At 31.2% G+C, this 57671-nt stretch carries 53 protein-coding genes, 7 tRNA genes and 3 pseudogenes (1 of these 63 running past the window's edge); 11 read left to right on the top strand and 52 right to left on the bottom strand.

Going from position 1 to position 57671, the window contains the following annotated elements:
• The 8 genes from IAI10_RS18680 to IAI10_RS18645 form a co-directional block, all read right to left on the bottom strand.
• Positions 1 to 343, bottom strand: the start of a protein-coding gene (locus tag IAI10_RS18680; RefSeq protein WP_315674817.1) for a hypothetical protein. 1226 nt of this gene lie to the left of the window's left edge; 343 of the gene's 1569 nt are visible here — the first part of the coding sequence; it begins with the start codon at positions 341 to 343; its stop codon lies off the left edge, out of view.
• Between the two features lie 183 nt (positions 344 to 526).
• A tRNA-Thr gene (locus IAI10_RS18675) sits at positions 527 to 598 on the bottom strand.
• Positions 599 to 601: 3 nt separating this feature from the next.
• A tRNA-Asp gene (locus tag IAI10_RS18670) sits at positions 602 to 678 on the bottom strand.
• Positions 679 to 687: 9 nt separating this feature from the next.
• Positions 688 to 763: transfer RNA gene (locus IAI10_RS18665), tRNA-Val, on the bottom strand.
• Positions 764 to 768: 5 nt separating this feature from the next.
• Positions 769 to 843, bottom strand: a tRNA-Glu gene (locus IAI10_RS18660).
• Positions 844 to 906: 63 nt separating this feature from the next.
• A tRNA-Asp gene (locus tag IAI10_RS18655) sits at positions 907 to 983 on the bottom strand.
• An 8-nt stretch (positions 984 to 991) separates the two neighbouring features.
• A tRNA-Val gene (locus tag IAI10_RS18650) sits at positions 992 to 1067 on the bottom strand.
• 5 nt (positions 1068 to 1072) lie between these two features.
• Positions 1073 to 1147 (bottom strand) — tRNA-Glu (locus IAI10_RS18645).
• A gap of 286 nt (positions 1148 to 1433) precedes the next feature.
• Between IAI10_RS18645 and IAI10_RS18640 the strand changes: the two genes are divergently transcribed.
• Entirely contained in the window at positions 1434 to 2702 is a 1269-nt protein-coding gene (locus IAI10_RS18640) for an NAD(P)/FAD-dependent oxidoreductase (protein ID WP_315674816.1), read from the top strand.
• 299 nt (positions 2703 to 3001) lie between these two features.
• Here the strand turns inward: IAI10_RS18640 and IAI10_RS18635 are convergent, their stop codons facing one another.
• A complete protein-coding gene (locus IAI10_RS18635; RefSeq protein ID WP_315674815.1) occupies positions 3002 to 3748 on the bottom strand; it encodes an acyl-ACP thioesterase domain-containing protein in 747 nt (248 codons plus the stop codon).
• A gap of 198 nt (positions 3749 to 3946) precedes the next feature.
• Between IAI10_RS18635 and IAI10_RS18630 the strand changes: the two genes are divergently transcribed.
• Complete coding sequence (locus tag IAI10_RS18630) at positions 3947 to 4867, top strand: polysaccharide deacetylase family protein (RefSeq protein ID WP_315674814.1); 921 nt, start codon at positions 3947 to 3949, stop codon at positions 4865 to 4867.
• Positions 4868 to 5012: 145 nt separating this feature from the next.
• Positions 5013 to 5603, top strand: coding sequence for a sporulation membrane protein YtaF (gene ytaF / locus IAI10_RS18625; RefSeq protein WP_315674813.1), 591 nt, complete (start codon positions 5013 to 5015; stop codon positions 5601 to 5603).
• 47 nt (positions 5604 to 5650) lie between these two features.
• On the opposite strand, the gene IAI10_RS18620 is transcribed toward ytaF, so the two are convergent.
• The 5 genes from IAI10_RS18620 to IAI10_RS18600 form a co-directional block, all read right to left on the bottom strand.
• Positions 5651 to 6493 carry a pyridoxamine kinase gene (locus tag IAI10_RS18620; protein WP_315674812.1) on the bottom strand — a complete coding sequence of 281 codons (843 nt, stop codon included), beginning with the start codon at positions 6491 to 6493 and terminating at the stop codon, positions 5651 to 5653.
• A 74-nt stretch (positions 6494 to 6567) separates the two neighbouring features.
• Positions 6568 to 7068 carry an ECF transporter S component gene (locus tag IAI10_RS18615; protein ID WP_315674811.1) on the bottom strand — a complete coding sequence of 167 codons (501 nt, stop codon included), beginning with the start codon at positions 7066 to 7068 and terminating at the stop codon, positions 6568 to 6570.
• Positions 7069 to 7201: 133 nt separating this feature from the next.
• Entirely contained in the window at positions 7202 to 8530 is a 1329-nt protein-coding gene (locus IAI10_RS18610) for an FAD-dependent oxidoreductase (RefSeq protein WP_315674810.1), read from the bottom strand.
• Between the two features lie 218 nt (positions 8531 to 8748).
• Complete coding sequence (locus IAI10_RS18605; RefSeq protein WP_315674809.1) at positions 8749 to 8931, bottom strand: DUF1858 domain-containing protein; 183 nt, start codon at positions 8929 to 8931, stop codon at positions 8749 to 8751.
• An 87-nt stretch (positions 8932 to 9018) separates the two neighbouring features.
• Positions 9019 to 10305 (bottom strand): adenylosuccinate synthase, encoded by a 1287-nt coding sequence (locus IAI10_RS18600; protein WP_315674808.1) that lies wholly within the window; start codon positions 10303 to 10305, stop codon positions 9019 to 9021.
• A gap of 331 nt (positions 10306 to 10636) precedes the next feature.
• Between IAI10_RS18600 and IAI10_RS18595 the strand changes: the two genes are divergently transcribed.
• Positions 10637 to 11668 (top strand): DUF6709 family protein, encoded by a 1032-nt coding sequence (locus IAI10_RS18595; RefSeq protein WP_315674807.1) that lies wholly within the window; start codon positions 10637 to 10639, stop codon positions 11666 to 11668.
• 56 nt (positions 11669 to 11724) lie between these two features.
• Here the strand turns inward: IAI10_RS18595 and lepB are convergent, their stop codons facing one another.
• From lepB to topB, 4 genes and pseudogenes are all read right to left on the bottom strand, one after another.
• Complete coding sequence (gene lepB, locus IAI10_RS18590) at positions 11725 to 12324, bottom strand: signal peptidase I (protein WP_315674806.1); 600 nt, start codon at positions 12322 to 12324, stop codon at positions 11725 to 11727.
• Between the two features lie 20 nt (positions 12325 to 12344).
• The gene (speD, locus tag IAI10_RS18585) at positions 12345 to 13163 is read right to left on the bottom strand and encodes an adenosylmethionine decarboxylase (protein WP_315674805.1); all 819 of its coding nucleotides are present in this window, start codon (positions 13161 to 13163) and stop codon (positions 12345 to 12347) included.
• 344 nt (positions 13164 to 13507) lie between these two features.
• Complete coding sequence (locus tag IAI10_RS18580) at positions 13508 to 14014, bottom strand: hypothetical protein (RefSeq protein WP_315674804.1); 507 nt, start codon at positions 14012 to 14014, stop codon at positions 13508 to 13510.
• Positions 14015 to 14833: 819 nt separating this feature from the next.
• Positions 14834 to 16522: pseudogene (topB, locus tag IAI10_RS18575) on the bottom strand (DNA topoisomerase III); the annotation flags it as partial.
• Positions 16523 to 17252: 730 nt separating this feature from the next.
• Here topB and IAI10_RS18570 point away from each other — a divergent pair.
• Positions 17253 to 17735, top strand: a complete 483-nt coding sequence (locus tag IAI10_RS18570; protein ID WP_315674803.1) for a DUF6803 family protein — start codon at positions 17253 to 17255, stop codon at positions 17733 to 17735.
• Positions 17736 to 17769: 34 nt separating this feature from the next.
• Here IAI10_RS18570 and IAI10_RS18565 read toward each other — a convergent pair whose 3' ends face one another.
• Both IAI10_RS18565 and IAI10_RS18560 read right to left on the bottom strand, forming a co-directional pair.
• Positions 17770 to 17901: a FeoB-associated Cys-rich membrane protein gene (locus IAI10_RS18565; protein ID WP_315674802.1), complete on the bottom strand. Its 132-nt coding sequence runs from the start codon at positions 17899 to 17901 to the stop codon at positions 17770 to 17772.
• 456 nt (positions 17902 to 18357) lie between these two features.
• Positions 18358 to 20070, bottom strand: coding sequence for a methyl-accepting chemotaxis protein (locus IAI10_RS18560; RefSeq protein ID WP_315674801.1), 1713 nt, complete (start codon positions 20068 to 20070; stop codon positions 18358 to 18360).
• A 174-nt stretch (positions 20071 to 20244) separates the two neighbouring features.
• On the opposite strand from IAI10_RS18560, the pseudogene IAI10_RS18555 reads away from it, so the two are divergent.
• The 4 genes and pseudogenes from IAI10_RS18555 to IAI10_RS18540 all read left to right on the top strand — a co-directional run bounded on the left by IAI10_RS18555 (position 20245) and on the right by IAI10_RS18540 (position 25866).
• A pseudogene (locus tag IAI10_RS18555) lies at positions 20245 to 20961 on the top strand (response regulator transcription factor).
• On the top strand, positions 20958 to 22349 hold the full coding sequence (locus IAI10_RS18550; protein WP_315674800.1) for a HAMP domain-containing sensor histidine kinase: 1392 nt from the start codon (positions 20958 to 20960) through the stop codon (positions 22347 to 22349). The pseudogene IAI10_RS18555 and the gene IAI10_RS18550 overlap by 4 nt, the downstream one beginning before the upstream one ends.
• 104 nt (positions 22350 to 22453) lie before the next feature.
• Positions 22454 to 24298, top strand: a complete 1845-nt coding sequence (locus IAI10_RS18545; RefSeq protein ID WP_315674799.1) for a sulfite exporter TauE/SafE family protein — start codon at positions 22454 to 22456, stop codon at positions 24296 to 24298.
• A gap of 308 nt (positions 24299 to 24606) precedes the next feature.
• Entirely contained in the window at positions 24607 to 25866 is a 1260-nt protein-coding gene (locus tag IAI10_RS18540) for an NlpC/P60 family protein (RefSeq protein WP_315674798.1), read from the top strand.
• Positions 25867 to 26060: 194 nt separating this feature from the next.
• On the opposite strand, the gene IAI10_RS18535 is transcribed toward IAI10_RS18540, so the two are convergent.
• From IAI10_RS18535 to IAI10_RS18510, 6 genes are all read right to left on the bottom strand, one after another.
• Positions 26061 to 26357, bottom strand: a complete 297-nt coding sequence (locus IAI10_RS18535) for a hypothetical protein (protein WP_315674797.1) — start codon at positions 26355 to 26357, stop codon at positions 26061 to 26063.
• A 413-nt stretch (positions 26358 to 26770) separates the two neighbouring features.
• Complete coding sequence (locus tag IAI10_RS18530) at positions 26771 to 27373, bottom strand: TlpA disulfide reductase family protein (protein ID WP_315674796.1); 603 nt, start codon at positions 27371 to 27373, stop codon at positions 26771 to 26773.
• A gap of 14 nt (positions 27374 to 27387) precedes the next feature.
• Positions 27388 to 28095, bottom strand: a complete 708-nt coding sequence (locus tag IAI10_RS18525; protein WP_315674795.1) for a cytochrome c biogenesis protein CcdA — start codon at positions 28093 to 28095, stop codon at positions 27388 to 27390.
• 50 nt (positions 28096 to 28145) lie between these two features.
• The gene (locus IAI10_RS18520; RefSeq protein WP_315674794.1) at positions 28146 to 28883 is read right to left on the bottom strand and encodes a sulfite exporter TauE/SafE family protein; all 738 of its coding nucleotides are present in this window, start codon (positions 28881 to 28883) and stop codon (positions 28146 to 28148) included.
• A 410-nt stretch (positions 28884 to 29293) separates the two neighbouring features.
• The gene (locus IAI10_RS18515; RefSeq protein WP_315674793.1) at positions 29294 to 30736 is read right to left on the bottom strand and encodes a multicopper oxidase domain-containing protein; all 1443 of its coding nucleotides are present in this window, start codon (positions 30734 to 30736) and stop codon (positions 29294 to 29296) included.
• A gap of 421 nt (positions 30737 to 31157) precedes the next feature.
• Positions 31158 to 31544: a hypothetical protein gene (locus IAI10_RS18510; protein ID WP_315674792.1), complete on the bottom strand. Its 387-nt coding sequence runs from the start codon at positions 31542 to 31544 to the stop codon at positions 31158 to 31160.
• 251 nt (positions 31545 to 31795) lie between these two features.
• Here IAI10_RS18510 and IAI10_RS18505 point away from each other — a divergent pair, with 251 nt between their 5' ends.
• Together IAI10_RS18505 and IAI10_RS18500 are read left to right on the top strand one after the other, a co-directional pair.
• Positions 31796 to 31987 (top strand): SHOCT domain-containing protein, encoded by a 192-nt coding sequence (locus tag IAI10_RS18505; protein ID WP_315674791.1) that lies wholly within the window; start codon positions 31796 to 31798, stop codon positions 31985 to 31987.
• Between the two features lie 516 nt (positions 31988 to 32503).
• Positions 32504 to 33754, top strand: coding sequence for a hypothetical protein (locus tag IAI10_RS18500; protein ID WP_315674790.1), 1251 nt, complete (start codon positions 32504 to 32506; stop codon positions 33752 to 33754).
• 88 nt (positions 33755 to 33842) lie between these two features.
• Here the strand turns inward: IAI10_RS18500 and IAI10_RS18495 are convergent, their stop codons facing one another.
• The 26 genes and pseudogenes from IAI10_RS18495 to IAI10_RS18375 form a co-directional block, all read right to left on the bottom strand.
• Entirely contained in the window at positions 33843 to 34058 is a 216-nt protein-coding gene (locus IAI10_RS18495) for a cation transporter (protein WP_315674789.1), read from the bottom strand.
• Positions 34059 to 34125: 67 nt separating this feature from the next.
• Positions 34126 to 36585, bottom strand: coding sequence for a heavy metal translocating P-type ATPase (locus IAI10_RS18490; protein WP_315674841.1), 2460 nt, complete (start codon positions 36583 to 36585; stop codon positions 34126 to 34128).
• A 309-nt stretch (positions 36586 to 36894) separates the two neighbouring features.
• On the bottom strand, positions 36895 to 37227 hold the full coding sequence (locus tag IAI10_RS18485) for a YHS domain-containing protein (protein WP_315674788.1): 333 nt from the start codon (positions 37225 to 37227) through the stop codon (positions 36895 to 36897).
• A 291-nt stretch (positions 37228 to 37518) separates the two neighbouring features.
• The gene (locus IAI10_RS18480) at positions 37519 to 38895 is read right to left on the bottom strand and encodes a HAMP domain-containing sensor histidine kinase (protein ID WP_315674787.1); all 1377 of its coding nucleotides are present in this window, start codon (positions 38893 to 38895) and stop codon (positions 37519 to 37521) included.
• Positions 38892 to 39581: a response regulator transcription factor gene (locus IAI10_RS18475; protein WP_315674786.1), complete on the bottom strand. Its 690-nt coding sequence runs from the start codon at positions 39579 to 39581 to the stop codon at positions 38892 to 38894. Before IAI10_RS18475 ends, IAI10_RS18480 begins: the two co-directional genes overlap by 4 nt.
• A 149-nt stretch (positions 39582 to 39730) precedes the next feature.
• On the bottom strand, positions 39731 to 41134 hold the full coding sequence (locus IAI10_RS18470; protein ID WP_315674785.1) for an NADH-quinone oxidoreductase subunit N: 1404 nt from the start codon (positions 41132 to 41134) through the stop codon (positions 39731 to 39733).
• On the bottom strand, positions 41134 to 42657 hold the full coding sequence (locus tag IAI10_RS18465) for an NADH-quinone oxidoreductase subunit M (protein ID WP_315674784.1): 1524 nt from the start codon (positions 42655 to 42657) through the stop codon (positions 41134 to 41136). The genes IAI10_RS18470 and IAI10_RS18465 overlap by 1 nt, the downstream gene beginning before the upstream one ends.
• Entirely contained in the window at positions 42658 to 44511 is a 1854-nt protein-coding gene (gene nuoL / locus IAI10_RS18460) for an NADH-quinone oxidoreductase subunit L (protein ID WP_315674783.1), read from the bottom strand. It lies immediately after the preceding gene.
• Positions 44512 to 44519: 8 nt separating this feature from the next.
• Positions 44520 to 44828 (bottom strand): NADH-quinone oxidoreductase subunit NuoK, encoded by a 309-nt coding sequence (nuoK, locus tag IAI10_RS18455; RefSeq protein ID WP_315674782.1) that lies wholly within the window; start codon positions 44826 to 44828, stop codon positions 44520 to 44522.
• Entirely contained in the window at positions 44828 to 45319 is a 492-nt protein-coding gene (locus IAI10_RS18450) for an NADH-quinone oxidoreductase subunit J (protein ID WP_315674781.1), read from the bottom strand. Before IAI10_RS18450 ends, nuoK begins: the two co-directional genes overlap by 1 nt.
• Entirely contained in the window at positions 45316 to 45708 is a 393-nt protein-coding gene (locus tag IAI10_RS18445; RefSeq protein WP_315674780.1) for an NADH-quinone oxidoreductase subunit I, read from the bottom strand. Before IAI10_RS18445 ends, IAI10_RS18450 begins: the two co-directional genes overlap by 4 nt.
• Before the next feature lie 5 nt (positions 45709 to 45713).
• Positions 45714 to 46751, bottom strand: a complete 1038-nt coding sequence (gene nuoH / locus IAI10_RS18440; protein WP_315674779.1) for an NADH-quinone oxidoreductase subunit NuoH — start codon at positions 46749 to 46751, stop codon at positions 45714 to 45716.
• 13 nt (positions 46752 to 46764) lie between these two features.
• The gene (locus tag IAI10_RS18435) at positions 46765 to 47880 is read right to left on the bottom strand and encodes an NADH-quinone oxidoreductase subunit D (protein WP_315674778.1); all 1116 of its coding nucleotides are present in this window, start codon (positions 47878 to 47880) and stop codon (positions 46765 to 46767) included.
• Between the two features lie 14 nt (positions 47881 to 47894).
• Positions 47895 to 48332 carry an NADH-quinone oxidoreductase subunit C gene (locus IAI10_RS18430; protein WP_315674777.1) on the bottom strand — a complete coding sequence of 146 codons (438 nt, stop codon included), beginning with the start codon at positions 48330 to 48332 and terminating at the stop codon, positions 47895 to 47897.
• Complete coding sequence (locus IAI10_RS18425) at positions 48319 to 48834, bottom strand: NADH-quinone oxidoreductase subunit B family protein (RefSeq protein WP_315674840.1); 516 nt, start codon at positions 48832 to 48834, stop codon at positions 48319 to 48321. The genes IAI10_RS18430 and IAI10_RS18425 overlap by 14 nt, the downstream gene beginning before the upstream one ends.
• Positions 48825 to 49181, bottom strand: coding sequence for an NADH-quinone oxidoreductase subunit A (locus tag IAI10_RS18420; RefSeq protein ID WP_315674776.1), 357 nt, complete (start codon positions 49179 to 49181; stop codon positions 48825 to 48827). Before IAI10_RS18420 ends, IAI10_RS18425 begins: the two co-directional genes overlap by 10 nt.
• Before the next feature lie 310 nt (positions 49182 to 49491).
• On the bottom strand, positions 49492 to 50388 hold the full coding sequence (locus IAI10_RS18415; RefSeq protein WP_315674775.1) for a UbiA family prenyltransferase: 897 nt from the start codon (positions 50386 to 50388) through the stop codon (positions 49492 to 49494).
• A gap of 82 nt (positions 50389 to 50470) precedes the next feature.
• Positions 50471 to 51172: a bifunctional demethylmenaquinone methyltransferase/2-methoxy-6-polyprenyl-1,4-benzoquinol methylase UbiE gene (gene ubiE / locus IAI10_RS18410; RefSeq protein WP_315674774.1), complete on the bottom strand. Its 702-nt coding sequence runs from the start codon at positions 51170 to 51172 to the stop codon at positions 50471 to 50473.
• Positions 51173 to 51190: 18 nt separating this feature from the next.
• Positions 51191 to 51811 (bottom strand): type II CAAX endopeptidase family protein, encoded by a 621-nt coding sequence (locus IAI10_RS18405; protein ID WP_315674839.1) that lies wholly within the window; start codon positions 51809 to 51811, stop codon positions 51191 to 51193.
• A 21-nt stretch (positions 51812 to 51832) separates the two neighbouring features.
• The gene (gene menA / locus IAI10_RS18400; RefSeq protein ID WP_315674773.1) at positions 51833 to 52735 is read right to left on the bottom strand and encodes a 1,4-dihydroxy-2-naphthoate octaprenyltransferase; all 903 of its coding nucleotides are present in this window, start codon (positions 52733 to 52735) and stop codon (positions 51833 to 51835) included.
• Between the two features lie 15 nt (positions 52736 to 52750).
• A complete protein-coding gene (locus IAI10_RS18395; RefSeq protein WP_315674772.1) occupies positions 52751 to 54142 on the bottom strand; it encodes a 4Fe-4S binding protein in 1392 nt (463 codons plus the stop codon).
• Between the two features lie 21 nt (positions 54143 to 54163).
• Complete coding sequence (locus tag IAI10_RS18390; protein WP_315674771.1) at positions 54164 to 54685, bottom strand: FixH family protein; 522 nt, start codon at positions 54683 to 54685, stop codon at positions 54164 to 54166.
• Positions 54686 to 54788: 103 nt separating this feature from the next.
• The gene (locus IAI10_RS18385) at positions 54789 to 55289 is read right to left on the bottom strand and encodes a DoxX family membrane protein (RefSeq protein ID WP_315674770.1); all 501 of its coding nucleotides are present in this window, start codon (positions 55287 to 55289) and stop codon (positions 54789 to 54791) included.
• A 33-nt stretch (positions 55290 to 55322) separates the two neighbouring features.
• Complete coding sequence (locus IAI10_RS18380) at positions 55323 to 56147, bottom strand: polyprenyl synthetase family protein (protein ID WP_315674769.1); 825 nt, start codon at positions 56145 to 56147, stop codon at positions 55323 to 55325.
• Positions 56148 to 56626: 479 nt separating this feature from the next.
• Positions 56627 to 56821, bottom strand: a pseudogene (locus IAI10_RS24700) (hypothetical protein); the annotation flags it as partial.
• A 159-nt stretch (positions 56822 to 56980) separates the two neighbouring features.
• Positions 56981 to 57671 (bottom strand): IS256 family transposase (locus tag IAI10_RS18375; RefSeq protein ID WP_315674768.1); only part of this gene is annotated, 691 nt, incomplete at its 5' end.

Below are 57671 nucleotides of genomic sequence, written 5' to 3'. Positions count from 1 at the left end.
TTATTGCTATTACAATAACCACCGCTATGGTAGCTACCGTTAATAAAAATCTTTGATCTTTCACAATGGTTTTAGCTTTACTAATATACTGCTGACGCTTAATAGCTCTTTGCTCAGCCTTTTTTCTTCTTGCTTCTTGCTTTATTTGCTCATCTGTTATTTTAGGCATATCTAAAGTATTTCCAAGCTTTGCTTCCTTAGGAGGTTCATTTTCTTCAGAATTAAAATCATCTGCTGCTCCCTCTCTTGGAACAAAGTCTATGTTTATCTTGCAGCCGCAATATGGACAAAATTTTAAGCCTTCTGTGTACTCAAACTCCTTATTACAGTTACCACAAATCATTAATAATTCACCTCCACTTCTTTTTATTTGACTTCGAAGTGTATTAATTACATTATATTATTTTTAACCAATTTCAACAACATAGGAATAAATAAATTATTCTTTATCAATATTCTCTTAAAACATAGCCTAATTTTTATATAACGAAAAAGGCTTCGATAAATAATCGAAGCCTTTAGTTTAAGCTGGCAATAGGAATCGAACCTACAACCTGCTGATTACAAGTCAGCTGCTCTACCGTTGAGCCATGCCAGCATATGGCGACCCAGAAGGGACTCGAACCCTCGACCTCCGGCGTGACAGGCCGGCACTCTAACCAACTGAGCCACTGGGCCATATAAAAGTGGTGGGCACAACAGGGCTCGAACCTGTGACCCTCTGCTTGTAAGGCAGATGCTCTCCCAGCTGAGCTATGCGCCCACTTTTGGTGACTCCTAGGGGAATCGAACCCCTGTTACCACCGTGAAAGGGTGGTGTCTTGACCGCTTGACCAAGGAGCCATGCAAGAATATATAAACAAAGTATCCGGAATTCAAACCCTCATCTACTTTGAGTCTGAATAATGGCGACCCAGAAGGGACTCGAACCCTCGACCTCCGGCGTGACAGGCCGGCACTCTAACCAACTGAGCCACTGGGCCATTAAAAGTGGTGGGCACAACAGGGCTCGAACCTGTGACCCTCTGCTTGTAAGGCAGATGCTCTCCCAGCTGAGCTATGCGCCCACTTTTGGTGACTCCTAGGGGAATTGAACCCCTGTTACCACCGTGAAAGGGTGGTGTCTTAACCGCTTGACCAAGGAGCCATATTGTCGTTTCTTATCATCTCGCGACCCGACATAGACTATAATACAAGAAAACTATATTAGTGTCAACACATTTTTTTATTTTTTTTGCTTATAATTTAATTTTTAAATTTTCTGTATTATCAGTCATTAAAACCCTTCATTAGAAGCATACTAATAGTCCATGTTTTAAAATAATATTGATATATTTATGTAACCCTAATTAATATGTGCTAAAATTATATTATTCATGCGGTAGCGCAAGGTTTATAATCAATATCTAATTAAACTATGAAGGATGATGAATTTGAAACATGATATTATAATAATCGGAGGAGGCGCCTCTGGAATCATAGCTGCTATATGTGCTAAAAATTACGGAATAAACGCAGCTATAATAGAAGGCAATGACCGAATAGGAAAAAAACTATTAACTACCGGAAATGGTAGATGCAATATTACGAATTCAACTATAGATGGTTATATACAGCAATATTTATCTGGAGCAGATATATATCTTCCATACCACTCCAGCATAAAAGATTTTTTTGTACCAGTTTTGAATTCTTTTAAGGTAAAAGATACTGTAGATTTTTTTAACAGTCTTGGTCTTCAATTAACCACCTTGGAAAATGGTAAAATGTATCCTATGTCTCTTCAAGCTTCTTCAGTTTTAGATATTTTAAGAATGTCCGTAGAAGAGCTTGAAATACCTATTTACTTTAATCACAAAGTAGATAATATAACTACTTCCAAAAATGGCTTTACCATAAACACTAAAAGCAATGGTTCCGAAGAAATATTTAAGTGCAGTAAGCTTATTATGTGCACAGGCGGAAAATCAGCTTCAGTTACTGGATCAGATGGAAGCGGATACAATTTAGCTAAAAAATTAGGTCATTCTATCATCAATACTCACCCAGCATTGGTTCAGTTAAAGCTAAATTATAAGAACTTAAAAGCACTATCTGGAATAAAATTTGATGGTTTTGCGGAAATATTTGTGGATAATGAAAGCAAAAAGAAAGAATTTGGAGAGATATTATTCACGGACTATGGTATATCAGGTCCTCCCATATTGCAGCTTAGCAGAATAGCTTCTTGCAATTTACACAAAAAAATCACCTTAAAAATAAATATGCTTCCAGATTATTCTGAGGAGACCTTAGATGATTTTATTGAAAACAGAAAAGCCTTATTTGGCTATAGAAGCATACATAATTCTTTTATTGGCATTATAAATAAAAAAATAATTCCTATACTATTAAAAGAAGCAGGTATTTCAGATATACATAAGCCTTTGCAGGATATGAACTGGAAAGAGAAAAAAGCTCTAATAAAACTGCTTATCTCTTGGGAATTTGAAGTTACGGATACTAACTCTTTTTCTAATGCTCAAGTTACCTCTGGCGGTATAAGCACTGAAGAAATCAATTCAATTACTCTAGAGTCTAAAATTGTAAAAGGCTTGTATTTTGCTGGAGAAATTATTGATGTGGATGGGGACTGCGGAGGCTTCAATCTTCAGTGGGCATGGAGCTCAGGGTATGTGGCAGCTAAAAGCTGTGCTGAATAATAAGTCCATGTTTTAAAAAAATGCTTATAAAGGCTTTGGTCGAAAAATAAATAGCAAGGGGCTATTGCGCAATGAATATAAAGTTATTTTAAAGGGAAATAGATAAGAACAAATTAATAATTAAAAAGTAAAAATTAAAAGTGAAGGTAAAATTCAGTCTTGCTGAATTTTTTATAAACTTATAATTTAAAGAAATCGACTCATAAAGAGACGATTCCCTCAATAACTATTAATTTTTACATCTTACTTCTTAATTGAATAAAATAAATAATCTTTTTGCGACAGCCCCCTATTTAATTTTATTCCCAAACTGTTTCTATTCTTGTAAGCTCTTTACCTTCTGAATCTTCTATGGCATGTAAATATTTTATACCATTCTCTTCAGATTCCACTTTTTGAATTTTAGCTTTAACAGTCTCCCCATAAGTGGTTTCTTTGTTGTAAGTAATTTTTATTCTATTAAGCTTGCGGTTTATCATAACATCAGTAGGAACAACCTCTAGGGCCCATTCTACGTATTTAACATTATTAACGTGCCTGTTAGTGTCTATATCGCTGTATCTTACATTAAAAAACTTTTCTCCATCAACCTCAGTGATTTCAGCTATGTTTTCTATATCTATAGTTTTAACTCCATTTCCTTCTACACCATAGGCCTTAAACATTTCCTCATTTACTCTTACTGGACGCCTTCTCTCGATATCCAACAAAAGCCATATGGAATCAGCCTCTACTATAACTTCACCGCTCTGATTTTCAATTTTAAATTTTCTGTAAGCATAAAACTTATTTATACCATAAGCTTCAGTGCTCACCTTTACTGTTTCACCATACAAAGGGTACTCCTTAATCTTTATATCCCATTTATACAGTATCCAGCCAAGATTGTTTTTCTTTAAGTAATCTATACCTACTCCAAGCTTTTCGCTTTGATATGTAGATGTGTCACTAAAATATTCCATCATAGTTTTTAAAAAAAGTCTCTTTTTATAATCTACCTCATAATACCTTATATCATATTCTTTAGTAGTCACTACATTTCCCATAATACCTTTAGATTAGGTAAAAACATAAAAATAACATATACTTCCGCTATAATACTTTTAATGCTTTTACTTAATCTCTCCCCCCTTCTCACATTTAATACTTTACAATATATCCTATATTATTTTATCATATTAATATCTATTTTTCTAAAAAATCGTATTATTAGTTACAAACATTTAAAGAAAGGTAAACGACGGATGAAAAAAACATATAAAATTATAATTTCAATTATAGTATTAGTTTTATGCATCAGTGTGGCTTTCATAGCCGAAAGCAATCCACATAAGATTAGTAAGAAAAGTGCATCATCAAAAAGCAAATCTGACATAAGTCAGAATAATGTTTCTTCTTCAAAAAAATCTCCAATACCTGCAGCCCCTGAAATTGATTCAAAATCTATTCAGCCTCTAACTATCAATGGTTTTTCTAAAAATATGACCTCAAAGCAATACGAAAATCTTGATAATTGGAAAAAGCAAATTACCGAACTTACAATAAATAACAAGGATAAGCTCTTTATTAATGGAGGATCGGATCGTAAAATTGTCTGTCTAACCTTCGATGACGGCCCAAGTGCCAATATAACTCCTAAAATTTTAGATATATTAAAACAATATGACGTAAAAGCTTCTTTTTTTATTATAGGAAATCAGATTTCTGGAAATTCAGCACTTATTAAGAGAATATATGCTGAAGGAAATCTTGTGTTGAATCATAGCTATTCTCATCCTGAATTAACTAAAAAAAGTGATGCTGAAATAACAAAGGAAATCTCATTAACAGAAGATAGTCTTGAAGCTATTATTGGGAAAAAGCCTGCAATACTAAGACCGCCCTACGGTGATATAAATCAACATGTTTTAGATTTAGTTTCATCCCTAGGCTATAAATCCGTTATTTGGTCCACGGATACTTTTGATTGGTCTCAAAAAGAAAGCTCTAATATTATAAAAAATACTACTGATAATCTGAGACCAGGAGAAATAATATTAATGCATTGCAATGGAGATAAAAAAGCCACAGTGGAGGCTCTACCTAAAATCATTGAAACCATAAAAGCTAAAGGTTACGATATGACTACCTTAGATAAATTGCTGAATATTTCTGCTTACAAGTAAAACAAAAATCTGTATTTTGAATATATATTGGTATCAAAATTAATAATCATGGCAACTTTCCAATGGTTTATAAATAATATAAATGGACAGGATTTTTATACATCTTCCTCAAACAATAATTAGTAATCTACCATTGGAGGATTGCATGGATTTACTATCTATATTATTATTTTCTATTTCTGTGAGCAGTGATAATTTTATTGTTGGATTAAGCTACGGCACAAAAAAAATAAAGATAAATTTTATCAGCAACACCTTGGTAGCATTTATCTCCTGCCTTGGAACTTTTGTATCAATGCTGCTTGGTAAGTATTTCAACAATTTTATCTCACCACACATTGCTGATATATTGGGAAGCCTAATGCTTATGTTATTCGGTATATATATGCTTATAGGTGCATATAAAAGTAGTCATGGAGCCTCGGATATAATAGAAACAGTTTATGATCACCCTGAGATTATTGATACTAACAACTCAAATATCATAGAATTAAAAGAAGCCATAATTTTAGGCTTTATCCTTTGTATAAACAATATAGGTTTAGGTATTGGTGCAAGCTTTGCTGGATTAAACATATTTTTAACTTCTGCAGCATCTTTTATATTCAGTATGATTTTTATAAAGCTCGGTGATTATATAGGAAAATCTTTTATTTCAAACAAATTATCTCATATATCACAATACGTATCTTCGCTTATAATAATTTTATTAGGCTTATACGAATTAATTTTTTAACAAAAAAGTGTGGTAAATACGCCACACTTTCTGTTTTATCTTAATTTTTACACTGATTTAAAGCATTCTTTTAGCTTTGAAGTAAGTTTTATATCCGCTAAAGGAAGCCCTTCCAAAGGATTTAAATTATTGCTAATCACAAGTGAAATCCCTGCTTCCACAAATTCTGCCGCCTTTTCGGCACTTTCACATATACTCATACCCTTCATAAGGCATCCCATAAGCACAGCTGTAAAGGCATCTCCTGTCCCTGGATAAGAACCTTTAAGCTTCTCTCTGCACAAATATTCTACACTGTCCTTAGTTTTATCATATATATAAATATACATTTTATCATCAAGGCATACGGAAGTTATAATTACATATTTAGGTCCAAGCTTTCCCAAAACCTTAAGACACTTTTCTATTTCCTCTTCACAACAGCATTTTTTATAATCCATACCCGTAAGCAAAGCTGCTTCCGTAAGGTTTGGGGTTATTACATCCGCTTTTTCTAAAATAGCTTTTACATTTTCTATGCTATCTTCATCCATGAAACCATAAAGCTTACCGTTGTCTCCCAATATTGGATCAAGCACTACTAATGTGTCCTTATGCTTAAAGGAATCCAAAAATTCTTTTGTAAACTCTACTTGCTTAGGAGAAGTAAAAAGCCCTATATATATTCCATCAAATTTAAAATCATTGCTCTTCCATTGGAATAAATATTCCTTCATAAAAGCATCGTTTTCTGTTTTTTTAACCCCGTTAAAAGCTCCATGGCTTGTAAAAATGGCCGTAGGTATTGGATTTACCTCTACTCCTAAATTGTACATTATAGGTATTATATTCATAAGTGCTGCTCCGCCATAGCATGCTAGATCATGAATAGCTGCAATTCTTTTTCTCATAATAAACCTCATCTTTTCTTTAGAGTTTCTTAACAATCATAAGTCTATATCAACATTTTTTAAGCATAGCCTTTTTAAAATGTTATTTTAGCTTTCTTTAATATTGGTTTTATAGCTGTAGTCAATACGATTGAAATAATTATTCCTATTATAGATGTTATAATGGATGCCAAGGATGAAGTAAGAGCTGTCCCAAAATTATAGAACACCAGCCAATCTACTAAGAAATAACCTATTAAAGATATTATAGCTCCTACGATAAAACCAATTAGATTCTGCACTACACTATTTCCCTCTTTTTTATTAAGAAAGGCTATCTTACCTGCTGCAAGCCCTTGAAGTCCCTTTATAATAAAGGTAAATGGAGCCCAGGAAGCAGAATAGGTGAGTAAATCAAACATACCTAAACCTACGGCTCCAACCCATCCAGCATCTTCTCCTACCAGAACCGCTGAAATATACAGAGCCGCCGTTCCTAAATGCACCATATTCCTTCCAAAGTCTATGTGTATAAAAGTTGCTACAAAACAAAATGCTGCCAGCAAAGAAATTGTTACTAATCTTTTAATTTTCATAATATACACCTCTTCTAAAAAATTACAATAATAGCTTACTATCATAGTGTGAAAAGTGTAAATGTACCGATACAACAAAAGCATGGCCTTAGCCATGCTTTTATTTGCAATTTGAATTTTATTATTTATAATTTTACTCTGCATTAAGCCCTGCTACATTTAAAAAATTCCAAGGCTTATTAAAATGAGGCTGGAAGAAGAAATCTACAAAACCTAATTCATCTATAGTCATTTTATTCTGTATGCATACAGAAATAGTGTTTATCGCAGCAGTTAAATCCACCTTGCACATAAGCTGCGCACCTAAGATAACTCTGCTTTCAGCCTCATAAACCACCTTTAAGGTAATCTCCTCATAGGTCGGCATAAACTCTGGTCTATAATTTTCTTTTATAGTTACTGATTTTACTTTAAATCCATCTGCCTTAGCGGATTCTTCTGTGAGACCTGTAGATGCTATGTTATTTTCATATATTTTTATTCCTGATGTGCCTTGTGTCCCTAGATATTTTATAGTAGGTTTAACAAGATTTCTAGCGACTAAAGTTCCCATTCTTACAGCATTAGTAGCTAGCGGAATATATTGAAGCTTTCCTGTAGGGTTATATATTACTGCACAGCTGTCCCCTGCTGCATATACGCCTTCCTTGCTAGCCCTCATATATTCATCGATAATTATAGCACCATTTGACAGCATATCTACTTGGCCTTTAAGTAATTGAGTGTTAGGTCTAAAGCCTATGCACAATATAACCATATCTGTTTCATATTCACCTTTATTAGTTATAACCTTCTTTACTTTTCCATCTTCACCTTCAAATTTTGTAACTGTTTCACCTAAAGCTAATTTAACCCCATTATTTTTAAAGGACGCTTCAGCTGCATCTGTGAATTCCTTATCAAGATACTTATTTAAGATTCTATCTACTGTATCTATTAAAGTTACTTGTTTTCCTTGGCTTTGGAAGGCTTCCACAAGCTCTACTCCTATGTATCCAGCTCCTACCACCACTATATTTTTAGCAGTCTTAGCTTTTTCAATTATTGTATTTGAATGAGTATAATTTTTAGAGAGGAGTATATTCTCTAAGTTTATTTCCTCAATATTAGGTACTATTGGCCATGAACCAGTAGTTATTATAAGCTTATCATAGGTGTCTTCAAATTCTCTCTCTGTCTCTAAATCCTTAACCTTTACCTTTTTAGCATCAGTATCAATGGATAGCACATCATGTTTCATTTTTGTTTTAACTCCAAGCTCTGCAAGTTTTTCTGGAGATGAATAGAAAAGTCCTTGAGGATCCTTAACTACTCCTCCCACATAAAGTGCAATACCACAAGATAAAAATGATATATTATCATTTCTTTCATATACAGTTATATCAGCCTGGGGATATAACTTAGCAGTGTTAACAATTGCCGCAGTACCTGCATGAGTACATCCTATTACTATTACCTTCATAAAAACCCTCCCTAAAATCCTTGTTAAATTATTATCTATATATATTATAAATTATAAAATAATTATTGTCCACTAATAAATACAATTATTATAATCGTTTGCATTTTATAGAACTTTTTATATTTGTAATTGAAAAAAAGTGAAGAATATTTAATATTCCTCACTTTTATTATTCCAAAAACTTATTATATCATGTAACAATATAGATTGAATCTATATTACTGATTTAATGCTTCTACTAAATCGTCTATATCAAATCCATGAACCATTGCTGCTTCTTCTAATGTTTCCATCTGAGATGCAGGACATCCTACACAGCCCATACCAAAATCCATTAGAGTATCAATTTTATCAGGATTCTCTGTAACTAATTGTCCTATAGTCATTTCCTTAGTAATCACTATATCGCCTCTTTTCTTTTATTTAATGGTATTTCATCAAATATATTATATACAATTTAATTGTAATTTACAACAAGCAAATATTCACTATAGTTCTGATACAACTATTGTCTGATCTCTTCTTGGTCCTACGGATACGATCGCTATCTTAGTAGATGTAAATTCTTCAATTCTTCTAAGATACTTCTTCGCATTTTCTGGTAATTCCTCGTAGCTTCTTGCTTCTGCCACGCTATCATCCCAACCATCAAATTCTTCATATATAGGTTCACATTTTGCTAAATCTTCAAGACTTGCCGGAAAATAATCTATAACTTTTCCTTCAAATTTGTATCCCACGCAAACCTTAATCTTATCAAGTCCAGCTAAAGTATCTATCTTAGTTACTGCAAAGCTTGTAAGTCCATTAACTCTAGTGCTTGTTTTCAATATAACAAGATCAAGCCATCCGCATCTTCTTGCTCTTCCAGTAGTAACTCCAAATTCGTTTCCTTTTTCCCTTATCCAATCACCAGTTGAATCCAAAAGTTCTGTAGGGAATGGTCCTTTTCCTACTCTTGTAGTGTAGGCCTTTACTATACCAACGGCACTATCTATCATAGTAGGTCCAACTCCAGCTCCTGTGCATACTCCTCCTGCTACTGTGTTTGAGGAAGTTACATATGGATATGTACCATAATCTATATCCAGAAGCATTCCTTGGGCACCTTCAAACAATACATCCTTCTTAGCTTTTATTGCATCATAAACCTCAACGGAAGTATCTTTAACGAAAGGTTTTATTTTTTCAGCCAAGCTTACATATTCTGAGTATACTGCATCAAAGTCTAATGCCTCGCCGCCTAATACTTCGGTTATATAAGCATTCTTTTCTTTTAAATTAAGCCTTAGCTTTTCTTCAAATACAGCTTTATTAATTAAGTCACAAATTCTTATACCAGATCTTTCTACCTTGTCAGTATAACATGGTCCTATACCTTTTCCTGTGGTTCCAATATCATTTTTACCTCTAGATTTCTCTTTTAGCTTATCCAGAGTCTTATGATAAGGCATTATAACTTGAGCTCTATCGCTTACAATAAGATTTTCAGGAGTTACTTTTACTCCCATACCCTTCAAATATTCTATTTCTTCGAAGAATGCATTAGGATCTATTACTACTCCATTTCCTATTATATTAACTTTATTATTGTACAAAATTCCTGATGGTATAAGATGTAATTTATATTTCTTGTCTTCAACTGCTACAGTGTGTCCTGCATTGTTTCCGCCTTGGAATCTAACTACTACGTCGGCGCCTTCTGCAAGAAAATCTGTCATTTTACCCTTTCCTTCATCTCCCCATTGGGCTCCTAAAACTATAAAAGCTGACATATTGTTTTCCTCCCATTTAATTTCTTATGTACCACTAACAATACTATCAAAGCTACATAAAATAGTCAACAAATAACCGAACATTTTTGCACTACTACTTATTATAATTCGTTATTTTATGGGTTTAATTCTTTCTACACTATTATGCTATTAATTATAGCTTCTATTTATAAATTTCTTATATAAATTCGCCATTGATAAATATAGATATTTTATAATTACTAACAAAACAGGGTATAGTTTTTCATGACTTAAACGATAAATTAATGGTATTAGCTGTATTAATTTATTTATATATAAAATTTACTTTTATTTTTAGGGGGAATAGGTTTTGGAAATTAATTTTTTAAATTCACGTATAAAGAGAGTTTCAAGGAATCTCTTTATCACTCATTTTTTGCTATTTGTTATCTGTTGTTTTATCATTCTCACAGTCTGCGGTAACGCCATCAATTATTTTAAAGGGGCTAACACCATAAATTTCGAAGATATAGCTTCTAGAAAATTAAGCGGTTTTGGTTCAAACAATTATGTAACTCTTACTCCTGAAGCTAAAGCAAAAACTGGGCTTCAATATGTTGAAACCAATAAAAAAAGCAGTTCAAAAACTGTAGAAGCTGATTATTATTTACTAAAAGGAGGCAAAACACTTATTTTTGCTGCAATCCCACCAGAAGCAGCTTCTTCTTCATCCTATACTGGGTGGGTAAGAAAAATGACTGATGAAGAAAAAGATCACTTGTCTTCTTATATGGCTGAAATTAAGAGCGAATCGAATGGTGAATTCACTCTTTCTGATTACATTTTGGATTCAAAATATGACCCGAGTTCATCTGTAATATTTATAATTTGCAGCATACTTGGAATATTATTTTTCATATGTGCAATAAAAGCTTTCAGAACATTTACTCTCCCTGCAAGACATAGAATATACAAAAAACTTGCAAAATATGGGGACGCAGACACTTTAGCTCAGAGTATCGACAGAGATTTATCTCAATATCCTGTACAAAATTTTGGTAAGGTTATATACACTAAGTCTTGGATAATAGCCCCTTATGCTCTAAGCTTGAAAATAGCTAAAATGGAAGATGTACTTTGGGCTTACAAAAAAATAATTAAAAAATCTATAAATTTCATTCCTGCCGGAAAGAGCTACGAACTAGATCTTTGTTGTTATGATAAATCTATTGTAAGAATAAATATGAAAGAAAGCTTAGTAAATTCATTACTAATGGCTATTAAAGAAGATTGTCCTTGGGTTATTCTAGGCTATAATGCAGAAATCAAAAAGATGTGGAAATCTAGATTTGATGAAATCATAAAATATGCGGCTGATAAAAAAAACACTCCAGTAGAATAATAAAAATAGCTATCCAAAATAAATGAATTTTATTTTGGATAGCTATTTCAAATTAATTATAATATGGTAAACTTGTCTAGAGGTTTTACTCTTAAAAATGCATGTCCTCTTATATTTTCTATAGGAACGGGTCCAAAGTTTCTGCTGTCATTGCTTCTATCTCTATTATCTCCCATAACAAACACATAGTTTTTAGGCACAGTATATACATAATCCTCTGTTATAAAATTACCGTAGTTGGTCTCCATATCCTGGGACAGATAATCTTCTTTTATCTGCTTTCCGTCCACCAAGACCCTTCCATTTTTTATCTCTACTGTGTCACCGCTCAACGCTATAATTCTTTTTATATATACGCTGTACTTATCATTAGGAGGAGTAAATATAATAATTTGCCCTTTACTAAAACTCTTTAATGCATCACTTATTTTTTCTACAAAAACCACATCTTTATCATTGAGAGTTGGATACATGGAAATTCCGTCCACATCCGCTCTTTCCAATAGATATGTCCTTATAATAAAAGCGCATATTACACATATTAATATAAAAAACAAATTACTTTTTAAAAACTTCCTAGCACCTTTTTTCTTATTAGTATTATTTAATACTGTCTCATTTTCACAAATCTCATTTTTTCCCTTATCAAATTCCATAACTACACCCACTCACAACATTATACATTTGGTAAATCTATACCATAGAAAATTTCTGTCATCTCTCTGTTCAGCTTAGTAATTATTTCATTTCTCTCTGATGAGCTTAAATCCTCTTCCCTTATTTCAAATAAATAGTTTGGCAAATCCATATCCTTAAGCATCATCTTCGTATGAAATATGTTGGATTGATATATATTCATATCTATTAGATTGTACCTATCTATAGTCTCTTTACAAATAAAATTCTGTATTGAATTTATGTCATGATCTATAAAATGCTTGTGTCCATCCACATCTCGTGTAAAGCCTCTTACTCTATAATCTATTGTTATTATATCGGAGTCAAAACTATCTATAAGATAATTTAATGCTTTTAGCGGTGATATCTTTCCGCAGGTGGAAACATCTATATCTACTCTAAATGTACTTATATTATTTTGAGGATGACTTTCAGGATAAGTGTGCACCGTAACATGGCTTTTATCCAAGTGCGCAACTATATTCTCCCTGATCGGTGTAAGTAATCCTCTATTACAGGAAGGATCTAATAGATACAGAGGTACTTCCTCTTCAGATATAAGCAGTGTAACACTAGCTCCCTGCGGATCATAATCCTGCTTTGCTATGTTAAGTACATTCGCTCCGATAGTTTTTGTTACATTGCTTAATATGTTAGTTAATCTTTCAGAATTATATTGTTCATCTATATATTCTATGTATTTTTTTCTATCTTCATCAGTCTCTGTATAGCAAATGTCATATATATTAAAGCTCAAAGATTTAGTAAGATTATTAAAACCATATAGTTTTATTTTATTCGATTCTTCTTTCCCCAATTCATACTAGCCTCTCTTTCAAAATTTACACTATAATAAATATAGCTTTCAACATAGATAAAATATCATACGGCAATATTTTTGTCCACTCCAAATTATACCTTAAACAGAATCAATCCTTTTAGTATTTCTATATATAAAAGAGCCTAATTTAATAATACCATAATACAAGGACATGGAGATATTCCTCCACGTCCTCAATATTTATTACTGTAATTTCAGCCATTATTTTGTGAAGCCTGAACTTTATACCCACAGCTTCATTATATATTTAAAATAAATACCACTTTATATTATATCCAATGGAATCGTTATTATGCTATATATGGCTTAAAATAATTATCTCATTCTGCAACCTTATCCTTCGATTCATTATCAACAACAATCTGGTGAATTTCTTTATCTGATAGTTCCTTAAATTTCTTACTGATTATCTTTTCTTCTATTATTATATAGGCTATTACTCCTAGAAAAATTGCGAATTCAAATACTGCATATTTAATTTTGAACATAAATCCAACATACATGCAATAAAATAGTAAAAAGATAGATCCAAATATTATCATTGCCATGGAACTATTGTTTACTTTATATATCATCTTTTTATTTTTAGTTTTGCGTATAGTTATAATATCAGAAAAGTTTACTCCGTTTTTTCTAAAAGTATATATAGTAAAAATTAGTGTAAGCAGCATTAAAACAATAAGCACATGGGCAAAATGTCTCTCGCTTGGAAAACCTATTTTATATATTATATCCCCAACCATAGCTAAAGTAAAAGCTAATGCCTTTATGACTCCATTTTTGCTGAACTCTTTCCTGATTCTCTCATCCCTGTATATGCTATCCATCTCGCACCTCCCTGTATTGGTTATTTTACTCAGTCCAATACTTAAGTGTTCCTAATGTTTTTTAAGTTTTTATAATTGAATTACTATCAATTATAAATATTGTTTTTATTTTCCATGATTCCATCAAATTTATAGTTTGTCTTATAAACCCAACAGCATATGAAAGCTGCTCCTATGGGTAAGTCCCTTTTCAACTCTAGCAACTTTTATTTTGCTTACTGCCATTTCACACCACCTTATGCTTATTTTACAAACTATTCTATCCCTATAGTAATTTATATATTACATTTTGTAAACACCGATTTTCTTTTTATATATTAGGTTCTGCCTTAAATCAGTGTTGATTTTTGCACAAATTTAAAATATTCCTTTAAAACATAACCATATATTAAAGTATTGACAATATATTAAGCATTAATCTGTTCATTATGGAAATTAATCAATAATTTATTTTAGCTTCTAAAATCATGAAAATTGATGCATAAAATTCACTCTGCTATTATGCCAAGCATCTGGGGGCTTGGCGGAGGTTCTAAAGTAGAGCATCTAATATGTAAAACCTGCGGTGTTATTCTGCTAAGCAAGGTTGTTAATCCTAATATATTTAAGTCAATTAATACTAAATAATTTAATATTATTATGAAATTTCGACTAAAAAAGCGTGAAAAACAATAATCTTCTAAAATAAATAGTCACGTTTTATTAGTTTAATACTAATAGAACATGACTTCTTCAATTTTGTTAGATAATTATTGTATTCTTTATTCTGCTTTTGTTTTAAATCAGTATTGATTTTTACACTGATTTAAAACTTGGCTTTTACTTTAAATTCAATTTAGCTAATGCATCTGCCAAGGCAGAATTCATAGGTTCTTCCTGATCCTTTTTCTGCTGTTCTCTCATGAATCTTGCAACATCCTTCTTAGAAAGCTTATCGCTATCTTTTTTCTTTCTCTCCTGAAAAGCAGAAAGTTTTTCTCTGTAACCGCAGGCGCATACAAATATCTGTGCTTCCCCTTCTCCTCTAAGCTCCAGCTTCTTATGGCACTCAGGGCATCTTGCATTGGAAACTCTAGATAGAGTTTTCCTATAGCCGCATTCTCTATCCTGGCAAACCAGCATCTTGCCGTGCTTACCGTTAACCTCCAGCATGTATTTACCACAGTTAGGGCATTTGCTTCCTGTTAGATTATCGTGTCTGAACTTATCATGGCTATTCTTTATATCGCCCACTACTTCCTGAGCATAATTTCTCATATCATTAATGAATATATTTTTATTAAGCTTGCCTTTTGATATTAGCGAAAGCTTCTGTTCCCACTCAGCGGTTAAAGCTGGGGATTTTAAATCTTCAGGGACTAACTCTAAAAGCTGTTTTCCTTTTGAAGTTATAAATATGTCCTTACCTTTTTTTTCTAGTAAAAAGCTGTTAAATAGCTTTTCTATAATATCGGCTCTGGTAGCTACGGTACCTATCCCTCCAACTTCTCCTAAGGTTTTTGCCAAATCTTTGCTGGTCTCTCCCATATACTTTACTGGATTTTCCATAGCCGATAGAAGAGTTGCTTCGTTAAAAGGAGCTGGCGGCTTAGTCTCTCCAGAAGTCTGAGTTAGACCTGTCACCTTTAGCTTATCACCCTTATTAATTTGAGGAAGCCTTTGATCTGAAAGCTCTTCCCTTGAATCTTCTTCCTCATATTTATTTTCATACACTTCCTTCCAGCCTTCTTTAATAACTACCTTACCTTTAGCTATAAAGTTCTCTCCGCCTATATTAGCTCTTATGGTAGTTTGCTCATATTCGAAAGGAGGATATAAAACCGCAAAGAATCTCTTCACTACCAAGTCATATATTTTTCTTTCCTTGTCGCTTAGAGAAGATATATTAACTCTCTGCTCTGTAGGAATTATAGCATGATGATCCGACACCTTGCTGTTATCCACAAAGCTTTTACTTGCCTTTATTTCAGAGTTCATAAGCTTAAGTCCAAATTTTGAATAAGGACCTACTCCAGAGGCTTTTATTCTATCTTTTAAAGTATCCACTATGTCTGAAGAAAGGTACCTTGAATCTGTTCTTGGATAAGTAAGCACCTTGTGACTCTCATACAGCCTCTGCATTAAAGACAAAGTTTCTTTAGCAGAATATCCAAATAGCTTATTGGCATCTCTTTGAAGTTCTGTTAAATCATAAAGCTGTGGAGAATAACTCTTCTTATGAGCTTTTTCCACCTCCACCACTTCAGCATTTTGTCCTTTAATACTTTTTATTATGTTATCGCTTTTTTCCTTATCAAAGGTTTTTATATCCTTGGACTTAGCATCCTGCCAAGAGAATTTTACTCCATTGCATAAAGCGCTTATACCATAATAGTTTTTAGGTTTAAAGTTTTTTATTTCCTGTTCTCTTGAAGCTATCATAGCCAAAGTAGGAGTTTGAACTCTTCCACAGGAAAGCTGGGCATTAAACTTGCAAGTTAAAGCTCTTGTAGCGTTTATTCCTACAACCTAAGTACCTATTTTTATTTTCATAAAACCTGATATCATAGTATAAATCCTGGTGTTTAAGGTTTTATTAAATTTATTTTAACAAAACCACATGATGATGCTTAGCTTTTTCGAAAACACTAGTATTAATAATTACCTATACCTTTAATAAAGCAAAACAATTAATATTGATTTTTCTATACTATAAATATATAATAGCTTTCATCTATATACAATACGCAGGCTTAAATAATACTTTTATTCTTAGTAATTGTCACATCCATAAAGAAGGAACATTTTAAGTGATTAAAACTGCATATATTAATAGGTATCCTCAAATCAAGTAATACTTTTATGCAAAAAAAGCTAAAATATAATAACACTATAATAGTTTCTACATACGAAATCTTAAAAGAACTTACTGATTCTTTTTCATTATCTCCAAGTACAAATGATTCGATAATTACTATTGTAAAACATAACTTATGCCCAATTTTAATTCCAATATTGACGAATTTGAAAAAGGCTTTAGCAAAGTACTGCATGCGGAAAAATCTTATATCTATAATTATCATAGATTGAAATTAATTAAAATAGCCACTCTCCCACCTTTGGTATAAAAAGCACTCAGCAATACTTAATTTTTCTTTTTATCAATTTATATCTTATATTTATCTTTCTGCAAAACTTCATAATATCTTCACATTTTCTTGTTATTATTTGGGTATAAAGTTATTTGGAGGAAATTATTATGAATATGACTCATTACATGTCATTATTAACTGATAATCAGCCTTGGAATCTGATTATTTTTATGGCCGTTCCTGTAATATGTGCTGAGACTCTTACAATAACAGAGTTCTTTATCATATTTAACAGGATAAAGAGTGGTGGTATTCGAACTTTGAACAAAGTCGTTGCCATTTTCGACGGTTTTTATTTTACTGTAATTTTCATTTATCTTTTTACAACAGCAGTAATACCATTAACTCAAACAAGTGGTTGGCATACATGGGTAGATGTAGTCGCAGTCGGGTTCTATTTAAGTGGCGTTTTTTTTCTATTACCATTAGCGTTGTTAGAATTAGGTTTAATATTCAAAAATAAATCTGATGATGAAAAGATGAAAACACACTTTATACTAGTAGGAGGATTTCTTGTAGTTGCTCACGTTGCTATGATTTTCGGTATGGTTAATCCTGAAATTTTCAGCAATATGTCAAGTATGCAGTAAAAAACCGGTATAAACCGGTTTTTTATTAAATATTTTATCTGTTCAGTTTCCTCTTCTTTATATCACATTTACCACAGCCACAGTCTCCATTTTTTGCTTTTTTAAAATTCTTCAAAAATAGACTGCCTGCAGAACCTACAATAATAATTGCTATTACAATTTCCATATAAATACCTCCTAATTTACTAAATTATATACTTAATGTATCTAAAAATTATCTCAGACCATCTATTAATTTTGCTGTTATCATTATATGAAATCTTATCTCAACATATATTCCTTTATTATATATAAACTAATATCCAATGTATCTCGTACAAAATTTACAATCCGAAAATAAATATTAATACTACTAATAATAATTTGGCCTTTGGTGTTAAGCTTTAAGTTTTATAATCAAATTTTCTATGCTATCATCATAGATAAACTCTTCTTCCATCTTCACAAAAACCTTGCTATGGCAACACTCACATCTTTCCAAACATTCTTAAGCTATATACTGAATATTGTTTTCAGATACTGCGGATGTTAATTTATCATAGCAATATGCACTTACATACTTTTATCATAAAATCGCCTCCTCATATGCTAATATGTATATAATAAACCAACCTTCAATTTACTAAATTTTGAATTGCTTTATCATACTGCTCAATTCATCTGCTAATACAGTCTGCTTTTGGGCATATTTAGCCAATTCTTCTATAGCAATATCTGTTTCATTCACGCTATTTAAAATGCCTTCCGTATTTGAAGCTGATTTTTGTGCTGTAGTTGATACATTCCCAACAGAAATATTTGTTTGTTCTATTGAATTTAATATCTGTAATACACCACTAGAAATTTCCCGTGACATAGTTTTTATAAGCTCCGCATCCTGCTCATATTTTTCAGCAGTTTCTAGGAATATTTCATAATCTGGGTTTACATTATAATCTATGAATTCAAGTATTTCTTCGGTATTTTTAGATAAATTATAAAAGGCTCCCTTAACTTGAGTTATCACTCTTTGTATATTTAAAACATTACTCTCTGCCTGCTCAGCAAGCTTACGTATCTCATCTGCAACCACAGCAAAACCTTTTCCAGCATCTCCTGCTCTTGCTGATTCTATAGCTGCATTCAATGCCAAAAGATTTGTTTGTGAAGCTATACTAGCTATAGAATCAGTCAAAATACTAATTTTCTCAACTACCTTCCCATCTTCTACTGCTTTTAGGATGTTTGATTGTTTTTCTTCGTATATTTTCTTTGATATGTCAATGGCTTTAAGGGCTTTATCTTTAATTTTAGTTGCACGTATTTCTATACTATTTGAAGCTTTATCTCCATCCTCAGCCTTGGCCGACAGAACCGTGGAATTTGCAGTTATTTCCTGTATTGATGAATTAACTTCTTGCGATGTTACGCTTAAGCCCTCAGTTCCAGATGCTATTTCCTTTGTTGCAGCATTAATACTCATCATCTTAGCCGTAATCTCCTCTAAAGATTCCGAAATCTGTTCGCTGGAACTATTTACATTATTCACACTTGATATAATTGCAGATATTAAATCACGAGTATTTTCAACTGCTCGATTTAAAGCTTCAGAAAGTTTTCCGATTTCATCATTTCCATAAACCTCAATTCGTTTTGTTAAATCCCCCTTTGCAACAACATCTGCAAATTTTACAACCTTATTAATTCCCTTTGATAATGCTTCAGAAATTAAAATTCCTAAAATTATAGCTATTATAAAACCAAGAATTACAATTATGATCATAGTATTGAATGCTTCTTTTGATATTGAATTATTTTTTTTATTAGCTTCTTGCGCCTCCTTCATATTTAAACTAACTAGATTATTAATGCTATTAAAAGTTTTTTGCCTAGCCTCTAGTATCATTGGAAAATATATTTTTGCTTCATCATATTTGTTTAAATCTATCAAATCCATAAAATTTTTGCGCGCCATCATATACCCTTCATGATTTTTATTGAAATCAGCTAATAAATTCTTTTCTTCTCCTGTTCCAGTAGTATTTTTAAATTCTTCTGACAAAGACATATCTTCTTCAGTCAACTTATTAATCTCCTCTTCTAATTGTTTTTTCTGTGTAGAATCAGTAGTAGTTAAAAGTGATATTAAGTCGGAATGGATTTGGAGAAAGTTTTCTTTTAGGCTATCTATTTTACTTACATGAAGCAAATTATCTTCATACATAGAATTAGAGTTTTTATCCATTTTTTTAATTTGTATTATTCCTATAATGCCCACAGTAGCCATTATAACAGAAATAATTAAAAAGCAACTTATAAGTTTTTGTGCAATTCTTAAATTTTTAAATAATTTCATTTTATTACCTCCAAATTAACTATCATATATTTTATAGCATTCTTTTGAAGATAGTATGAAGAAAGTTTCTATTTACAAGAATTAATTCCATAGATAGATTCTTCTCCCTATGTTTTTAATTTACTTTGAATTATAATTAATAATAAATTTAGCTATTGAAGGGTGAGTGGGATTATGAATAACTACTTTAAAATACTTGTTGCTGATGATGAGCAGAATATTCTAGATGTGGTAAGTGCATACTTAAAAAAAGAAAATTTTCAGATTGCTACTGCATCTGATGGAGAAGAAGCAATCTGAATATTTAATAAACAGGAAATTCATCTTATTGTTTTAGATCTTATGCTCCCTAAGATGTCTGGAGAAGAAGTTTGCCGCAGAATAAGGTCTGGTTCCGAGGTACCTATAATTATGCTTACTGCAAAGGTTGATGAAGAAGAAAAGATTGAGGGAATATCAATAGGTGCTGATGATTATCTAACCAAACCCTTTAGTGTACGTGAGCTCTTGGTAAGGATAAGGGCCTTACTTAGAAGATCCTACAGAGATATGTCTCCACTTGCGGATATCCTAACCTTTAATGGTGGAGATTTAGAAGTTGACATTAAAAAAATGCTTGTGAAAAAACAGGGACAAATTGTTAGTCTAACATCAAATGAGTTTAAAGTATTAAAGATTATGCTCTCAAATCCAAGTCAAGTATTAACACGTGAACAGCTAGTTGAAAAAGCTTTTGGCATGAATTATGAAGGTTTCGATAGAACAGTAGATACCTACATAAAAAATATTCGTCAAAAAATTGAAAGCGACCCCAAACATCCAATTTACTTAATAACCATTTATGGAGCTGGGTATAAATTCATGTCAAGCTCAGATGAGGTAAAAAAATGAAAATATCTTTAACAAAGAAACTGTCTATTGGCTTTCTTTTAACAATTTTAACTTCAATTATTTTAACAAGTTTTATATCAAATTATGAAGTAGGTAGAGAATTTAATAAATATTTAGTAGATGAGCATAAAGTAAAAATAAATAACATTATAAATCTTATAGAAGATTTATACAAAAACGGCAATAGTCTTTTAACAATTAACACTGATGAAATACAAAGATATGCTCAGATGCAGCTACTATATGTAGAAATACAAGACAGTACTGGCAAAACAGTGTATTCTTCTGGTAGTGATTATTTACAGGACAAAAATATGATGGGAAATATGATGAGCTCAATGATGCACAATTTTTCTGGTATTAACCCAGGCGAATATACTGAAAATAAATACCCACTAATTATAAATAATGAAAATATAGGGAAAGTCATTATAGGTTATTATGGGACCTCCTATATGACTTCTGGTTCCATTACCTTTATTAGAACATTGAATCAATCACTCATTTTGTCAGCCCTCGCAGCTCTTCTGTTCGGTTTGATAATCAGTATCATATTTTCTAGGCAATTTTCAAAGCCTTTAGTTAAAATAACTGAAACAGCAAACAAAATGAGAGATGGGAATCTAAATGTCCGAGTTAACACAAATTCAAATACTAAGGAAATATCTCAACTCTCTAATTCTATAAACTACTTAGCTGAAAGTTTAAACAAGCAGGATATGCTTAGGAAAAGGCTATCCTCCGATATGGCTCATGAACTTAGAACGCCTCTTACAACACTCAAGACTCATATTGAAGCCTTCATGGATGGTGTTTGGGAGCCTACCCATGAAAGATTTGAAGTTTTTTATGAAGAAATTGAAAGACTGACTAAAATGGTTGATAATCTCCGCAATCTCCACAAGTTAGAGCAAAGTAATGTTAATTTAAATAGGACAGAGTTTGATATTTCAGATGAGCTCGAAAAACTTATTGATACGTTTAGGCCCATGTACATCAAAGCGCATTATAGATTAAACAGCAATATTGCTCCAAATATATTTGCAAATATGGATAAAGATAAATTTAAGCAAATAATGACTAACCTTCTATCAAACTCCTACAAAAGCTTAAAGCCAAATGGATTAGCAGAGGTTATATTACTAAAAGAGAAACAGAAACTCATAATTAAGGTTATTGATAACGGTATTGGCATACCTGAAAAAGACTTACCTTATATTTTTGAACGTTTTTATAGAAGTGATCTGTCCCGCAGTAAAGATACTGGTGGTTCAGGTATAGGTCTTACCATAACCAAATCCTTTGTAGAAGCCCACGGAGGTAAAATATTTGTTGAAAGTAAAGTAAATAAAGGAACAGCATTTACAATTGAGCTGCCAAGTATATAGATACTTTCATCAAAAATAATTATTGAATCTATATTTTATCTTCATAAAATCATCATATAAAATTTATATAATATACCCATGAATTATTTTTTAGGAGGAATCTTATGGGTATTCGCAGAGAGAAAATAAAGGTTTACGATATGACCTGTTCATCCTGTGAAAACAGAGTTGAAAGGGCTGTAAAAAAGCTAAGTGGTGTATCAAATGCCATTGCTAGCTATAGCAGCCAATCTGCTGTAATTGAATATGATGATGAATTGTGTAACATTAGCAAGATTAAAGAGGCTATAAAAAAAGCCGGTTACAGAACTGAAAAGCCTAAGGATTTAAATTTCATAGGTATAGCCGTAGCTGCGGTAGCTGTTATACTGCTTGGTCTTAAAACCAGTGGTTTTGACATGGATTCTAAACTATCTAATGCTTCCTATGCAGTGCTATTTATAGTAGGTATTCTTACATCTTTACACTGTGTGGGAATGTGCGGCGGGATTATGCTTTCACAAACCCTGTCAAAGGAAAGCAAAAGTAAATTTGAAGCTATTAGACCTGCTCTATTATATAATTCGGGAAGAGTTATTTCCTATACTATTCTTGGAGGCATCATTGGAGCTCTTGGCTCGGTTTTCTCACTTTCCATCACTACTAAAGCAGGACTACAAATATTTGCAGGCGCATTTATGATTATTATGGGACTAAACATGGCCGGCTTCAGCGCCTTCAGAAAAATACATATACATTTGCCTAAGGCTATGTGTAAAGTTAAAACTAAGTCACATTCTTCATTTATTGTTGGACTTTTAAATGGACTTATGCCCTGTGGTCCTCTTCAAACAATGCAGCTCTATGCTCTTGGAACAGGAAGCATTGCAAAAGGTGCATTGTCCATGTTTGTTTTCTCCTTAGGAACCGTTCCTCTTATGTTAGTTTTCGGTTCATTATCAGGTCTACTGAGTAAAGGTTATACTAAAAGTATATTGAAATTCAGTGGTGTTTTAATTATTGTTCTTGGGCTCATAATGGGAAATAGAGGTTTTACCCTCATGGGTTATAACCTTAATCCTGTAAAAGCAATCGCTAATAGTTCATCAACCTTATTAGGTGGAAATTCAAGTAAAGCAACAGACTCTAATATAAAAAAAGCAGTTATCAAGGATGGTATTCAGACAATTACTATGACAGCCAACAACAACGGATATACACCTAATGCATTTTATGTCCAAAAGGGCATACCTGTAAAATGGATAATAAATGGTGAGCAACTTAATTCTTGTAATGATGGACTGATTGTCCCATCACTGAATATTGATATGAAACTTAAAAAGGGAGAAAATGTTGTAAAAGAATTTACTCCTGGAGATAAGGATATAAACTTTAGCTGCTGGATGGGAATGATAAGCGGTATAATAAAAGTAACAGATAATCTTAATTCTGTGGATACTTCCAAGGCTGACCCGTCAATTCCAGCACCAAGTACAGGTCCTAGCTGCTGTGCCGCACCTATCAATGATGACGGTTCTTCTACAAATAGTGGGTCCACAGCTCAAAATTCTCAAAGCATATATGGAAGCGACATAACAAAGGTTCCAACCTCTACTTTGGTTAATAAAGCCGCTGTTTCAGGTAATACTCAAACTTCTAATTTTAAAGGAATTGGTTATGAACTTAAGCCTCTAATTGTAGTTGGGCAGATAAACATTAATACAAAAGTTATTCTTGATTTAACCCAATTTAATAACCCCGAAGGGCAATATTCTATTATAGATACAGAAACCAGAAAAGAAGTTGCTTCGTTTACAGGCAAAAAAGGAATAAATGAAGTTGATTTTATACCACAAAAGTCCATACCATTTGCTATAGTTAAAAACAATTCAGTTATGGGTGTTCTTGAAGTGGTTGATGATTTGAACAAAGCAGATTTAGAAGCAATAAGAAGTAAATATATTAATTAGCTAGACTTAATATTATAAAAGCAGCATAATTCAGTTTGAATTTAGGCTGCTTTTATAATTGATAATTATATTATATATCGCTATAAATTATATTTAGTTATAAATAGTTATTAATTTTTTTAACTAAGTTCTTATCTTCATAATATTTACACATTATTTCATTATAATTAACTATGGTTATTGGGGGTGTTCGGTATGATTGCTTTATATTTATTCTAAATTATTATGTAAAAGTGCATTAGATTAGTAACTTGCATAACACATATTACACATTTTAAATAAATAATAAAAAGAACTGCGGAGGATAGATGAAATTAACAACTAATATAATTAAAATTGCAGTAACAGTTGCATTAGTAATGTCAGTAGGTACAACTGTATTGGCTGCTCCAACTGAGGATTCTCTTAACCAACAGAAAAAGCAGTTGGAGAATCAAAAAAATAAAAATACTCAGGATATGCAGCAAAGTCAATTAAATGTAGAAAGTGCTGAAAATAATATTAAGAATATCAATATTCAAATTGATTCATTGGATTCCAAAATCGGAGATCTTAATAAAATCATTTCAGACACAAATAACAAAATATCTCTAAAAGAAGCTGATATTGAGATTACTCAGAAAAACGTAGATACAACTGAAGCTGATATTGAAAATGAACAAAAATTATTAAATAAAAGAATGCGTTTTATGTATAAAGAAGGATACTCAAATTATATAAGTATTTTAATATCCTCAAAAAATTTCAGTGACTTATTAACTAAAGCTGAGGCTATTGCTTCAATAATTAATTATGATAAAAAGGTTATAAAAGATTTTACAGATAAAAAAGAAAAACTAAATGAAGCAAAAAACACATTAAATAAAGATAAAAATGAACTAATAGCATTTAAACAAAGCAATGTAAGTAAATTAACCGAGCTTCAGAGTAATATGAAAAATCTAAAGCAATTAGAATCAGATGTTAAAAATAAACAAGCTTATTATATGAGTCAAATAAGTGATTATAAAACTAAAATAGACGCTGAAAATAAACAAGTTCAAGATACAATCAAACAACTAAACGAATTAGCTCTCGTCCAAAATGCCCAGATCAAAGTTCAGACAAGCGATACTAAAATAAATGTACCCACTGCAGCAAATGCAATAATAGCCTATGCCTATAATTTCTTAGGAAACCCTTATGTATGGGGAGCTGAAGGTGAAATTTTTACTCAAGCAGATATAGACATGTATAGAAATACTGACCATGATTTAAGGGGCATGGAAAAATTATTAGGCAAGCAAGCTTTTGATTGTTCCGGTTTCACCCAATATGTATATGCTCATTTTGGAATAAACATAGGTAGAACTACTTATGACCAAATAAATGATGGAACTTCCGTAAATAGAGATAACCTTAAACCTGGAGACTTAATTTTCTTTGGAACACCTGATAATCCTAACCACGTTGGCATATATTTAGGAAATAATTCATTCATAGAAGCTCCATATAGCGGAAGTGTAGTAAGAATATCTGCTCTAAACAATTCATATGATTATTTGACTGCTAAGAGAATCTTAAATTAAAAATCTCAAGTATAAATCAATTGAAACACAGAACAAACTGTGGCACAGCTTATACTACTTGATTAATAATGCAAAAATACCTTCTATCGTGATTTTAATTCTACGTTAGAAGGTATTTTGCTTCAATGTTTTTTTACTGTTCCATTCATAATCCATGTATGCTTTCTTATATTCAAAATTTGTATATTGTAAATTTACTCTATAGGCTTTTTAATATCAACAATTTCTTTTTCATTGTCATCAGAGCAACAACTTTCCTTTTTGTTGCCTCTCATCATCATTGGCATCATTAAAATCATCATTAATGGGCACAAGAATGGAGCTATCTTTCTTAGTACTTCTGCAAAACCAGGGCTTAGACTTGCTATAAATGGTAACATAAATAATATTACAATTGGTAGACCACAACAAATAACCATATGAAGTAAATGCTTATTGAAACCATGCTTATGATTTGACCTATTTTCATTACCTGTATTGTGACAACTCATATTAACTCCTCCAAAATATTAAAATAATAAATTTTTCTATTATATTTATATTTTAACGTACTGTTATAAAGATTTTATGAAGAATAGAATTGCTTTTCAGCGATGATTTATACTCTTATCTAATAATGAAATGTCAGACATGATCTATTTAACTTCATCTGTTATTATTGCTATGCGTCTTTGCTTTACAAAAGTTTTAATTACAGGTTCAATTTATACTTATCTCCATCATTTAATGATAATCTTAACTGAAAGTTCCATCAGTGAATTCTCTCACAATAAAAGAGTATAAACTTAAAATTATAAAAGTTATAAACAGCGGTATTCTATTCAAATCTTTCACTCAATCTCAAAAAAAGCTGCTTATAAACAGATGAAACCCAAGCTTTAAGTTTAGGTTTCATCTGCAATTATCATTTTTTATTTTCAAGAAGCTGGACATAACTTTTCATTTGTGCTAAGTTCATGGCTCCAGTATGTGAGGTTACAAGATTTCCATCCTTATCTATAAAGAACCAAGACGGTATAGCTGCTATATTGTAAGTTGCACCTACTTCCTGACTTGTATCCAATAGAATGTTAAAATTATATTTGTTCTTATCTATAAATAACTTTACAGTATCTTTATCTTCTCCAAGGTTAACTGCCAGAATAACCACATCTGTTCCCTTTGTCTCCTGATACAATTTTTCTATATCAGGCATTTCCGCTTTACAGGGCGGGCACCAACTTGCCCAAAAATTAAGCAATACGTTTTTACCTTTAAGACTACTCAATGAAATATCTTTTCCATATAAGTCTTTAAGTTTAAAATCTTGTGCCTTCTTTAATGCATCTTTACTTACATTAATTAAACCTGTTTCATTATCTGTATTTGCATTACCTTGTGCCTGTGAACTTCCATTTAAAGAGGATGTTGAACTGTTAGCATTATCTTTATTATATTCTCTTACAGTATAGAATGCTCCAATCACAAGAATTATTGCTATTACTGCTAGTGCTATTCCTTTTCTCATATTTATTTCCCCCATTAGTAGAAATTTAAAAATTTTAGATAGCCACTAAGTATATTAATTTTATTCGTAAATACCATAACTCCCATAATCAATATTAAAACACCACTAAATATCGAAACTATAGGTATAAATCTTGAGTATCTTCTAATGCATACTGTAAGTGATTCTACAGCTATGGCAGAAAGTATAAACGGAATTGCTAAACCTAATGAATAAAAAATTAGCAGTAGTATTCCCTTATTTACTGTATCCATATTACCAGCGTAGATTAATATTGAAGAAAGAATGGGACCAACGCACGGTGTCCATCCTCCTGCAAAAGCCATTCCCATGGCTATTGGATTAAAATCATCCGCCGTTATGCTAAACTTAAAAAATCTTTTTTCCCTATAAAATAATTTAATCTTAAATAACCCAATTGTATGAAGACCAAATAAAAATATTAATGCTCCTCCAACTTTTCTTAACCAATGCTGATTAACAAGTAGCACTTTCCCTAAAAAAGTTACAGTGGCCCCCATTAATATGAATATTATAGAAAATCCTAAAACAAACCCAAATGCCTTATTTAAAGTTCGTTTCTTCTTATCACAACTCCCTGTTTCAGACAAGGCCGATTCTGTCAAATAACTTATATATGCGGGAATAAGGGGCAGGACACAAGGAGACAAAAATGAAAGCAAACCAGCAGAAAACGCTACTATAAACGATACATTGTTCAAAATTTCACCTCCTTCTTGAAAAGCCTCAAATATTATATTTAATCGGTTTGCTAAACAAAAAAATAGATGACTGTATCTATCAAACCCAATAATACAAGCATTACACCACCTATTGTTCTAACTGATTTCTCTACTTTTCTAACAGATTTTATTACAATTTCGCTTTTCACCTTAAATAGGATTACTATTAGAATAATAAGGAACATTGGAGTCAATGTTCCAAATGCAAATATTGCTGGAAAAATTATACCCATGGAAGATTTAAGACTTAACGGAATAACTAATCCAAAAAATAACCAGAACAAAGTAGGGCAAAATGCAAAAGAGAAGAAAACCCCCAGCGTAAATGATTGATTAAAAATATTTAATTTTAATGAAGTACTATCAAGCCTATTAACTAACTTTTGGCCTATAGAAATTTTAAAACTTATAAGCTCTAATATGTTCAATCCCACTATTATAATAAGAGGACCTGCCAATTTTCTTGCTAAACTAAAAAAGATTATAAACTTCTGCTGGAAATTGATTTTTAATACTACGATAACTAGACCATATAATAAAAAAACTAATACTTTCCCACATATATACCATATAGTGCTACTAAAAAGCTTTTTCTTATCTGAGCCTTTATTTGTAAGATATCCTATTGCACCAACATTTGTTGTAAGTTGACATGGTGCGGTGGCCCCTAACAATCCTATGAAATATGCTGTTAAAATTGGAATATTTATTTTCCTTGCATAGCTCATTATAGGCGAACTTAATTCTGAGTTAAATATGCTAAGCAATTTATATATCTCTAATACTAGCTCTCTAATATTGGCACCTCCATTGATAATAAATCTCAATATTTTTATTATAATTTATAATTATGAAGATATTATGTAGGTTTATCTAAGCATATAACTTTTAATAAATTATCAATATTGGGTTTGGTAAGAAGAGTTTATAAGTTCTCTTATATTGATTATGAAGCATCGAGTATTTAAATGACATGCCATGTACGATTTGAATTTCGCTGCTTTATCCTTTTACATCGTTTGAACAGAATTAGATGTTTTCAGTTTCTTGATTTACTACAAATTCGTATTTATCATTAGGCTTTACATATAACTTTCTTTAATTGTTTGCTAATTATCTGCATTTCTGAGCATAAAAAAGATAAGGTCTCTTTTTTATAACCTTATCTTCTTAAATACTACTCTACTTTAATTTGTCCCATCATTCCTGCTTCTTCATGCTCTAATATGTGACAATGATACATGAAAATCCCTTTGTTATTAAACTGAACAATTATACTTACTTTCTCATTTGGTTTTATATAGACTGTATCCTTCCAACCTTTTTCCTCTGTATCTGGCTCTTTTCCATCTCTAGATAGTATTTGAAATTGTACACCATGGATATGAAATGGATGACCCATATTATGCATCATTGAACCTTCACTTGTTATATTCCATATTTCAGTATCACCTTGCTTTATAGTTTCATCTATTCTACTCATATTAAATTTTTCACCATTTATTGATACCATGTTGCCCATTCCCTGAAGTTTGAAATTTCTAACTTTAGTAACTTGTGCTTCTGAAATCTTATTAACCCTTGTCAAAGTGCTGGGTATTTCAGTTGTATCTTTCCCATCTTCATTTACATAAAAAGTTAGTATTTCTGATTTATCGCTCATAAGTGATAACTTAGTTCCTTTATCATATTTAGAAAAATCAATAATTATCTCAGCTCTCTCACCAGGGGCTAATAAAATACTTTTTTGGTTTACTGGACTTTCTAATAATCCTCCATCAGATGCTATTTGATAAAAAGAAGCTCTATTATCTAGTCTTAAATTAAAGTTACTTGAATTAGATCCATTTACTATTCTAAATCTAATCTTAACTCTTTTCACATCTAAATTTGGTTTTATTGCCCCATTTACTATGATATTATCTCCAGTTGCTCCATCCATAAAATTAGTATCATATTTGAAGCTTCCATTTTTATTAAAGCTTCTATCCTGAATTACTAATGGAATATCATTTACTCCGTAATCCTTAGGAATATTCAAACTCTTTGATACTTCATCATCTACATAGAATAATCCCGCTAATCCGTTATATACCTGTGTAGCAGTACTTCCACTAAAATGTGGATGATACCACAATGTCGCTGCCTGTTGATTAATAGTAAAACTAGGATTCCAAGTTGTTCCTGCCTGTATAGCCTGATCTGGTCCTCCATCATTTTCCCCGTTTATCTCTAGACCATGCCAGTGTACTGTTGTTGCTTCTCCTAATTTATTATTTACATGAATATTTACTTTATCTCCACTATTTACTCGTATTACCGGACCAAGAAAGCTTCCATTATAGCCCATAGTCTCAGTTTGAGTGCCTGTTATAAATGATGTCACTCCTCGCTGTGGCTCTAAAGTAAAATCATCTATATTGGGATCAGGATTCTTATCCTCTAAAAGCTCAGGAATAGGAAGACTGCTATTGATTATAGCATCTTTATTCATATAACCTATTTTACTACTGTTCATCTCATGATTTTTATACATTGGATTTATAAACTTAATATACCCTATCATAGCTAATCCAATGACTATTCCGCTGCCTATTAACATAAACTTTGATTTAATCATTTTAGCCTCCTATACAATTATAATTATTATTTAATAATAATTATAATTGTATTTTATAAAGAAATTATGAAGATATAAAAATTCAAATTTCAATTTAATTAATAAAAAATAGTTATCAACTGATGAAATTCTTTATATACTATTCACAGAAATAATTATTCCTTAATATAAAACAAAATGATTGAAGGCTATAAGATTATTCTTTAATTTTTCTAAAAGTTCACTTTTCCCTATCAACTTGCATCCTAAAATGTAGAAAAATATGGATCATGTAGTGTAGTCAAATATTAAGTGATTTTGATTCAAAATAATACTCATTATATTTTCCTATTGCATGTTATATAATTTATTTTGGAATTACGATAAACACAATATCTTTTATGATAATCTTTCACCTTTTTCATTGCTACTGTATTGCAGATTATCTTCCCATCATTGAATTGTGTATGCTGGCCATCCCTTTTCTTCCGATAGAACCCATTCTCGTAGCCATATCTCCGTAACCGTTATTGTTCATTATATTTATCATTTGATTAAATTGATCATCTGTTAGATTTGCCATAAAATTATACATATCATCATAATTTCTGCTCTTCATAGCTTTAGCGGCATCATTAAAGCCATTTTTTCTCATTAATTCAATCATTTGATTATAGTTAGCATTATTAATACTCTTATTATTTTTAAACATCATACCTTCTACAAAGTTAACGCCATTTAACCGGTTATTTTCTTCAGCATATACTATGGTTACTGTACCTAATATTAATATTACTGATGTCATTATTACTAATACTTTTTTCTTCACTTTTAATTTCTCCTTTTCTAATCAACTTGTTTCTATAAGCATATTGTATATAAAAATTATGGAGGAATTGTGGAGATTAAAATTAAGAAAAGAATACTTTTAAATTAATATATCTTCTAGAAATTAAGCAAACAAAGATTATGATATAAATAACAATAGTCTATTAGTCATTTATGGAAATAATTACTTTCTCCTTATTTTCTCCACAATTTCGAGATAAAATACAACTAAAGAAAGGAGAGATAAAATCTATGATGCTTTTACCAATAATATTACTTATTTTTATATTCTTCTATTTAAGTCCTTTTGCCAATAAGAACAATTTAATTGGTGGAATATCTAGTCACCACCATAATAATGCATTAGATATTTTAGATAGAAGATTTGCTAATGGAGAAATAGATGAAGAAGAATATGTAAAGAGAAGATCAATTTTAAAATAATAATTAATTTTATACTTTTATTGCAGAAGCAGCCAAAACTTAATTTGCGCTGCTTTTATAATTTAATATTTAAATATAAAAATAATTAATATTAATAATTAACGCTACTTCTAATCTTATCATTTACTGCTTGTGATCATTACGATTAGTATGATACATATGTGTGACAAGCAGATTAATTATTTTGAATTTATAATCAAAATATTTCTAGGAGATAGCCCAACATCAGTCACACCATCTATATTAGGAATATCAAGTCAATGACAATTTATATTAGTTGATTTTTTAATTTATTGTACACTCTGAACTTCATATAGTTACTAGGGTACACTTAAATAATATGTTCTAGTGTAATAACTATAAAAAGTCACTCAATATTATTTCATTCACTATCTCGATTACTATTAATTTCATCTTCACTTATATAAATAGAACTTAAAAAAAACTATACGTTTTCTATCTAGAACTTATATAATATATTTATACATAAATTATGAATAAGAAAGGAATATAACATTGAATAGTTCAAATTTTAGTGATTTAATACAAATATATAAACAAGACTCCGAATCTGTTTATAATAGTTGGTTTATTGATAATAATACACGTTTAAAAGCTTTTAGAACAATCCGTCGTGGTGTAATTAATACTATTGATTCTATTAAAAATAATACTTTCGGAACAGACTTTAAAGGATCACCATTAGAGTTTGTTTTAAACTGTATTACTGAACAAAAGCAAGTATTTATTGGAGCAGCTCATCCATTTTATTGGAAGCCAAAACTTAGAATACCTGATATCTATGAAAATGAAAATAATAAAATTATTTTTGGACAATTCTTGGAAAATTGTTTATCAACAAACATTGAAGAGAAAATCATAAGAGAAATAATAAAATTGGATGAGTGCAACATAAAAGGCCTTGGACCAGCTGTAGCTAATATTTTATATTTTATTCACCCTACAATTATTCCGCCGTTTAATACAGCCATTCTAAATGGATTCAATGCACTTTTCAATGAAAAAAAGAAACTTGGTTCTTGGTCAGATTACCTATCCATGAGAGAAACTATATTAAAGGTTAATGGAAATTTTATACAGTATCTTTCAAAGGATTTGGGCGCTTTATGTGGTCTTTTATTTGATATCGGTATAGGTAAAATTGCAATTACTGAAAATTGGGAAACTGCATTAAACATTGAAAAGAAAAAACTTGACGCTGTAATTAAGAAACGTCATGATGAAATGGAAAAAGAAATTAAGCAAGAAAATGAACATTTGAAGATGCAATTTTTACTTACTGAGATGGGTAGTAGCTTAGGGTATGATGTCTTTGTGGCAAGTAATGACAGAAATAAAATCATGGATGGCAAAAATTTAAATTTTTTGACTATACCTAATTTACCTAAAATGGGTCTTACATCTGATGTTAGTAAAACAGTTTCATTAATAGATGTAATTTGGTTAAAAAAGAATAGCAATCAAATTGAATGTGCATTTGAAATAGAAAAAAGTACATCTATATATTCTGGCATACTACGTCTTAGCGATTTAGCCACCTCTCTTGGAGATAAAAAATATAACTTTTTCCTTGTAGCTCCTGATTCTAGAGAGAAGGAAATAATAGCTCAACTTGTACGACCATCACTAAGTAATACAAATAATGTTTCTTTCAAATATATACTTTTTTCTGATTTATATAAACACTGCGATAGTATTTGCAAGCTTGGATGTGACTATAATATATTGTTAAAGCTCTCTAAATAATCATTAAAAACCTTAGCTTAAAAAAGAGCCTTTAAAAAATTTACTTAAAGACTCTTTTCTCTTAATTATCCAATATCTTTATTTAAGATTATAGGTTTTCTATTCTAACAACATCATATCCGACTTCGTCTATGGCTGATTTTATTTCCTCGTCAGCTATATCTGATGTTGCTTCAATTATTACTGTCTTAAAATCCAGATTTACATTAACACTAGTTACTCTCTTTAATTCACTTAATGCCTCCTTAACATGGCTAACACAATGTCCACAGCTCATTCCTTCAACTAATATTTTCTTTTTCATTGCTATTCCTCCTAATTTATAAAAGCTATATATTTATTTAATATTTATTAGGTTATAAAGTCATCAGTTATCTTGCTGGCTTAAAGCTCTTTAATCTTAATGCATTTAATAAAACAGATACTGAACTAAAGCTCATAGCTGATGCCGCTATAATAGGATTTAAAAGAGGTCCTCCAAAAACATATAAAATTCCCATAGCTACAGGTATTCCTAAAGTATTGTATCCAAAAGCCCAAAATAAATTTTCTTTGATATTAGTTATTGTCTTCTTACTTAACTGAATTGCTGTGGGTACATCCATAAGATCACTTCTCATAAGAACTATATCAGCTGACTCCATAGCAACGTCTGTACCAGAGCCTATAGCAATACCTATATCTGCTTGAGCTAGAGCTGGAGCATCATTTATGCCATCTCCGACCATACCAACTTTCTTTCCTTCAGATTGAAGTTTCTTAACCTCATTAGCCTTATCTTGTGGAAGAACTTCCGCTAAAATTCTATCTATGCCTACTTGCTTAGCTATTGCCTCAGCAGTTCCTTTATTATCTCCTGTAATCATTACCACTTCTATTCCCATTTTATGAAGTTGATCAATTGCCTTTTTACTATTTTCCTCAACAGTGTCAGCAACTGCGATTATCCCTGCTATTTTTTCATCAATTGCTACGTACATAGGTGTTTTGCCTTCGCTTGCAAAGGTATGTGAAGTTTCCTCTAAATTTTCTAATGAAATATTTCTTTCCATCATAAGTTTTCTATTACCTAGTAGGATATCCTTACCACAAATCTTCACTTCAATTCCATGCCCAGGTATTGCTTTGAAAAAGTCCAACTTTTTAAGTTCTAAATTTTTTTCCTCAGCTTCCCTTACTATAGCTTCTCCAAGTGGGTGTTCAGAGCCTTTTTCTGCACATGCTGCTAGTTGTAATAAATTATCTTCTGATATGCTACCTGCTACAATTACATTTGTAACCTTCGGTTTTCCTTCTGTTATGGTGCCTGTCTTGTCAAATACGATAGTCTTTACTTTGTGAGCAGTTTCTAAAGCTACTCCACTCTTAATCAAAACTCCATATTCTGCTCCTTTACCTGTACCAACCATTATTGCAGTTGGGGTCGCAAGTCCTAAAGCACATGGACAAGCTATTACAAGTACTGATATAAATATAGTAAGTGCAAATATCGCAGTTTCACCTCCAAAGAAATACCATGCTAAGGCTGATAGAACTGCAATGCTCATAACAACTGGAACAAAATAACCTGAAATAATATCCGCTAACTTTGCAATAGGAGCTTTTGAACCTTGAGCATCTTCTACTAATTTTATAATTTGGGCTAATGCCGTGTCTTTACCCACTTTAGTAGCCTTATATTTTATAGAACCATTTTTATTGATACTTGCGCCAATTATCTTGTCGCCAATTATCTTTTCTACAGGTATGCTTTCTCCTGTAAGCATGGATTCATCCACAGAAGTCATTCCTTCAACTACTTCCCCATCAACAGGCATTTTTTCACCAGGCTTAACAAGTATAATGTCTCCTACTTCAACCTCATCTATTGAAATTTCTATTTCTTTTCCGTCTTTTATTATCATTGCGGTCTTAGGAACAAGTCCCATAAGCTTTTTAATAGCTTCAGAAGTCTTTCCTTTTGTTACAGCTTCTAAATATTTGCCTAAGGTTATTAGAGTTATAATTACCCCAGCAGATTCAAAGTATAAATCATTTGTATACTTATTATTACCACTAAAAATCTGTATTATTGCAAATATTCCATATAAAAATGCTGCGGAAGTACCAAGTGCTATTAATGAATCCATATTAGGACTTTTTCTTACTAAAGATTTATAACCAATTCTAAAAAATCTATTTCCTGCAATTATAACTGGTATTACTAAAGCTAGCTGAACTATGCCAAAGTTTTTAGGATTCAGCATAGGATCGATAATTTCTGGAAGACTATATCCAAACCTGTCTCCCAGCATATGTCCCATTGCAATGGCAAGAAGTGGCACTGTAAATACAACTGAAATAATAAACTTCTTCCATAATAATTTTATTTCTTTCTCTTTCTTTTTTCTATCTTCATCAATTGAAACTTCCTTATCCAGGGCTTTATATCCGGCCTGTTCTACAGCCTTTTTTATATCAGAAACCTTAAGCTTTAATGGCTCATAACTTATATTTAAATTTTCCGTTGCAAAATTTACATTAGATTCAATTACGCCATCAAGCTTTCTAGTTACTCTTTCAATGTTTTTGGCACATGCAGCGCAAGTCATCCCTTCTATCTTAAAAGTTTTGCTATTTGCTTCAATTATAGCTTTATAACCTACTTTTTCAACAGCACCTTGTATATCTGATATAGATATTTTTGATTCATCAAAACTTATATTTAGCTTTTCAGTAGCAAAGTTTACATTTGCTTCAACAACACCTTGCAATTTCTTAGAAGCCCTTTCTACAGCTTTTGCACAAGCTACACAAGTCATTCCCTCTATTTTAAAACTTTTTTCCAAGATTTACACCTCTCTTTTATTATTTTCAATTATTGTTTTAATACCTTTTATTCGATGAGTCATTATATTTAAGCTTATTAATTTTTAATTTATTACTTTAACTTTGTTGTATTTTAAATCTCCTATGAATCTATGAAATATTTTTACAACCACTTACACAATATTTTTCCCTTTCCATCCTTTTAATAATCCCATAAACTTACCTTTTATAATGATTGAAATACCTTTTTGTTTTTTTATTCATACCACCCCACTGTACCGGGGTGGTATGAATGTAAAAAACATTATTTTTTTCTGACTTAAAATCTATAATTAGCCTTCCTCTTTAATAAATTCTCTTCTACAGCCCTCACTGCAAAAGTAATATGTCTGATTATTAATTATTTCCTTTATTGAAGTTTCTGGATTTACCATCATCCCACATATTGGATCCTTGACTAGTTTTGATTGATTAATTTGCTTACTATTCTCATCACTATTATTATGCTTTGAACCTCCGCCACAGCATCCGCCACCATGAGAATGACTATTATTTGATTCATTTTTATGAGAATGTCCTCCGCAGCAACCTCCTCCTTTTACCATCATAAAAATCATTAATCCTGCAAACAAAATATATAACCAATTATTAGCTAAAAACTCCATAAAAAGCACTCCTTACTTTATATTTTCATTTTTTTGAATCCCCTTGTATAGAATATAACTCTCTGTTATGAAGTAAATATGAAGAAACAAATAAAACTAAATGAGAATATACTTAATTCTTTAGAAATTATTACATTACTTCATGATATAGGAAAGATCTTCTTCATGAAAAAGCTATCGATAAATAAAAAAAATTAATGAAATTCAATATGAAGATTATATATTCATGCATTCTTAAATATTTATACAAAACAAGAACCTAATAACTAAAAATTAGGTTCTTACATCTTCTTAAGTATTAATAACTTTATCAAAATATATAGTAAATTTAGTTCCCTCGTTTTCTTTACTATCTACTTCTATGTTTGCAAAATGAATATCTAAAATATTTTTAACAATTGTTAAACCTATACCACTGCCTTCAATTGCATGTCTACTCTTATCACCTCTATATAGTCTTTCAAATATATAAGGTAGATCCTCTTCCTTTATTCCAACTCCGTTGTCACAAATTTCTACTATAATATTTTTATTATTTGTATATATATTAACATTTACTTTTCCTTGAACCTTTGTAAATTTAATAGCATTTGATATTATATTTATAAATACTTGTTTTAATTTATCTTTATCTCCAATTACGTGATAATCTTGATTTTTTTGGGCAGTATATTCAAGGTCAATTTTTTCGTTTTTAGCCTTCATATAGAAGTCTTGGCAAACAATTTTTAATTGTTGATATATATCTACTGTTTCAAAATTAACCTTTATGCCTTCAGATTCAAACTGTTTTAATATTTCTAAATTATTTAGCAGTTTACCAAATCTGATTACTTCATCATTTAAATATCTTAGCCTTTCTTCATTAACTGGGAAAACTCCATCAATCATAGCTTCTAAATTATTTTGTAAAACATTCAGTGGAGTCCTAATCTCATGAGATATATCTGATACTAACCTCTTTCTAAGCATGTCTTGATGTTTTAGTTTATTGGCTAATATATTTACACTGCTTCTCAAGTTTTCCAATTCCTTAATATTACTTTTTGTAACTGATTTAGTATCAAAATTACCTTTTGACAGATTAACAGACATATTTGAAACTTCAGAAATAGGAGTGGAAAATTGCTTTGAAAAATAAAGACTTATAGCCACTATTATTATAAGCGTTAATATTGCACTAATAACAATGCTCTGATTTATTGAAAGTTTAAAATTAACATCCTCATCTGATACCAAAACTGGTGAATATTGGCCTATATCTACATAGCCAACTATTCTATTGCTAACTTCAATTTGAAATCTTTTAGATGTATAAACACCCGTATTCTTTATTAACATATTACTATAATGAATATTATTCTTAATGTCATTAGCATTCATACCCCATATAGTCTTTTTATTGCTATCAAGAAGTGTTAAGCAATAATTTCCCATATAAGCTTCTTTTGTCAACTCAATTCCAGATTCATTCTCCCATTTTCCATCTCTCTTATATATTTCTTGAAAATACGATACTATATTCGCATATCTTTTATTTTGGCTATCTAGCATATAATCATCAAACTTTTTATTTATAGTAAAATTAACAAACAGAGTTATTAATAAAATTGATGCAAGAGAACATACAAGAAATAAAACACTTAATTTTCTCCTAATACTTTTCAATAATTGTCACCACCGAATTTATAGCCTACTTTCACAACAGTTATTATATATTTAGGTTTTCTAGTATCTTCTTCGATTTTCTTACGAATATTTTTTATGTGTACATCGATTGTTCTATCATATCCATCAAAATCAATTCCGCCAATTTTATTTATTAGTTGCTCTCTAGATAAAACTTTCCCTTTATTAATGATAAGTGCGTATAAAATATCAAATTCATTTGGAGTCAATGATACTTCTTCTCCTTTAAATTTTACTACTCTTTTTTCATAATCTACTAATAAATTCCCATCATTGAAACATAATTCATCTTTAACATCATCAGTACCAATTCTTCTAAATAAAGCATTTACTCTTGCAGTTAGTTCTCTTGGACTGAACGGTTTAACCAAATATTCATCTGCACCTATCTCTAAACCTCCAATTTTATCACTTAAGCTACTTTTAGCAGTAAGCATAAAGATATGTACTTTTGATGTTTCTCTTATTATTTTACAGACTTGTTCTCCACTTATATCAGGTAACATTAAATCAAGGATTATTAATTTAAAATCCATTGATTTAAATAATTTAATTCCTTTTAGACCTCTTGTAGTACCGCATACGTTATATCCTGCTTTTTCTAAATAAGCTTTTAATATATCCAATACATTTACTTCATCTTCGATAATTAGAATATTATTCATAGCTTGACCTCACATACCTTTATATTAATTTAATATTATTGTATATATATAATTTAACATAAACTTATGAATTTCATGTGAAAATGCTTAATTTTATTCTTTAATAAATTTGAGACACTATAAGTCTGGGGTGCCTCAAATTTATATTACTAGAAAAAGCTTTTTGAAATCGCCAATACTAAATTTATTAATTGAGTTGGATAGATTCCAAATATAACAAGCACTATTACAGATACTGATAATGCTAATTTTGTACTTACAGATACCTTAATTGATTGCAAGCTTTTAGTTTCCTCTTCGAAGTACATAACCTTAACAACTTTAAGATAATAATATACTGAAACTACACTCATACCAATACTAAAAAAGGCTAACCACAATTGCCCTTTTTCTATTATTGATAAGAATAAATAAAACTTACCTACAAATCCTGCCAAAGGCGGAATTCCTGCAAGAGAAAGTAAACAAATCAGCATTACTGCTGCTAGAAAAGGAGATTTTCCAGATAAATGAGCATAATCCTTTATTTCAGTACTATTTGTTGATTTTGAAACAACAATTACAACTCCAAAAACTCCTATATTAGCGAAAAGATAAAACACACTATAAAGCAAAATTGCTGCCACGCCAATATTTGAATCAGCAATAATTCCCAGCAAAAAATATCCCGCTTGTGCAATACTCGAATAAGCTAACATTCTTTTTATATTAGTCTGAGGGATTGCTACTAGGTTTCCTAATAGCAAGGTTATTATGCTTAATACTATGACAAGTTCAATCCAATAATTAGAAACAGATGAAAGTCCGTTCATAAATAGTCTAAGAAATACGGCCAAACCAGCTGTTTTTGATGCAACTGCCAAAAACGCAGTAATTGAAGTAGGTGCCCCTTCATAAATATCCGGAGCCCACATATGAAAAGGAACTATAGCAATTTTAAACGCAAAACCTGCTATCAAGAATATTATTCCTAGTATTTCTAATGGTGTAACCTGACCTCTTGATAACACTTCTCCAATTTCTTTTATAATTGTAGTCTGTGTTACACCATAAATTAAACTTAAACCGTACAAAAATACTGCTGAAGAAATTGCTCCTAAAATAATATATTTTAGACTTGCCTCTTTTGACTTTTCATTATCATCGAAAGCAATTAAAATACAAAAAGAAATAGTCATTAATTCTAATCCAATATAAATAGTAATTAACTCACCAGAGGATACCATAATCATCATTCCTAAAAGTGCAGAAATAATTAAGGCATAAAACTCCCCTTTTTTATAAATTAATTGATTCTTTGACAATACCACTATTAAAATTGCAGCAATTAAAAATAACTGCTTAAAAAAAATACTAAAAGAATCAAGAATGTAAGCCCCTCCAAAAGAAGCCTGTTCATTACTTCCAACAAATAATGATATAACTAAAATTATCAAAAGACCTATTGCAGTAAAAGAGCTCAGTTTTTCTTTAAATTTAGGAAACAATAAATTTATTAATAAGAGAATAAGGAATAAAACTGCAGTCAAAATCTCTATTACATACTTATCCATTAAAATCCCCCCCTCATTAGTACTGTTTCTGATAACCTATTAATCAATGGAATTACCCCAATCTGGACAATGTCGATAAGTGGTGCTGGAAATATTCCAAAGAATATTAATACAGAAGATAGCATCACAATAGGAATCATTTCTATTCCTTTTGCATCTTCTAAGTAATCCCATTCTTTTTTCCTTGGGCCAAAAAAAGTATCTTGAATAACCTTTAAAATATAAATGGCAGTTATAACAATACCTAAAATAGCCAAAATAGAAATCATTTTAAAAGGTATAATTGAAAATAGTTTTGTTGATTTACTAAAGGAGCCTAAGAATATAAGAAATTCTGCGACAAAATTACTTAATCCTGGCAGACCTAAAGATGCGAAACTAGCAATTATAAACCCAATTGCTACTCTTGGCATCTGGTAGATCAATCCACCAAACCTTGAAATTTCTCTAGTATGAGCTTTATGATAGATATTGCCTATTAAGGTAAAGAATAATGCTGTCATAATACCATGGGCAAACATTTGAGCAACTGCCCCATCAATTCCTTGTGAGTTTAATGTAGCAATTCCTAAAAGTACGTACCCCATGTGACTTACACTAGAATAACCTATAACAAATTTTAGATCCTTTTGAACCATGGCTACCATTGCTCCATAAATTACATTAGCAACAGAAAGTATTGCCATTAGTGGAATCCAATATTTGGCACCCTCTGGAAAAAGGAATACTCCTACGCGTATAATTCCATATCCTCCCAATTTCATTAAAACTCCCGCATGTAGCATACTTACAGCTGTCGGTGCAGCTACGTGTCCATCAGGTGACCATGTGTGAAAAGGCCACATAGGTACCAAGACGCCAAATCCTATTAGCATTAAGAAAAAAGCGAATCTCTGAAAGTCATAACTATATTTAATTTCACTAAGCAATTGAATATCAAAAGTTCTTACTCCTAATTTATTGGCATAAATAAAGGTAGAAATAATTCCAATTAACACAATGGAACTACCTATTAATAAATATAAAGTTAGCTTCATAGCTGCATAATCTTTTCGCGTGCTTCCCCACACTCCAATTAAAATATACATAGGGATAACAGCTATCTCAAAGAATAGAAAAAAGAAAAATAAATCTCTTGAAATAAATACACCAAAAACGCCTATAACTAATAAAAGCAAAAATATGAAGAACTCCTTAATTCTATGCTCCATCTTCCATGATGCAAAGACACCTGCAAAGATGACAATGGATGTAAGAAGTATCATAGGCAAGCTTAATCCATCTACTCCCACGGAATAATTGATTCCTAAAGCAGGAATCCAAGAGTAAGTTTCCTTAAACTGAAGCCCACCTATACTCTTATCATAAGTAATAAAAGCTATAATCGATAGCAACAATGAAATAAAAGTTGTAACTGATGCAGTTACTTTTATTTTATTATGCTTTGTGTCATTTAAAAAAAGTATTATAATAATCCCCACAATTGGGGCTACTAATATTGACGTTAATATCGGAAATTGCATCTACATTCCTCCTAAAATCGGCACTTCTAACCAAAGAATTATGAAAACAATTGCTATAAAATAGATGAATGCATAGCTTTGTAAGCTTCCTGAATGAATAATCCTAAGTTTAGATCCCATTCTTTTTATTGCAACAGTAGCTTTATCAAAAATTACATCTACTATATTTCTATCACACCAATTGAAAAAACAAGAAACAGTAAGAATTATATTATTATATAACCAACTATAAAGCTCATTTAAATAATATTGATTTAAAAGAAGCTTGTAGATAAAATTAAATTTTCCATTAATAGCTTCACTTGACACGACCTTCTTACCATAAATAAGCCATCCTAAAATGATTCCTATCAAAGCTACTGTTACAGATTCGGCCATAATAATAATGTTTGGCTCCAAACTATGTCTTGACTGAAAATATATTAGTGAAGCAAAAGCCTTATTTAGGAATCCATAAAGTATTGCAAATGTTGATAAAACTATTAAAGGTAAAGTCATAGTCCAAGGATTTTTATGCACAGAATGCTTTTGTTTTTCTTCACCAAAGAAAACCACAAAAACTAAACGAGCCATATAAAATGCTGTTAAAAATGCAGTGAATAAACCTAAATAATATAAAAACCTATATCCATTTTTATATGTTATAGCCAAAATTTCATCTTTACTAAAAAAACCTGATAAAGGTGGTATTCCAGCTAAAGATAAAGAAGCTATAATAAATGTAATGCTGGTAACCTTCATTTTTTTAAATAGTCCGCCCATTTTAAAAATATCCTGCTCACCAATAGCATGAATAATACTGCCGGCGCCTAAAAATAATAGTGCCTTAAAAAACGCATGACTAGTGAGATGGAATACTCCAGCAGTAAATCCTCCGACACCCATTGCCATTATCATATAGCCTAACTGACTCATAGTAGAAAAAGCCAGTATTCTTTTCAAATCTTGCTGAACCAAAGCTATAGTTGCAGCCATAAAAGCAGTTATTCCACCAATGTAGGCAATCACTAAACTTACCTGATTTAATGAAAAAAATAATATATATCCTCGTGCCAAAAGATATACCCCTGCTGCAACCATAGTGGCTGCATGAATCAAAGCACTTGCTGGAGTTGGTCCTTCCATAGCATCAGGAAGCCAAACATGTAAAGGAAATTGAGCTGATTTTGCTACTGGCCCTGCAAAAATTAGTAGGGCTACAATAGCCAATAATATAGCATTTTGATAAGTAGGAATACTGACTGCAAGTTGTTTAAAATTGAAAGTTCCAAAAATTACAAAAAGGCAAATCACCCCTAATAAAAATCCGAAATCTCCTATTCTATTGGCAATGAATGCTTTCTTATTGGCTTTTACAGCTGAATGTTTTTCATAATAGAAACCAATAAGTAGATAAGAACATAATCCAACTAGCTCCCAAAAAAAGAACATCTGAAAATAGTTATTTGAAATTACTAAGCCTAACATTGAGCTAGTAAACAATGATAGATTAGCAAAAAATCTTGAAAATCCCAGATCCTTTGCCATATACCCTAAAGAGTACACTTCAACCAATAACCCTATAAATGTAACAATTAGTAGCATAACTGCCGTTAGAGGATCAACAAGTACTCCGGCTTCAATTTTTATTGGAACCGAAAGCCAAGATACAGCATATTCAATAGGTTCTTTAATACTTACTTTAGAAATAATAACATCATAGAAAACACCTAATGAAAATATAAAAGAAAGAGCCATTCCCCCCATAGCAATTAATGCACTAATTTTCTTAAAAACTTTTGTAATAAAAACTATAAGCAAAAATCCTACTACTGGAAATATAGGGATTAACCAAGCTAAATATATAAATTTCATCATACCACCTACCATTTTAAAATATTAAAGTCTTCAACATTAGTTGTAGTTCGGCTTCGATAAATATTCAAAATAATAGCTAAACCCACGGCTATTTCAGCTGCTGCAACTACAATAATAAAAATAGCAAAAATATGTCCTGTAACCTTTGCTGGTGACAAAAATCTATTAAAAGCCACTAGGTTAATATTCACAGCATTCATCATAAGTTCCACTGACATTAATACACTGATTACATTTCGTTTTACAAAAACGCCGTATAAACCAATACAAAATAAAGCTGCAGCTAACAATAAGTAACCTTCTAATCCAATCATTAATTTTTCACTCCTTTAGCTAATACAATAGCTCCTACCATAGCAATTAATAAAAGTATTGCAGAACCCTCAAAAGCAATCATGTGATTAATAAAAAATTCATCTGCTATGGAACTAATAGTATTTTTTATTTCCATGCTCTTATAGTTAAAATTACTAACTAATATTAAGCGCGCAATTAATGCAAAAAATCCTGAGCACAGCATTATACTTACAATTCTATATTTATTAAAAGGATTACTGTTTTTCATATCATTTCTTCTGGTAAGCATTATTGCAAATACTATCAAAATAGAAATTGCACCGGCATAAATCAAAACCTGTGCCAAAGCTAAAAAATCAGCTTCAAGTAATATAAATACTACGGCTACGCCTATAAAGGTTAAGATTAATAGTAACGCACTATGCACTATATTTTTTGAGCGTACAACGCCTATAGCACAGGCTAAAATTATAAATGCAATAGGCCAAAATATATAGGATGGAATCATATCAAGTCCTCCTTGCTTTTAAATAGTGTTAATTTAGTATCAGCTTTTCTATAGACACTTAATTCGAAATCTAAAGTATTCTTTAATGCCTTACTTGGACAACTTTCAATGCAAAGACCGCAAAAAAGACAATACTCTAATTCCATTTGATAAGTAGTTAACTTCTTTCTATTATTTTCATTCTTCTGGCTTTCAATTTTAATAACTCTATTAGGACAGCTTAAAACACATATCCCACAAGCAGTACATTTTTCTGAATCCAATTCAAAAGAACAGCGGGATCGTGGTGGCAACTTGGGATGTTGTTCCGGATATTGCTCTGTAATATTTTTTTCAAATAGATGTCCTAAAGTAACCCTAAGTCCATTAATCAATCCTTTTCCAAACATTTTATTCACCCCTTAATTAATTGAAAAATCTTAATACCTAACCCTGTTACTAAAATATTAGTCAAAGAAATTGGGATTAGATATTTCCAATTTAAAGACATCATATGATCTAATCTGAATCTAGGGAAAGTCCATCTGACAACCATAAAGATTAATACTATTACATAAGTCTTCAATATGAACCAAAACCAAGAAGGTAAAAATGGTCCGCTAGGGCCTCCTAAAAATAATGTTACAGTAAGCGCTGAAATAGCAAACATGTTGGTATATTCAGCAAGATAAAAGAGCGCATACCTCATTCCACTATATTCGGTGAATGGTCCAGCAACTATTTCCTGTTCACCTTCAGGTAAATCAAAAGGTCCTCTATTTAATTCTGCTGTTGCCGCTATCAGGTACGTTATAAATGCCACAGGCTGTAAGAAAATAAACCAAACATTATGTTGAGCTTTAATTATTTCTGTTAGGTTTAAAGAACCGCTTATCATAACCACCCCTAATAATGAGAAAATCAGAGGTATCTCATAACTTATCATTTGAGAAACCACTCTCATTCCTCCTAGAAGAGAATATTTATTGTTAGATCCCCAGCCTGCCATTAAAATAGGTATAGATGATGTTCCCGAAATAGCTAAAAAGTAAAATAAGCCCAAATTTAAATTAACTGCAACCATCCCCTTGCCAAAAGGCAGAACTGCATAGATAAGTAAAGCAGGAACCATAACTAATAAAGAAGCAATACAAAAAACTGCTCTATCTGCTTTCTTTGGAATAATATCTTCTTTACCTAAAAGCTTAACAACGTCAGCTAAACTTTGAAGTAACCCTCGTGGTCCAAACCTGTTTGGCCCTAGACGTTGTTGCAAGAATCCACAAAATTTTCTTTCTAAATATATAAGATACATTGCATTTAATAAAACAAATGTTACAATAGCAATAAAATAAAACACACTTATAATGATGCTCACAAAAATATTAGGAAGTCCCAATATTGAAATTAAGCCTTCAACCCATTTAGTTATTTTTATAAATATATTTTCCATACTTACCTCCACATTATCGGTCTATCTCGCCTAATATAGGATCAAGTGATGCTAAGATAGCAACTGCGTCCTGTATAGTGCCTCCTTTAGCGATTTCAGGGAAGGCCCCAATATTAACAAAAGACGGTCCATGGATATGAATTCGATGGGGTTTATCAGTTCCGTTACTTACTAGATAAAATCCTAGTGCTCCCTTAGATCCCTCAATTTGATGATATATATCTCCTATTGGTGGTTTTATAAGCCTGGGAACTTTAGCTAACACTGGTCCATCTTGAATTTGATCTAATGCCTGTTTTATAATCTTTACGCTTTCCTCCATTTCACCAATACGCACCAACCATCTTTCATAGCAATCCCCTTTGCTTCCAATAATTGATTTGAACTTAAAGCGATCATAAAAACCATAGGGTACATCACGTCTTAAGTCTAAATCTACTCCTGAAGCTCTAAGATTTGGACCTGTCAAGCCATATGCCAAAGCTTTTTCCTTACTAATAGTTCCAACATCTTTTGTTCTTGCTTTAAATATTTCGTTACCTGTAATAATGCGTTCATATTCTATAAAACTTCTTTTCATATCGTCAAGAAAGCTTTTTAGCTTTGGAATAAACTCAATTGGTAAATCATTGCTAACTCCACCAATACGCATATAATTTGTTGTCATTCTTGAACCGCAAACCATCTCGAATAAATCAAGAATTTTTTCTCTATCTCTAAAAAAATACATCCATGACGTATGACTATTAAGATCAAGTGCCATACTGCCTAAAAAAACTTGATGACTCGCTATTCTTTGTAATTCAGCCATTATAATGCGTAGATATTCAGCTCTTTCTGGAACTTCAACTTCCATAAGTTTCTCCACAGTTTGAACATATCCTAATTCATTTAGCATTCCAGATAAGTAATCCAGTCTATCAGTATAAGGAATAAACTGAGTATAGGTTCTAGATTCTGCTAACTTTTCTATGCCTCTATGCAAATAACCAATAACATTCTCAACATTAACAATCTGTTCTCCATCTAAAGTAAAAATAGCTCTATATACTCCATGAGTACTTGGATGCTGAGGCCCAAAATTTAAAGTCATTTCTTCAGTATGCAGATTTTCATTATGTTCTGTCATAAAAATTTCTCCCCCTACCTTCGTTCATGAGCCTTAAAATCTTTTCTTAATGGGTGTCCAATAAAACTATCTGGGCATAATATTCTCTTCATATTTGGATGTCCTATAAATTTGATTCCAAATAAATCATATACTTCTCTTTCTTGAACATCAGCTGATGGCCACTCTTCACTTATTGAGTAAATTTCAAATTTATCATTAAGCTCTGCTTTAACCATTATTAATTCATTATCATTTAATGACATAAAATGATATATACAACTGAAATCTTCTTCTTCAACAGCTGTCAGATCTACTAAAAAGTCAAACCCGAATATTTTTAACCTTTTTACTACATCCAAAAGAATATAGGAGTCTATATAAATAGAAACGACTCTATTTTGTTTAATTTCAATATTTTGGTTATACCTTTTTTTTAAATCAAAGATTACTTTTTCACTAACTTTGCCCATTTTTGCGAACCTCCTTAGGATGAATAATTTTTTCTTTTAGTGTCAAAAGACCATGAAGCAATGCTTCTGGACGTGGAGGACATCCTGGAATATAAACATCTACAGGTAAAATAGTATCTACACCATGAGTAACGCTGTAGGAATCTACAAAAGGTCCCCCACTAGTGGCACAACTTCCCATCGCAATTACCCATTTTGGCTCTGGCATCTGATCATAAATTTTCTTCACAATAGGTGCCATTTTATCAGTTACAGTTCCTGCTACAATCATTAAATCCGCTTGTCTCGGTGAGGCACGAAAAACTTCATACCCAAATCGTGCAATATCATATCGTGCTCCTCCAGCAGCCATCATTTCAATTGCGCAACAGGCTAATCCAAATGTGAGAGGCCAAAATGAATGTGCACGATAATAATTTAGAACATCGTCTAGTTTAGTGAAAATAATATTTTTTTCTATCTGTTCTTGTACATAGTTATTATTTTCTGAGATTATTTCCACTCTAGTGCCCCCTCTTTCCACGCATACAATAGCCCAATAATTAGAATTCCAATAAAAATAAACATTTCTCCCAAAGCAAATAAGTTAAGTACTTTAAATTTCATAGCCCATGGTAGCAAAAAAACTGTTTCCACATCAAAAAGTAAAAACACCAGAGCATACATAAAGTAACTTATCTTAAATCTTATCCAAGTTGGGCCTGTGGTCTCTACACCACATTCATAAGTTGAAAGTTTTTCTTTATTCGGCTTTTTAGGTCTTACAACCGAAGCAACTAGCAAAACAATCATGCTAAATACAAATGCTGCGACTAGAAAAATTCCAATAATAAGAAAATCTTTTATCATTTTTATCTCCTTTTCAATATATTCTTCCTATCCCCTATACGATGGGGATAATTAAAACTATTTCAATAAGAATAGTTAAATAATATGTTATATGTTATCAAGTTCTTATGTAGTTCTTATGTAGTTCTTATGTAGTTTTTATGTAGAAAGGAAGTAATTAACTAAATAAATCTTTGTAAAAAAATAGAAGCTTATAAAATATAAACTTCTGCTATGTGTAGGTCTGCTAACTAATTCAATAAATTCTGAGTTAAAATTTAAAGTATACTTCATATCTTAAATATTAGTCTTTATGATACTTTATAAGCTTCTAAATATATATTAATATGATTGCAATTACTAATCCAATGACTACAGATAAATGATATTTTAATCCTACCTTGCCTATAAGTCCCATACTTCTAGCTTTTGTATTGATATTTTTATCGTAATCTAAAAAGCTAAAAACTGTTTTATAAGGAAATATTAAAATGGTACAAACTAATACGATAACAGGATAGATATCCATAAATACGAGAGCTATCGTCAATATAATTAGCATTATTACATTAAAAACCCATAGCTTATTGGCTTTTTCGGAACCTATTAAAATGGGTAACGTTTTTCTCCCCGCTTCTATATCCTCTTTCATATCACTTAAATTATTAGTTAATAGTATTGTGCCTATAAATAATGCTGTAGGTAACGCAACTAAAACAGTTCTTAAATTAAATATGCCTGATTGAATATAAATTACTGTCGTTGTAATGCCAATTCCCATAGTAACGCCAGCAATAACTTCACCTACTGGAGTATAAGAAATAGGTAAAGGTCCAAAAGCATACAAAATAGAAATTATTCCTCCTAAAACAGCAACCAGTAAAATGTAGTAGCTTGTTTCACTAGCAATAAACATCCCTATTAAGAAGGCCGTGAGCTGATACAAAACAATTACAAACACAAGTTGTTTTGAACTAATTTCACCGCTAACTAGAGCTTTCTCATCTCCACTCTTATTCTCATCTGCACCTTTCTTAAAATCAAAGTAGTCATTAATCATATTAGTAGCACTCTGAACAAGCATCATGGCAACTATTAATAATATAAGATATAAAATATTAAATCTGCCAAAAGCATACATCGAATAAACAGATCCTAAAACTACGGGAACAAATCCCGCTACAAGAGTCTTTAAATCCATAATCTTTAATATTGTTTTAAAACTCACTTTCTACCTCCTTTTATCGCCAGAGTAAACTTTTTATAGTAATTAAAGAGAAGCTTGATTTATTATCAAACTTCTCTTTAATTTATTTAATCCCATAGTGTATAGATGCAATTCCAAAAGTTAAGGATTTATAACCGTTACTTTTGAATTTATTATTTTGAAACTGCTGTTTAAGCTGATCTTTTGTCATAAAATTATTTACTGAGTCTCTAAGGTAGTAGTATGCTTTTTTATCCCCAGTTCCTATATACCCGATTACTGGTAACACATTATTAAAATATATGTTATATATTAAGTTTAGAATTGATATATTGGGTTTTGAAAGTTCTAAGCATATTGCTTTGCCATCTGGCTTTAAAACTCTATACATTTCTGATAATGCTTTGTTTGTATCCTTGATATTTCTGAGCCCAAAAGCAATGGTTATGCAATCAAAAGTATTATCTTCAAAAGGCAATTTTAAAATACTTCCTTTAATTAGATCAAACTTATAATCTTTTGATAAATATTCAAGTCTTTTTTTTGCTACATTAAGCATTTCTTGGCTAAAATCTATACCTATAACCGAAGTACTTTTCCCAACAGCTTTGCATTCATAATCTATCATTCGACCTGTACCACAGCACAAATCTAGCACTTTGTTATTTTTTTTTATTTTGCCTAGTTTTATAGCTTTTTTTCTCCATACCTTGTCAATATTTAAAGTTAATATGGAATTTAACAAATCATATCTTTTTGCAATAGATGAAAATATACCTTGAACATCTGTTTTAATTTCGGCCATAATTAACCTTCTTTCTCTCTACATTAAAGGAAACAAAACAAATATGCTAAAGTCCCAAACTGCATGTGATATTATTATAGTAGCAAGATTTCTTTCTTTTTTATAAATCCATCCCCAAAACATTCCACATACTAGAGCTGCCACAACGAGCATGAAATTAAATGTTATTATATGAACACCAGCATACAGTAAAGTCGCCAATATATATCCCTTGTTTTCTCCAAATTTTTTTGAAAGAGTGTTTTGTATAAAACCACGCCAGTATATTTCTTCTCCTGGTCCTATAATAAATAGCAATAATAATCCAATCAATAGTGAACTTCCTTGTGCTCTGTTACTATAAACAGAAGTTATTTGTGCATCCTTAAAAGGAAATAAATATCCAGAAATAATATTACCAACATAGAAAACAAAATATAATAATACAGCTGAGCCCACTCCTATTAAGATATTTTTAAGAGTCAATTTTTTCAGTGATAATAACTCTCTATCTCCTGCTACAGCAATAATACCCAAAAATAAAATAGATATGCTCATTTCTATCCAAAAATTAAATGGCTTTAATACAAATATTATATACCATAATACCGGTACAATAGTTAATGAGATTCTGGCCAATTTATCACTTCTGTTAATCATTACCAAACGCTTTCCACCTTTCTATATCAGTACAAGAGGTAAAACTAGCGAAACAATTAGGAGAATTCCAAATTGACCTTGCAACTTAGCAGTTTCTTTATCTAACTGTAGAATTGCTGTTTCCGAATTATTTGATACCCTTAATTTATTTATGTTTTTAACTGCAACTGGTAAGGTAATTAAACAAATAAAACTCCAATATGAAATAAATCCATATAAGCTCATTATGCAAATAGAAACGTATGAAATCATTATTAAACCAATATATATCCTATCCGCATTTTTTTTCCCAACCATAATTGATAGTGTCTTAATACCAGCTTTCTTATCATTCTTAATATCTCTAATATCATTTGCATGCAAAATTGCTGTAGTTAACAATCCTATTGGAATTGATACTAGAAAAGCCTTCAATGTTATTTGTTGAGCTTGTAAGTAATATGACCCTAATACCATTAGTGGCCCAAAATTTACAAAAACTACTGGTGCGCCAAGTCCTCTATATTTTAGATTCAAAGGTTTTCCAGTATAAAAATAACCCAATATAGCTCCTATAATCCCAATAATAACAATAAAACTCCCTCTATTGTACGCTAACACTAACCCATCAAGGCATCCTAAGAATAAAAAAGTGATTCCTATTCTTCGCACTTCAGTTGCTGTTAAGAGTCCTTCAATAATTACTCCGCTAGAACCATAAGATTCTCTAGTATCAACTTTATTAACGAAATCGTCATAGTCACTAAGTAAATTTACTGAAGCTTGCAATAAAACTATGCCAATTACAGATAAAACAAAATATCCGAAATAAAATTTAGATTCTTGAATCGCAAGTATTGATCCTAGTATGACTGGAATTACAGAACCAGTCATAGAGAAGGGTCTTGTAGCCCTAATCAATGTCTTAAATCTTTTATTGTCCATCTTTACTCCTTCTAACTACATACGCATAGCCATCGGTAGTGAAAACAGTAATATATTAGCTATTGCAAGTAATATTAATAGTATAGTATATACAATAGTTACACTTGTCTTCTTTTCTTTAAAATTGCTCTTAGCAATCCTATATACAGTATATATAGATCCTAATGTTCCAATTGCTATTAATAAGAATTGTAAAGCCTGTATTGTTGGATCATCTAGAATTGCAGTTGAAGCATTATGCGCTTCAATTCCAAATAATCCTATAAAAGTGTACCAAATAGATTTTCCTTCAGCTAATAGATGAAATAAGTTATGTGCTATGTGCGCAGCTAAATCTAAAGGTATTATAGCGTACCCAAACTTTGTAAAGTTTTCTTTAATTGAGGCTCCATTAAATTTTTTAGCTATAAAGCCTGTCCCAGCCAATAATAGAACCGGTATTGCCATAGCTATAATGAAGGTTATAGTGAAAGTTACATAATAACTAGTTGTTCCAATTGTATTTTCAAGCCATGATAAAATACCATCCCATATTTTAAGCATAGTAACATTTTGAACAAATACAATTCCCATAATAACAACCGCTAAAAATGAAACTTCTAGTTGAGGTTTTCTTATGAACCATAATTCCTGGGTAGGTTTTCTAAATGATATTTTAATTGAGTTATTAGGACAATTTTTCACGCAGTTACCGCATATATTACAGTTTGAATTGCTTTCCATCGTCTTAGGAAATTCAAACATTGGGCACCCTGGTGCCTTATCAGTTCCTTTATAGCAAGCTGCCACTGTACATTTTGAGCATTTTTCTTTGGTTCCTCTAAGTTGTAATATACCAGCTCTAGAATAGTTTGAAGATAATCCTCCTAGGAAGCAAAGATATCTACACCAAGTTCTACGCTCCCAAAATGCTCCAGAAAATATCACTCCTAATGTTATTAATAAAAGTAATGTACCTGAGCCTCTAGGATTTTCAACAATACCAAATACGTGATCACTCCAAGTAATTGCTAAAAACATTGCATCAATAATCCAAACTCCATACTTTTTCAAGAATTTAGGAACCGGCTTTTTGCTACCTACAAATTTTTGAACTAGGTCACTTAATGCTCCAAATGGACATATAGTGCACCAAAATCTTCCTGTTAAAAAAAGCATAATCGGTAGAATCGGCCACCATAATACCCAAGTTCCTGCTGTTCCAAAGTTATCATGTGCTTCTTCTGGACCAAATAGCAACTGAATCACAATAAATGTGAACACCGCTCCTACAAATATTTGAAATATGCCTGGATACCATTTACTTTTAACAAATTTAGCAAACAGCTTATTTTCCAATAAGTTCTTTCCGTTTTGTTCGGTTAATGTTTTTTCTTCTTCAGTGGTGGTTTTATTTATATTTGCCATAAATCTACCTCTTTTCCGTTACTACTTAGCCTTATTCTTTTTTACTACGGCTACTATGATTATTATTGCAACTATTCCTACAAAACCACCTATAACAAACCAATTTGGCCCACCGTTAATAACGTCGACATTGAAATCAGCACTATTCTTTACTCCGTCAATTGTAATATCCGCCGTAACAGTCCACTGACCTTTATTAGTAAATTTAATGTCACTCATATATTGTCCGCTGCCATTATTCTTAAGATTTAACTTTATAGGCTCATTGCTATCCATTTTCATAGAATCATCATTCGGCATTTCAGCTATTACATTAACTTCTCCATTATCAATTTCTTTTCCTTTACTATCTTTTAATGTAATCATTATTTGGTCTTTTCCAGTTTTAGGTTTTTCGTTTTTGAAAGATAATTGTACAGTAATTCCATTAACATTTTTCTCAATTACATTTCCCATATTCATCTCATCTGCAAAGGTCACATTGGAAAATATTAGTATAAAAAATAAGCTTAATATTAACCCCTTGAATGTTTTACTTCTCATTATTTGTTTGACTCCTCTCTCATAATCGAATTATCTCTAATTGTTTATTAATTTATAAAAATAATCCCAGCTTGTTAATTAATAGTTATTATTTCTATTCACCCTAGACAAATCGCTTCTTAAACTTTTGTTTAAGAAATGGTACAATGAATCTATCCAGCCCAATTATATATGAATTTTCACCTACTACAATTAATATTATAGCTACAGTATAAAGAATTGGATTAGTACTGGTTGTACCTGCTAGCATATAATTTAAGTTCATAAAAGCACCTGCAAACAACCCTATGATAGTAGCAGCACCAAATATTAAACTAATTCCTACTAGAAGCTCACCAAAAGGAACTAAATAAGTAAAAACTTTTGTGTTAGGCAAAGCTACATTTTGTACAAAAGAAGCATACCATCCTTGTACAGAAGGATGTTGTCCAGTTGACTTTGCTACTGCTGATTTTAAAAATCCTGTTATTGCAACACCGGATTTGCTACCAATCCAAGTTGGATCTTTAAGTTTTTCTATTGCTGGAACTATCCATTGTATTCCAAGCCACACACGTAAAAAGGTCCATACAATAGAAAAATATTTGTTTTTAAAGAATTTCATTTTTAATCGCTCCCATGCATTAAAATTTTTTAATTAGGCTTTCTTTATTTTAGGATTATATGAATCAATAACATAATTTAAAAAACTTACAAGTCCATCCTTATATATAGATTCTTCTAATGATTTAATACATTCTTCTGCCTGTATAACAAACTCTTTAGACTTCTCAATTGTTATATTATTTTTGATAGAATTATAATCGTCATCAATACAATCATCTGTTATTTGATATACCATTCCTAGATTCAAGCCATATTGCTCTAATGAGCTAATTTGTTGTTTTTCTGCATTTACCACAAGTGCTCCAATTTTACAACATGCACTCATGAATACCGCTGTTTTTCCCTCTATTATCCTCAAATAATCTTCTTTAGAGACTTCACAATTATGTGCTTGTTCAATTTCTGCTATACACATTTTTTCAACAACTCGTGTCATTATTACTTGGCTTTCTTTGCTTGGCATACTAGATAAAATAGAAAATGCTTTTGCAAACAATGTGTCTCCAGCCAAAACTGCTATTTTTCTCCCGTACACACTATTCAATGTTTTTTGTCCACGACGGAGCAAATCATTATCGATTATATCGTCATGCACTAAGCTTGCACTGTGAATAAGCTCAATTGCTACACACAGATTAATTAGCTGTACTCTCTGTTCAGTAGTCATATTAGGTTTTATGGCTTTTGCAGAAAGTATTGTAAGTATTGGGCGAAGATACTTTCCATGGGTATTAAAAAAGAAATCAAAAATTTCTTTTGATGAACTATTAAAGTCATCACCAATATCTTTTAAAATATACTGCACTTCATTAAGTTCTTCTCTTATTAAATTATTTACTTCAATAAAATTTAGCATGATTTCACCACCTCTCGTGCACTTTTATAGCTTATGATAAATTACATATTAAAATATTTCTTAATTAAGTTATCATTACTTTGAAAGTATATCTTGAAGATATGTAGATATTATGTAGATGCTGTGAAGATGATATAAAGATACTTAAACATGTAATATACTTATATTTTCATAAGTTTTAGAATTTAAGATCCAATTTATGAGATTAGCTGAAGTCAAATCATTTTTTATTATTTAATAGCTTTCTAATTGAAATGATTCGATTCTTGTGATGGCAATATACAAAATGTCATAAATGCGTGATCAACATATAATTGTACCTATTTAAATTAGTTATATTTTGTGGCTGTCATAAAACGAATATTTATTACTTCAATATAAATAACGCCATGCATACAGAGAGAAATTTCTTCTATCTGTATGCATGGCGTTATTATTATTTGAGATTTTCATAAATTATGTAACAGTCTGTTATATAGTTATTTTACTCTTATTGCTGTAATATAATCCGATCCATTAATTGGTGATATTATTATTACATTGCCAGTTTTTAGTGATTTAATTTCAAAATGCAAATAAACGTATTGAGTAAATTCAGAGCAATCAAATCCTGTAGAATGACTTGTTCCACCTCATAGATACGGAATTTCTAAGAAATTTGAGGCATATGCGAGTGTGTGAAAGTTTTTCTGTAAATAGCTTTCTATGATAATTATTGATAGGACATGATAGCCGATAAGAGGCTTTCATGTCTTTTTTACTATAGTATCAATTTAGTTGCATGTCAAGAACACCCCTAAAGAAAGACGTTTTAGGCATGCTATTATTATTTGTTACTGGAGCCTTCCCTCATACATGATGGACAATTCTCCATACACTTTTCCCCAATTTCTTAGAGGAAGAGACCACTTTTTAGTAGCTTCAAAAGTAGCCAGGTATAGAGCCTTAAGCAATGCTGTGTCACTTGGGAATACGCTTCGCTGTCTATTTAAGCGACGATAAGTGCTGTTTAGGCTTTCTATTGCGTTTGTGGTATAAATAACTTTTCTTACATCAGCAGAGAACTTAAAAATTGGGCTAATAACATCCCAATTTGTACTCCAACTCTTCATAGCATTTGGATAATGCTCCTGCCACTTTTCAGTAACATTTTTCATGCGATCGTAGCCTATTTCTTCAGAAGGTGCATGATATATAGTTTTCAAATCTGCAGCAAATTGCTTTTTATCCTTATCAGGTACGTATTTCAATGTGTTCCTCACCTGATGAACAATACAACGCTGATATTCAGTATTAGGAAATGCTACTGCTATAGATTCTTTAATACCAGTGAGACCATCTGCGCAAAGTATAAGAATATCGACTACACCTCTATTCTTGAGTTCATTGAGAACACTAAGCCAGTATTTACTACTTTCATTCTCACCAATTTGAATGGAAAGTACTTCTTTTCTACCATCTTCATTGATACCAAGAATGATGTAAGCGGCTAGCTTACGAATGACATTATTGTCTCTAACAGAA

It is taken from the genome of Clostridium sp. 19966 (assembly GCF_032335695.1).
In the GTDB taxonomy this organism is placed as follows: domain Bacteria; phylum Bacillota; class Clostridia; order Clostridiales; family Clostridiaceae; genus JACTOJ01.
Note: the sequence above shows the minus strand (reverse complement) of the source record. Positions and strands in the feature narration are given on the sequence as shown.

Bases quoted from the DNA above. Each gene is read 5' to 3' on its own strand.
- IAI10_RS18565 (WP_315674802.1), bottom strand. From the start codon at position 17,901: ATGGAAATTGTAATAGCAATTATTATTGTAGGTTCTGCAGGCAGTCTA.
- IAI10_RS18435 (WP_315674778.1), bottom strand. From the start codon at position 47,880: ATGACAGAACATAATGAAAATCTGCATACTGAAGAAATGACTTTAAAT.
- IAI10_RS18450 (WP_315674781.1), bottom strand. From the start codon at position 45,319: ATGATTCCATCCTATATATTTTGGCCTATTGCATTTATAATTTTAGCC.
- lepB (WP_315674806.1), bottom strand. From the start codon at position 12,324: ATGGAATTTGATAAGGGAAAAAATGAGATTTGTGAAAATGAGACAGTA.
- IAI10_RS18515 (WP_315674793.1), bottom strand. From the start codon at position 30,736: ATGATTAAATCAAAGTTTATGTTAATAGGCAGCGGAATAGTCATTGGA.
- IAI10_RS18380 (WP_315674769.1), bottom strand. From the start codon at position 56,147: ATGCTAAATTTTATTGAAGTAAATAATTTAATAAGAGAAGAACTTAAT.
- IAI10_RS18615 (WP_315674811.1), bottom strand. From the start codon at position 7,068: ATGAAAATTAAAAGATTAGTAACAATTTCTTTGCTGGCAGCATTTTGT.
- IAI10_RS18495 (WP_315674789.1), bottom strand. From the start codon at position 34,058: ATGAAAAAGAAAATATTAGTTGAAGGAATGAGCTGTGGACATTGTGTT.
- IAI10_RS18445 (WP_315674780.1), bottom strand. From the start codon at position 45,708: ATGTTTGGAAAAGGATTGATTAATGGACTTAGGGTTACTTTAGGACAT.
- IAI10_RS18630 (WP_315674814.1), top strand. From the start codon at position 3,947: ATGAAAAAAACATATAAAATTATAATTTCAATTATAGTATTAGTTTTA.
- IAI10_RS18465 (WP_315674784.1), bottom strand. From the start codon at position 42,657: ATGCAATTTCCGATATTAACGTCAATATTAGTAGCCCCAATTGTGGGG.
- IAI10_RS18530 (WP_315674796.1), bottom strand. From the start codon at position 27,373: ATGAGAAAAGGAATAGCACTAGCAGTAATAGCAATAATTCTTGTGATT.
- IAI10_RS18570 (WP_315674803.1), top strand. From the start codon at position 17,253: ATGAATATGACTCATTACATGTCATTATTAACTGATAATCAGCCTTGG.
- IAI10_RS18390 (WP_315674771.1), bottom strand. From the start codon at position 54,685: ATGAGAAGTAAAACATTCAAGGGGTTAATATTAAGCTTATTTTTTATA.
- IAI10_RS18540 (WP_315674798.1), top strand. From the start codon at position 24,607: ATGAAATTAACAACTAATATAATTAAAATTGCAGTAACAGTTGCATTA.
- IAI10_RS18620 (WP_315674812.1), bottom strand. From the start codon at position 6,493: ATGAGAAAAAGAATTGCAGCTATTCATGATCTAGCATGCTATGGCGGA.
- IAI10_RS18395 (WP_315674772.1), bottom strand. From the start codon at position 54,142: ATGGCAAATATAAATAAAACCACCACTGAAGAAGAAAAAACATTAACC.
- IAI10_RS18635 (WP_315674815.1), bottom strand. From the start codon at position 3,748: ATGGGAAATGTAGTGACTACTAAAGAATATGATATAAGGTATTATGAG.
- IAI10_RS18430 (WP_315674777.1), bottom strand. From the start codon at position 48,332: ATGGGCAAAGTTAGTGAAAAAGTAATCTTTGATTTAAAAAAAAGGTAT.
- IAI10_RS18420 (WP_315674776.1), bottom strand. From the start codon at position 49,181: ATGATAAAAGATTTTCTTATTATTGGAATTTTTCTAGTCGCAGCATTT.
- ubiE (WP_315674774.1), bottom strand. From the start codon at position 51,172: ATGGCCGAAATTAAAACAGATGTTCAAGGTATATTTTCATCTATTGCA.
- IAI10_RS18485 (WP_315674788.1), bottom strand. From the start codon at position 37,227: ATGGAGTTTTTAGCTAATAATTGGTTATATATTTTGTTTGCAGGATTA.
- nuoL (WP_315674783.1), bottom strand. From the start codon at position 44,511: ATGAAATTTATATATTTAGCTTGGTTAATCCCTATATTTCCAGTAGTA.
- IAI10_RS18505 (WP_315674791.1), top strand. From the start codon at position 31,796: ATGATGCTTTTACCAATAATATTACTTATTTTTATATTCTTCTATTTA.
- IAI10_RS18610 (WP_315674810.1), bottom strand. From the start codon at position 8,530: ATGAAGGTAATAGTAATAGGATGTACTCATGCAGGTACTGCGGCAATT.
- IAI10_RS18475 (WP_315674786.1), bottom strand. From the start codon at position 39,581: ATGAATAATATTCTAATTATCGAAGATGAAGTAAATGTATTGGATATA.
- IAI10_RS18535 (WP_315674797.1), bottom strand. From the start codon at position 26,357: ATGAGTTGTCACAATACAGGTAATGAAAATAGGTCAAATCATAAGCAT.
- IAI10_RS18580 (WP_315674804.1), bottom strand. From the start codon at position 14,014: ATGGATAGCATATACAGGGATGAGAGAATCAGGAAAGAGTTCAGCAAA.
- IAI10_RS18550 (WP_315674800.1), top strand. From the start codon at position 20,958: ATGAAAATATCTTTAACAAAGAAACTGTCTATTGGCTTTCTTTTAACA.
- IAI10_RS18470 (WP_315674785.1), bottom strand. From the start codon at position 41,134: ATGGATAAGTATGTAATAGAGATTTTGACTGCAGTTTTATTCCTTATT.
- IAI10_RS18385 (WP_315674770.1), bottom strand. From the start codon at position 55,289: ATGAAATTCTTTAAAAACAAATATTTTTCTATTGTATGGACCTTTTTA.
- IAI10_RS18405 (WP_315674839.1), bottom strand. From the start codon at position 51,811: ATGATTAACAGAAGTGATAAATTGGCCAGAATCTCATTAACTATTGTA.
- IAI10_RS18560 (WP_315674801.1), bottom strand. From the start codon at position 20,070: ATGAAATTATTTAAAAATTTAAGAATTGCACAAAAACTTATAAGTTGC.
- IAI10_RS18600 (WP_315674808.1), bottom strand. From the start codon at position 10,305: ATGTCAGCTTTTATAGTTTTAGGAGCCCAATGGGGAGATGAAGGAAAG.
- menA (WP_315674773.1), bottom strand. From the start codon at position 52,735: ATGGACAATAAAAGATTTAAGACATTGATTAGGGCTACAAGACCCTTC.
- nuoH (WP_315674779.1), bottom strand. From the start codon at position 46,751: ATGGAAAATATATTTATAAAAATAACTAAATGGGTTGAAGGCTTAATT.
- ytaF (WP_315674813.1), top strand. From the start codon at position 5,013: ATGGATTTACTATCTATATTATTATTTTCTATTTCTGTGAGCAGTGAT.
- nuoK (WP_315674782.1), bottom strand. From the start codon at position 44,828: ATGATTGGATTAGAAGGTTACTTATTGTTAGCTGCAGCTTTATTTTGT.
- IAI10_RS18545 (WP_315674799.1), top strand. From the start codon at position 22,454: ATGGGTATTCGCAGAGAGAAAATAAAGGTTTACGATATGACCTGTTCA.